Annotated in this window: 43 protein-coding genes (1 of these 43 only partly in view); 21 read left to right on the top strand and 22 right to left on the bottom strand. The window is 43.4% G+C overall.

Annotated elements, in window-relative coordinates:
- Window positions 1-548: the 3' portion of an AraC family transcriptional regulator gene (locus AABK40_RS16125; RefSeq protein ID WP_332921582.1), read on the top strand. Its footprint begins 400 nt before the window's first position; only the last 548 of its 948 coding nucleotides appear in the window; the start codon falls outside the window, past its left edge; the stop codon is at window positions 546-548.
- Window positions 517-1,005, top strand: a complete 489-nt coding sequence (locus AABK40_RS16120) for a cupin domain-containing protein (protein WP_338398139.1) — start codon at window positions 517-519, stop codon at window positions 1,003-1,005. The genes AABK40_RS16125 and AABK40_RS16120 overlap by 32 nt, the downstream gene beginning before the upstream one ends.
- A 157-nt stretch (window positions 1,006-1,162) precedes the next feature.
- Here the strand turns inward: AABK40_RS16120 and AABK40_RS16115 are convergent, their stop codons facing one another.
- Together AABK40_RS16115 and AABK40_RS16110 are read right to left on the bottom strand one after the other, a co-directional pair.
- Window positions 1,163-1,336, bottom strand: coding sequence for a histone H1 (locus AABK40_RS16115; RefSeq protein WP_332921584.1), 174 nt, complete (start codon window positions 1,334-1,336; stop codon window positions 1,163-1,165).
- Window positions 1,337-1,457: 121 nt separating this feature from the next.
- Window positions 1,458-1,967, bottom strand: a complete 510-nt coding sequence (locus tag AABK40_RS16110; RefSeq protein WP_338398138.1) for a DinB family protein — start codon at window positions 1,965-1,967, stop codon at window positions 1,458-1,460.
- Between the two features lie 141 nt (window positions 1,968-2,108).
- Between AABK40_RS16110 and AABK40_RS16105 the strand changes: the two genes are divergently transcribed.
- Window positions 2,109-2,633 (top strand): DUF4251 domain-containing protein, encoded by a 525-nt coding sequence (locus tag AABK40_RS16105; protein ID WP_338398137.1) that lies wholly within the window; start codon window positions 2,109-2,111, stop codon window positions 2,631-2,633.
- Between the two features lie 34 nt (window positions 2,634-2,667).
- On the opposite strand, the gene AABK40_RS16100 is transcribed toward AABK40_RS16105, so the two are convergent.
- The 7 genes from AABK40_RS16100 to AABK40_RS16070 form a co-directional block, all read right to left on the bottom strand.
- A complete protein-coding gene (locus AABK40_RS16100) occupies window positions 2,668-3,468 on the bottom strand; it encodes an SdiA-regulated domain-containing protein (RefSeq protein WP_338398136.1) in 801 nt (266 codons plus the stop codon).
- A gap of 57 nt (window positions 3,469-3,525) precedes the next feature.
- Window positions 3,526-3,735 carry a hypothetical protein gene (locus AABK40_RS16095; RefSeq protein WP_332921588.1) on the bottom strand — a complete coding sequence of 70 codons (210 nt, stop codon included), beginning with the start codon at window positions 3,733-3,735 and terminating at the stop codon, window positions 3,526-3,528.
- A 227-nt stretch (window positions 3,736-3,962) separates the two neighbouring features.
- A complete protein-coding gene (locus AABK40_RS16090; protein WP_338398135.1) occupies window positions 3,963-4,376 on the bottom strand; it encodes a GNAT family N-acetyltransferase in 414 nt (137 codons plus the stop codon).
- A gap of 1 nt (window position 4,377) precedes the next feature.
- Complete coding sequence (locus AABK40_RS16085; protein WP_338398134.1) at window positions 4,378-7,884, bottom strand: SNF2-related protein; 3,507 nt, start codon at window positions 7,882-7,884, stop codon at window positions 4,378-4,380.
- 65 nt (window positions 7,885-7,949) lie between these two features.
- Entirely contained in the window at window positions 7,950-10,010 is a 2,061-nt protein-coding gene (locus tag AABK40_RS16080) for a replication initiation protein (protein ID WP_332921591.1), read from the bottom strand.
- Window positions 10,011-11,243: 1,233 nt separating this feature from the next.
- Window positions 11,244-12,194: a ParB N-terminal domain-containing protein gene (locus AABK40_RS16075; RefSeq protein WP_338398133.1), complete on the bottom strand. Its 951-nt coding sequence runs from the start codon at window positions 12,192-12,194 to the stop codon at window positions 11,244-11,246.
- Window position 12,195: 1 nt separating this feature from the next.
- Window positions 12,196-13,146: an AAA family ATPase gene (locus AABK40_RS16070; protein WP_338398132.1), complete on the bottom strand. Its 951-nt coding sequence runs from the start codon at window positions 13,144-13,146 to the stop codon at window positions 12,196-12,198.
- Between the two features lie 347 nt (window positions 13,147-13,493).
- Here AABK40_RS16070 and AABK40_RS16065 point away from each other — a divergent pair, with 347 nt between their 5' ends.
- The gene (locus AABK40_RS16065) at window positions 13,494-17,873 is read left to right on the top strand and encodes a translocation/assembly module TamB domain-containing protein (protein WP_338398131.1); all 4,380 of its coding nucleotides are present in this window, start codon (window positions 13,494-13,496) and stop codon (window positions 17,871-17,873) included.
- The gene (gene tamL / locus AABK40_RS16060) at window positions 17,860-20,154 is read left to right on the top strand and encodes a translocation and assembly module lipoprotein TamL (protein WP_332921595.1); all 2,295 of its coding nucleotides are present in this window, start codon (window positions 17,860-17,862) and stop codon (window positions 20,152-20,154) included. Before AABK40_RS16065 ends, tamL begins: the two co-directional genes overlap by 14 nt.
- 143 nt (window positions 20,155-20,297) lie before the next feature.
- Here tamL and AABK40_RS16055 read toward each other — a convergent pair whose 3' ends face one another.
- Complete coding sequence (locus AABK40_RS16055; protein WP_332921596.1) at window positions 20,298-20,870, bottom strand: hypothetical protein; 573 nt, start codon at window positions 20,868-20,870, stop codon at window positions 20,298-20,300.
- Window positions 20,871-21,093: 223 nt separating this feature from the next.
- Here AABK40_RS16055 and AABK40_RS16050 point away from each other — a divergent pair, with 223 nt between their 5' ends.
- Together AABK40_RS16050 and AABK40_RS16045 are read left to right on the top strand one after the other, a co-directional pair.
- Window positions 21,094-22,116, top strand: a complete 1,023-nt coding sequence (locus tag AABK40_RS16050) for an aldose epimerase family protein (RefSeq protein WP_338398130.1) — start codon at window positions 21,094-21,096, stop codon at window positions 22,114-22,116.
- Window positions 22,117-22,209: 93 nt separating this feature from the next.
- On the top strand, window positions 22,210-22,653 hold the full coding sequence (locus AABK40_RS16045; protein ID WP_332921598.1) for a PaaI family thioesterase: 444 nt from the start codon (window positions 22,210-22,212) through the stop codon (window positions 22,651-22,653).
- Between the two features lie 168 nt (window positions 22,654-22,821).
- Here the strand turns inward: AABK40_RS16045 and AABK40_RS16040 are convergent, their stop codons facing one another.
- From AABK40_RS16040 to AABK40_RS16030, 3 genes are all read right to left on the bottom strand, one after another.
- On the bottom strand, window positions 22,822-24,816 hold the full coding sequence (locus AABK40_RS16040) for an LA_2272 family surface repeat-containing protein (RefSeq protein WP_338398129.1): 1,995 nt from the start codon (window positions 24,814-24,816) through the stop codon (window positions 22,822-22,824).
- Window positions 24,817-24,818: 2 nt separating this feature from the next.
- Complete coding sequence (locus AABK40_RS16035) at window positions 24,819-25,799, bottom strand: FecR family protein (protein ID WP_338398128.1); 981 nt, start codon at window positions 25,797-25,799, stop codon at window positions 24,819-24,821.
- Window positions 25,800-25,873: 74 nt separating this feature from the next.
- Window positions 25,874-26,509, bottom strand: a complete 636-nt coding sequence (locus AABK40_RS16030; protein WP_338398127.1) for an RNA polymerase sigma-70 factor — start codon at window positions 26,507-26,509, stop codon at window positions 25,874-25,876.
- Between the two features lie 307 nt (window positions 26,510-26,816).
- On the opposite strand from AABK40_RS16030, the gene AABK40_RS16025 reads away from it, so the two are divergent.
- The 5 genes from AABK40_RS16025 to AABK40_RS16005 all read left to right on the top strand — a co-directional run bounded on the left by AABK40_RS16025 (window position 26,817) and on the right by AABK40_RS16005 (window position 35,327).
- Window positions 26,817-28,013: an efflux RND transporter periplasmic adaptor subunit gene (locus AABK40_RS16025; RefSeq protein ID WP_338398126.1), complete on the top strand. Its 1,197-nt coding sequence runs from the start codon at window positions 26,817-26,819 to the stop codon at window positions 28,011-28,013.
- Complete coding sequence (locus AABK40_RS16020; RefSeq protein WP_332921603.1) at window positions 28,013-31,144, top strand: efflux RND transporter permease subunit; 3,132 nt, start codon at window positions 28,013-28,015, stop codon at window positions 31,142-31,144. The genes AABK40_RS16025 and AABK40_RS16020 overlap by 1 nt, the downstream gene beginning before the upstream one ends.
- Window positions 31,144-32,589, top strand: coding sequence for an efflux transporter outer membrane subunit (locus AABK40_RS16015; RefSeq protein ID WP_338398125.1), 1,446 nt, complete (start codon window positions 31,144-31,146; stop codon window positions 32,587-32,589). Before AABK40_RS16020 ends, AABK40_RS16015 begins: the two co-directional genes overlap by 1 nt.
- Window positions 32,590-33,460: 871 nt before the next feature.
- On the top strand, window positions 33,461-34,747 hold the full coding sequence (locus AABK40_RS16010; RefSeq protein WP_338398124.1) for a DEAD/DEAH box helicase: 1,287 nt from the start codon (window positions 33,461-33,463) through the stop codon (window positions 34,745-34,747).
- Window positions 34,748-35,054: 307 nt separating this feature from the next.
- A complete protein-coding gene (locus tag AABK40_RS16005; protein ID WP_332921606.1) occupies window positions 35,055-35,327 on the top strand; it encodes a hypothetical protein in 273 nt (90 codons plus the stop codon).
- 41 nt (window positions 35,328-35,368) lie between these two features.
- Here AABK40_RS16005 and AABK40_RS16000 read toward each other — a convergent pair whose 3' ends face one another.
- The 6 genes from AABK40_RS16000 to AABK40_RS15975 all read right to left on the bottom strand — a co-directional run bounded on the left by AABK40_RS16000 (window position 35,369) and on the right by AABK40_RS15975 (window position 41,171).
- Window positions 35,369-35,932: a pentapeptide repeat-containing protein gene (locus AABK40_RS16000; protein WP_332921607.1), complete on the bottom strand. Its 564-nt coding sequence runs from the start codon at window positions 35,930-35,932 to the stop codon at window positions 35,369-35,371.
- A 316-nt stretch (window positions 35,933-36,248) separates the two neighbouring features.
- Window positions 36,249-36,707 (bottom strand): hypothetical protein, encoded by a 459-nt coding sequence (locus tag AABK40_RS15995; RefSeq protein WP_332921608.1) that lies wholly within the window; start codon window positions 36,705-36,707, stop codon window positions 36,249-36,251.
- 148 nt (window positions 36,708-36,855) lie between these two features.
- Entirely contained in the window at window positions 36,856-37,797 is a 942-nt protein-coding gene (hflC, locus tag AABK40_RS15990; protein WP_332921609.1) for a protease modulator HflC, read from the bottom strand.
- 4 nt (window positions 37,798-37,801) lie between these two features.
- On the bottom strand, window positions 37,802-38,806 hold the full coding sequence (hflK, locus tag AABK40_RS15985; RefSeq protein WP_421953310.1) for an FtsH protease activity modulator HflK: 1,005 nt from the start codon (window positions 38,804-38,806) through the stop codon (window positions 37,802-37,804).
- A 739-nt stretch (window positions 38,807-39,545) separates the two neighbouring features.
- A complete protein-coding gene (locus AABK40_RS15980; protein WP_332921610.1) occupies window positions 39,546-39,923 on the bottom strand; it encodes a hypothetical protein in 378 nt (125 codons plus the stop codon).
- Window positions 39,924-40,286: 363 nt separating this feature from the next.
- Window positions 40,287-41,171, bottom strand: coding sequence for an aldose 1-epimerase family protein (locus AABK40_RS15975; protein WP_338398123.1), 885 nt, complete (start codon window positions 41,169-41,171; stop codon window positions 40,287-40,289).
- 152 nt (window positions 41,172-41,323) lie between these two features.
- Between AABK40_RS15975 and AABK40_RS15970 the strand changes: the two genes are divergently transcribed.
- Together AABK40_RS15970 and AABK40_RS15965 are read left to right on the top strand one after the other, a co-directional pair.
- Window positions 41,324-41,812, top strand: coding sequence for a GNAT family N-acetyltransferase (locus AABK40_RS15970; protein WP_338398122.1), 489 nt, complete (start codon window positions 41,324-41,326; stop codon window positions 41,810-41,812).
- A 1-nt stretch (window position 41,813) separates the two neighbouring features.
- Complete coding sequence (locus AABK40_RS15965) at window positions 41,814-42,284, top strand: GNAT family N-acetyltransferase (protein WP_338398121.1); 471 nt, start codon at window positions 41,814-41,816, stop codon at window positions 42,282-42,284.
- Window positions 42,285-42,361: 77 nt separating this feature from the next.
- Here AABK40_RS15965 and AABK40_RS15960 read toward each other — a convergent pair whose 3' ends face one another.
- Window positions 42,362-43,345 carry a glycosyltransferase gene (locus tag AABK40_RS15960; protein WP_338398120.1) on the bottom strand — a complete coding sequence of 328 codons (984 nt, stop codon included), beginning with the start codon at window positions 43,343-43,345 and terminating at the stop codon, window positions 42,362-42,364.
- A 181-nt stretch (window positions 43,346-43,526) separates the two neighbouring features.
- Here AABK40_RS15960 and AABK40_RS15955 point away from each other — a divergent pair, with 181 nt between their 5' ends.
- From AABK40_RS15955 to AABK40_RS15930, 6 genes are all read left to right on the top strand, one after another.
- Window positions 43,527-44,741 (top strand): imelysin family protein, encoded by a 1,215-nt coding sequence (locus AABK40_RS15955; protein ID WP_338398119.1) that lies wholly within the window; start codon window positions 43,527-43,529, stop codon window positions 44,739-44,741.
- Between the two features lie 80 nt (window positions 44,742-44,821).
- Entirely contained in the window at window positions 44,822-46,219 is a 1,398-nt protein-coding gene (locus AABK40_RS15950; RefSeq protein ID WP_338398118.1) for a di-heme oxidoreductase family protein, read from the top strand.
- Window positions 46,219-47,289: an imelysin family protein gene (locus AABK40_RS15945; protein ID WP_338398117.1), complete on the top strand. Its 1,071-nt coding sequence runs from the start codon at window positions 46,219-46,221 to the stop codon at window positions 47,287-47,289. Before AABK40_RS15950 ends, AABK40_RS15945 begins: the two co-directional genes overlap by 1 nt.
- On the top strand, window positions 47,270-48,640 hold the full coding sequence (locus AABK40_RS15940) for an HTTM domain-containing protein (RefSeq protein WP_338398116.1): 1,371 nt from the start codon (window positions 47,270-47,272) through the stop codon (window positions 48,638-48,640). The genes AABK40_RS15945 and AABK40_RS15940 overlap by 20 nt, the downstream gene beginning before the upstream one ends.
- Before the next feature lie 648 nt (window positions 48,641-49,288).
- Complete coding sequence (locus AABK40_RS15935; RefSeq protein WP_338398115.1) at window positions 49,289-49,636, top strand: hypothetical protein; 348 nt, start codon at window positions 49,289-49,291, stop codon at window positions 49,634-49,636.
- 752 nt (window positions 49,637-50,388) lie between these two features.
- Window positions 50,389-51,612: a hypothetical protein gene (locus AABK40_RS15930; protein WP_338398114.1), complete on the top strand. Its 1,224-nt coding sequence runs from the start codon at window positions 50,389-50,391 to the stop codon at window positions 51,610-51,612.
- A gap of 230 nt (window positions 51,613-51,842) precedes the next feature.
- Here AABK40_RS15930 and AABK40_RS15925 read toward each other — a convergent pair whose 3' ends face one another.
- Window positions 51,843-52,538 carry a hypothetical protein gene (locus AABK40_RS15925; protein ID WP_338398113.1) on the bottom strand — a complete coding sequence of 232 codons (696 nt, stop codon included), beginning with the start codon at window positions 52,536-52,538 and terminating at the stop codon, window positions 51,843-51,845.
- 692 nt (window positions 52,539-53,230) lie between these two features.
- Between AABK40_RS15925 and AABK40_RS15920 the strand changes: the two genes are divergently transcribed.
- The gene (locus AABK40_RS15920; protein WP_421953309.1) at window positions 53,231-54,004 is read left to right on the top strand and encodes a Cof-type HAD-IIB family hydrolase; all 774 of its coding nucleotides are present in this window, start codon (window positions 53,231-53,233) and stop codon (window positions 54,002-54,004) included.
- Window positions 54,005-54,156: 152 nt separating this feature from the next.
- Here the strand turns inward: AABK40_RS15920 and AABK40_RS15915 are convergent, their stop codons facing one another.
- Entirely contained in the window at window positions 54,157-57,546 is a 3,390-nt protein-coding gene (locus AABK40_RS15915; RefSeq protein WP_338398111.1) for an alpha-mannosidase, read from the bottom strand.
- Between the last annotated feature and the right edge of the window lie 125 nt (window positions 57,547-57,671).

The following is a 57,671-nucleotide window of genomic DNA, read 5'->3' as shown; positions in this document are numbered from 1 at the left end:
TTGAGCGTAAAGAGCAACGCAATGCGATGTTTGAGGAGATTTACAAAATCCTGCGGATGGGAGATAGCTGGGAGAGTTTGATCTACGTCAATCAGGTGTTTAAAAATTACCTTTCGAGCTTTATTTGGACGCATCAGTTCCGCGGGACAAAATATGCCAAAAGCCACGATGTGGTCCATCAGGCGATCAGTATTTTAAAATCTGGTATCAGTGATAACATCACGCTTGAAGAGTTGGCACACAAAAACAATTTGTCGGTCCCCTATTTCAGTAAACTTTTCCGAACCAGAACAGGCTTTGCCCCTGTGGACTATTATATCCGTCTGAAAATGCAGAAGGCCTGTGACCTGTTATCATTTTCAGACATGACTATCAAGCAGGTCGCCGCACATATTGGGTATAATGACCCGTATTATTTTTCAAGAATTTTCAAAAAAACCATCGGAACCTCGCCGTCAGCCTACCGAAAAGAGCAGCTGATAGAGCAAATGGGGCACCCAGAAACTGAATCCTACCATGAACAGCAAAACCCTGATCGAACAACTTGAGCTGGCTCCGCACCCTGAAGGGGGCTATTACAAAGAAATTTTCAGGTCTGATATACCTATCAGCAATGGGCTGGGGCAAAAGAAAGTGGCTTCAACGGCCATTTATTATTTACTCGAAAGTACCGACTTTTCCACCTTCCACAGGATCACTTCCGACGAAGGCTGGCATTTCTATCAGGGCAATAGCTGCCTGATTGTTCATGAAATTCAGGAAGACGGCACTTATATTGCCCACCGCCTCAGCAATGACCTTGAACGAGGTCAATTTTTTTCAATGATTAATGCAGGCTCGTGGTTTGCCGCCAATTTGGAAGAGCAGGAATCTGGGAATTTTGCCCTGGTGGGCTGCACTGTGGCTCCTGGATTTGAATTTGAAGATTTCGAAATAGCCGACGCCCGTACTCTTTCCAAGAAATATCCACAACATCAGGCACTGATTCAGCAATTGAGCCGTTAGGGTTGAAACTAAAATTTACCCCGATATGGAAGCAGTATCACGGATTGAAAACAAAAAATATACAAGAGATAAGGCGATGAAAGCCTGAGCGTTTTCTAAAAATAATATAATAAAAAAAGCCACATTATTAAATGTGGCTTTTTCAGTTGTCTTTTAACTATCCTTTAGATTTGTCAAGAACATCTTTTCTCAAATCCTGAGCAAGGTTCTTAATTTCCATCATGCGCTTACGAGTACGTGTACCCGCAGCCTTGTTGTTCTTCTCGTAGAAGTCTTGAGCATCTTTCTCGCCTTCAGCGATGATCTCTTTAATCTTATTGTAAATATCCATATCCTTAAAAGTTTACACTTAATAATCATAAATCTTACTCAATAATCAAAGTGTAAAAACCTATTATTCGCGCTAAAAGCTGATTTTTTTATCAAAAAACCGATAAAAATCGGCTTTCAGATCACCAACCCACATATTTAGGAGGCTGATGCCCCAACATACGCAACATTAAACTGATTCGCCCCCGATGATGCGTAACATGGTTGCGCATCAATAAAAAGACCCCTAAGCGATGCATTTGTACCTCCTCCTTAAAGAAAGGAACCGCTTGCTGCATCTGCTCATCGCTGTATTTCTCCGCAAGACTCCCCACATAATCAAAAGCATAAATTAACGCCTCACGAAGCTCCTGTTTACTTTTCGGTGGGTTATTTCTCAAATAATCAGTGAGTTCATTGGCTTTCTCCCCTGTCACGTAATATTGTAAAAATCCAAAATTATTCATCAGGTGATTAAATTCTTCCCTGAGGCTCATCACTTCAGCCGTCGGTCGGTAGTCGAGTTCATCTTTCGCCAAGGAATCCAACATCGCTAAAGTGTACGCTTTGCTGCGTTGCCACTGCCCTGAAAAATCTTCACTGTAATATTGTGCCTGCCCCTGAATACCACAACATAGTACAAGGCACAGCATGAAAAAGGTTGATTTGAGATGACGCATTATTTAATTTAAAATGGTTGGTTGAATTATCGAACCTAAAAAAAATATCCCAAAAGCCTGCGGAAACAGGCATAAATATCCACTTCTTAATTATAGACACCAAAAATTATTCAAATGAAGAAAGTCATCTTAATTTCAGGAATGTTACTCTTTATGATTGGTAATTTAATGGCTCAAGCACCTGTGAGCAAAAAAGAAAAGCGCAAGCTTGAAGCTCAACAGCAGCAAATGAAAGTGAAAGAACTCCTCGAGCAAAAAGCCTTTACCTTTAAGGTGGATCAGGTGAATCCACAACGAGGCGGGCGCGTGCTCAATGTAAACACTGATGGCTATACCATGGAAATTGATCAACAGCAGGTCAAGGCCTATTTGCCCTATTTTGGGCGTGCTTTCAGTGCAGATTATGGGAGTAGTGAAGGAGGCGTGAAGTTTGATCAGCCCATGACCGATGAGGAAATTAGTTATGACCAGAAAAAAAACCGCACCACTTACAGCTTCACGATCAAAGATAAAAATGAAAAATACGACTGTAAAATGACGGTCTTCGATAACGGAAATGCGACTTTAAATATCAGCTTTCTGCGCAAAGACCCGATCAGTTATCAAGGGAAAATAGACAACACAACAATCGACAAATAACCCAATCAACCTAACCTCGCGGTAGCATTTTATGCTACCGTTTTTTTATGCTGAAACGGTACAGGCGACCATGCTTCTTCTTCCCTGCCTCTGATCCTATCAGCAAATGCCCCTGATGGTCGAAGGTGATCGCCTCAGCCTGTGGCAATAATTTCTTGGGATAACTCCACACGGTCGTTATTTCACCATCAGGAGAAAAAACCATCACCTCATGGCTTCTATGGGAAAGGACATAAAACATCCCCGAGGTGGGGTGCACAGCAATGCCCGAAAAGCCGATCGACTTCCAGTGATCTTTGTTGGTATTTTTAAGATATGCTGATTTAGACAGGCTGATGACCGCTTTGGGCGGCAGAAAAAAATCCCGTGGATCTAATCGCCAAATGATCTTGTTATTTGCTTCGGCACCATAAAGGCCGCTATTTTCTTTGGGGCAAACATACAGATAACGGCCATCGCTTGTAATGCCTTCCAGGTCATTGTCGGCATCAAAAGGCAGGCGATAGGAACGCTCCTGTTTGCTGGTGGCGTTCACCTCGAACAGGTGGCCATCACTTTGCAACACATAGAAATGACCTGAAAGGAAAGTAATCCCTTCAAAATCCCCCTTTTTCTTGAACTTCAGCTCATCCACCACCTCTCCCGTGTCAGGATCAAAGAAATAAATCACCCCTTTTTCATCTTGTACCATGGCTATTTGGCCGTTGGGAAGAATCGTCATTCCTGAAAACTCCTTCAGGGATTTGGGGAGTTTCCACTCATTTAAAGGCGCCTCAAAAGCGATATCATCAGTCATCATTGCCACAGAAAAAAACAAACATAAAATTCGCAACATCCACATATGAATACAAGCAGATCGTCACGACAATGTTTATTGTGGTGGGCAAATTAACTATTGCTTAATGACAAAAGATTGCTGCCCAATCCATTCAATGGCCAGCTCGTCTTGCTGCAAAAATTCTTGTAAGTCCGCTTTATCCTGCGCAGAGAAATCCTGTCCTTTTACATGCCAGGTGATCCCGAAATCCGACGTCAGCTCATAGCCTTTTTTCTCCAAAAAAGATTTCACCTTTGCCTCCTCGAGTGGGGCCTTCGTTTTCATAAAGAACTTTAACATCTCACACTTATCTTTTTGCCTAAATCACCATTCGTTAAATTGGAATGGCCTGCACCAAAGGTAATCAATCCCTGTACCAATCTCCAAAAGGAATAAGGCGGGAGTATAATATTGCTCGTTCAGGGGCGATGAAATCACTCGTGTTTGATAGTCCGATAAAATACTAAAGCACCACGCAATGCCGTCACAGATCACCCCAGTGGCAACCGTGGTCAGGTTTTTAACTCCATGATCACATAAGAAATGCCGTGCCTCACAAATTGTTGGTCGGTACAGCTGAGTCCGAAACGTTCGTAAAAAGCCCGTTTTTCCAAGCGGGCATTACACCACACTTTCCGAATGCCGAGCGTTCGCATTTCCGCCAAGCCATATTGCAGCATTTCAGTTCCAATTCCCTGCCCCTGCACTTTTTCTTTGACAGCGAATTTTCGGAATTGCGCCTCTTCCCCATCAATGAACCACGAGAGTACGCCCAGCAGTTCATTATTCAGAAAATAACCGTGATGAATCGCCTCCTCATCACCTTCAATGGCCACAAAAGATAATTCTTCCTGCGGATACATCACCTCCTGACGGATTCGCCAGCATAACACGGGATGAATTTGTTCTATTTTTCGTCGCTCCATATTACTCCTCTTTCAAGCTAAATATTTGTTTTAATTCCTCATCGGGCAAATTTCCTATCCATTCTCCCCCCGCCTGTACAACCTCATCAGCAAGCACTTTTTTCTTCTGAATCAACTGATTGATCTGTTCCTCAAAAGTACCTTTACTGATCAGTCGGTGAACCATCACATTCTTCTGTTGCCCAATTCGATAGGCACGGTCTGTCGCCTGTGCCTCTACCGCAGGATTCCACCAAAGGTCATAATGTACGACATGTGTTGCTTGCACCAGGTTCAGGCCTGTACCTGCAGCTTTCAGCGACAAAATAAAAAATTGCTTCGAAGCCGAAGTCTGGAATTGGGTCACCATTTCATCCCTTTCCTTTCGGCTACAACCACCATGCAGAAACATCGCTTCACTTTCCATAAACTGATAAATCCATCGACGCAATAATTCCCCCATCTGTCGATATTGGGTGAAAATGAGCACTTTTTCTCCCGTAGGCTGAATTTTTTCCAGCAACTCCATCAGGGCCGTAGCTTTGCCCGACAGCCACGGTGCTTGTTCACCACTTGCCAAATATTGAAAAGGATGATTGCAAACCTGCTTAAGGGTGGTGATGAGCTGCAAAATGATCGAAGAACGCTTCTTCTGCTCTGTAGCCTCCATTTTAAACATCGCCTGTTCCATTACCGACTGATATAAAGCAGATTGCTCAGGCGCCAATGAACAGAAATGGTTTTGCTCAATCTTTTCGGGCAGATCAGCAATAATCGACCGATCGGATTTCAATCGACGCATCAGGAAAGGACGACAAATGTTGTGAAAGTCAGACAAACGTTGCAAATCCTGATCTTCAATCGGTTTGACAAATTTTCGCTGAAATTCTGAAGCTGAGCCCAAAATTGATGGATTGACAAAATCCATGATACTCCAATATTCCATCAGTCGATTCTCCACAGGCGTACCACTCAAAGCAACCTTAATCACTGAAGGTAAAGACTTTATCAACTGACTTTGCTTGGTGTCTGCATTCTTGATATGTTGTGCCTCATCAATAATCATCACCTCCCAACTGATTTTTTTCAACTGATCAAAACTCGTCCGTACCTTACCATAGGTGGTAATAAGTACGTCAAACGTTGGTGATAATGAATTCATCTGCCCATGATAAACGTTTGTCGTGATATCTGGGGTGAATTTGTTAATCTCTGCCTGCCAGTTGGTTAGCAGACTTGTCGGTACAACGACAATGGCCGGTTTATTATACGACAATCGTTGCTCTTCTTTCAGCTTCAACAAAAATGCCAACGTTTGTAGTGTTTTACCGAGGCCCATATCATCAGCAAGAATAGCCCCCATACCAATCGATGCATTTCGCATAAGCCACTCAAAACCTACAAGCTGGTAGGGGCGGAGGGTGGCCTTTAATCCTTTTGGCGGCAACACTTGTCGTACTTTATTAAATAACGACAAACGTTGTGAAGCATCCTGCGCCATAAATACAGGTGCCGATTCATACTTTTGGGTATAAATCGCCTGAAAAAGTTCATGGGAAGGTAATTTTTGATGCTCATCCTGAAGGCGAGCCATCAGTTTTGCGACATCTGTTGCTATAAGATGAACATACTGATCTTTTATTTTTACGACCCCTTCAATGTCCTCGAGATAGTTTTCAAATTCTTCAGCACTCACCTGCTGATCACCGATCGCCACTTGCCACTCATATTTGAATAACGATTTAATATCGAGCTGTCCTTTCTGCTGCTTTCCATCCTCTTCTCCATCTTCCGCTTTTGCCGTAATCTTAAAACTGAGCTTGGGTTGTACCAATTTACGCAAGCGTTTATCCAGTCGAACATCAATTCCGATCGCTTCAAGTTGAGGAAACAGAAAAACCAACACATTACTCAATTCCTGCTGATTAAAGCTTAATACCTCCTGATCGACCGTCATGAGGGTTTTCATGACCGGAAAATGTGCCCACAGTGGTTCTATCCGCTGAAATAATTTCTGTTGTACACTATTTGGTGCACTCAACAGGAATGCCCGTATAGATTGCTCGCTTCCGAGAGGAGCATCGGAATCACGCGCCAATAATCTAAGGACAAAATGTCCTTCAATCTCCGACTCCTCCATTTGCAAGACGATTATCGTTTCAAAATCATGCTGCTGAAGAGGTGCCAGCCACTGCTCAATATTTGATGCCAAAGCCATCTCTCGCTGATCATTCAAAGAAAAACAGTGGTCGCTATACAGCGCTTTGGCCATTACGCTCGCATTGGCAGAATGCCCAAGGGTGGCCGTCAGCTGGCGCATACGGTCGGTCAGGATACACTGCGCCACAAGCAACGTTTGTTGTTTTGAACTTAAGGCCGAAATACCAACATTTGTCTTAATAAAGGCAATTGGACACGGAAGAGCTGCGGTTAGGTCATCCAACACTTGTCGTATAACAGGGTCGTAGGTCGCTGGAAACCACTGCAAACACCATTGCTCGCTGTTAGCGACCACCTTTGGCTGCAACATTTGTCGTGTTAAAAGCAAATCACAAAAGCGCAACATTTGTCGCTTCCATTTCCATATTTCGGAAATCCCCCTAAACTGTGCTTCGTCATAATCAACCAACAACTGAATCAACAAAGCGATCGGCGCGGTCGAATTTACGGGCTGAAACTCCCCATTGGTTTCCAGAAGTACAGAGGATAACACACCCAAATCATTAAAAATCAAAGAGATCTGATCCGATTTGCTGAAAATTCCCCGAAAATCACGAACGGAATCACAAAGTTCATCCTCAAAGAAAGAAGTTCGCTTTTTAAGCTTAGCCAACCCTTTAAGCAGTAATAATTTATCGTCAGTGGTGCTGTTAGTCGCACGATTTTTTAAAAACGACAAACGTTTGTCGTTAAAAAAAGGAAGGTTACTAAAATCCACCAAATTACCATGCCCCGCAATCACGGCATCTCCTTTAAGTCGCTCCTGCAACCACGAAAAGAAAGGTGCGACAAACGTTTGTCGTGCTAAAGTATCTGATTGATCAACGTTTGTCGTTATAACCAACGATTGTAGTTGAAAAAACAGGAGCGCATCCTGATCAATCTCCTTGGCCAAATGGTAAAACAACGCACTGACATGTCGGCAGGGGCGTGCACTTTGTTCACAGCTGCACTGCATTCTGATATCAGCAAAATGTGTTGGAATAGCCAACTGAATATTCTCACGGATAAAGGGTTTGATGTCCGCAGGAATAATGTTGTTTTGAAGCTGCAACAATCGGTAGCTGTCTGCAGAAAAATACGCCTGCATTTTCTCCTGATCAGAGGACGACATCGATGGAAACTGAAGGGCTACTTTAAAGGACTGATTGAAATGTCCACCAACCTTCGCGTAGACCGTTCCCTCCTTAATCATCCAATCCAGAACAGCCCCTTTTTCAGCCCATTCCCGTCCGCCAGCCAATCGGTTTCGGTCATCAATTCCTTCCAAATTTTTTATCCACCACTCGCCCCAGGTCATCATTTTCATTCAAAATTTAGGTAAAAAAAAGCCCCATAAACAGGGGCTTTCATTTTATAAATATAGCAATAAATTTACATTCTTCTGAATTGCTCACGGCTGATTTGGTGTTTCCGCTCCGCATACGCAGGCGCACCATTTTCAGCAAAATCCTTATCTTCCTCCGTTAAGAAGAAACGACGAACCAAGAAACGTCCGTACCATTTCAGGGTGTTGTCACTGAATTTTTCAAAAGGCAAATTCGACAGGTCACCAACATCTTTACGCTCAAGACTCGGCGCGTCCGTATCCAAATAATGGGTATAATCACCAATTTTGGCAGGCCCAAAGAACATCAAATACTTGTTTCTCAGCGTATCCCAAAGCTCCTGAAATTCAAGAGAAATCTGGGCTTTAAGCTCTCGGTTAGCCGATTTTTGATCATCTTCAGCCTTACGACGCAAATTGTTATTCCAATAACTTTGCTCGTTGGCCTGCTGAGGATTTTGACCGCTTGCCTTTTGCGGCATAGCCACTGGCTTACCTGCATCCTTATCAGGAACAGGCAAAGGAGCTTTGGCAATTTCCTTCAACTCATTGTCCAGACAAGTTTGTAAATATTGCACTGAAGGACGACTGGCAAAACTTCCCATACGCTGAGCGACTGCCTCCATTTGTTCATGGGTTAACAGCTCCTCATAACCAAGGATCAATTCTTCCAGACGATTGAAAACATCTGCAAATTGCGACTTGGTACGCGGACGAAAATTACTCGCCTTATAAATAGAAGCCGTGGCAGGTTTGGCATTAAAAGCATCCTCTTTCACCTGATTCATTTCAAGTGCTTTCAGTAGGAAACTCACCTTGTCGCGTGCTCTTGAATTCAGTGCAGCTGGCAGGAAACTCTTGATCGCTTCCATGCCATATCGCTTAATGGCATCGATCAGTTGAGAAGTCCATTTTCCAAGTTGTTTTTTGTTAGAGCCCAGCAAATTCAACTCGCGCAACACCAAATTCACCTCGGCAGGGGAGTACTCATCATAAGCAGACGGCTGGATAACCTGCGCCTCCTGAATCACTTCGCCCGTGGCTGAAGCGACAGGATCAAGGACCAACTGACTCGCCTGATGCCTGATGCGGAAAACCACCGATTGCACTTTGTTTCCACGCCCACTGCGCATCAAATCATACTCAATTTCAATATTGGTATTATTGACAATATCCTTAATGGCAGGATCAAGGGAACGTTTTTTAAAATCATTGAATCGAGGGTAATCGTCGATGGTTAATCGGCAAGGATAAGCATCTTCAGGAACACGTTTACCGATTTTATTTTTTGAAATATCACCTGTAACACGCTCATAATCAAGCTCCGATTTAAGGTCCACCTCAAAAGCCACTCCGACTTTTTTCTTCAGTTGCTCAATATCCATTTCCACCTCAATCCAGTCGCCAGTATTGAAAGACGATTCCGATTGCGAAATAAAACTCCTGAACAGCGTGTAATAGAACACGGAATAAGTCTGTTTCAGACGAAAAATGGTTTCATACTTATACTTGATGACTTTCTCATCTTTATTGAAGCCATAAAATGTACGCAAAAAGGCGCCAGAAAAGTGGATCTTTACCTCTTCAATATTCACAGGCATTTCCTGCCCATCCACCTCTACAAGATCAAATTTTACGGGTTCAATCTCAGTGATGGCATTAATGAATCGGGGCGTCATTTTTTGCTCTTCATGGCTATATTCCCACCGCTGAATTTTCGCCTGATACAAGTCAAAAATGGCCTGATCATAACGCTGTTTCTGCGTTTTGAAGCTGTCATATTCATTCAGGAAGTCCTTGCGCTTTAGCCGCACGGTGTACGCACGTTGCCAGATTTCCCGATTAATGAGCATGTGCTTGGCATCTTCAGAAGGCACCATATCAAGCTGGTCACGAATACGCTCAAAATGCTTGAAAATTTCATCCTGCGCTTCTGTAACGGCAAAATAGATGATCTGTATGGCTTTGTTACGCAACACCAAACTATCACCACGCTTATTGCGCTTATTATCCCCCATCAATCCGCCACTTTTCTCGATCTCACCGACGGAATGCGTAATTTCCCTCGAAAAAATATCAAGTGTGCCTTGCGTACCCTTTATTGACATAGACTTATTTTTGACTCATCTTTCGTTATTCTTCTCCAAAGATAATCACCTTTAGCACTTTACACAACATTCATTGATGGGAATTGATTTTGAAACGTTTGTCGTAATATAATTGAAAGACAAATGTTGCCTTTTTAGCTCCTAAAGCGATAAACGTTTGTCGTTTTAATAAAAATACTGCTGAAAATAGACCTTCATTATTTACTACGACAAACATTTGTCGTTCAAAACAGGAAACAAAGCAAGGCACACTCATAACAACAAACGTTTGTCGTTATAACCGATTCCGAAAATCCATACCACTACAAACGTTGCTGGAAACTGTGGCAACATTTGTAGTAAAATACCATATGAAGACAATCGTTGCAGTATCACGACAAACGTTTGTGGTATAATCAAGGATTTGCTTATCATTTAAACTTCACTACAAGTATTTTAAAGAAAAATAGAGGAAACATTTGTCGTAATACTGAAATACTACCGCAATATTTGTAGTATAAACAGCATTCACTAACAATATTTGTCTTACAGAAAAACAGGACCTTTTCCACGACAAACGTTTGTCGTTTTAATAAATAGTAGAAAATCAATGATTTAGCGACAATCATACGAAATCAGCACAGTAATGTAGCCGTCAGCTATTCACGGCGTAAATATAACACTACAAATGTTGCAGCGTGAAAAAAAATTTAATCCGTTGACAATCAAAGGAATAGGTAAATACCACAAATGTTTACATCTTCAGCTATAATTAATAATAATAACTAATCTTTAAATAAATATTTATTATTATTCATTAAGTAAAGTTTAAGCGCGCAAAGCTTCTTTAATTTGTTGTCGTTCATTTTTCAATTTCTCATTTTAAAAGGCTCTGCTGTGATCTTCGATTGTTATGACATCAAGTATCAACCAAAAGGAGATCGTCGTTTTAAAGGCCGTTTCTGCGGGTCGATTTTTACTGAAATCAATTTAAATGAGCTGATTTTGCGACCAAAAAGCTTTTTGAGCATAATCCTCAGTTATAACCTTTTAAGACAAATGTTGCGCCGATGCAACGTTTGTCGTATTAGTTGGTTTTCTCATCTGATAAAGTCAACGTTTGTAGTAAAAAAAATTTGATGGTCCGATCGTTTAGATTATTCACTTGAAAATCAATTAATTGTCGTAAAAAAAGGTACAAAAAAAACCGCCCGATCAGGGGCGGTTGGTGGTAATCTTATTTTTTGAATGAAATCAGTCCAAAATATTTAAATATTGGTCAATTTCATGTTTCAATTCTTCAAGGCTGTGCTTGAGTGCCGTCTTTTCATCAGGATTACTTTTGTCCAATGCCCGAAGGAAACTTTTCCGGTTGCGGTCGATCATCAGTTTACTCAAGCTTTTTCGCACCATGCTTTCCTGCTTTTGGATAGGGGTCAGTTTTGCAGGCACAGGCATTTTCGGTTGTGGTGCTTCTTCGATGTCAGCGGTATTTTCCTTTTCAGCAGTTTCAAACTGTTTCAGGAAAGCTTCTCCACTGAGCTCCGATTTGCCAAGATCTTCAATTTGCTTTTTGGTGAAGGGCAATAATCCCTGAATGAGCAATTGTCGCTGCTCCTCTGGTAACTTTATTGCACCTCGGTAAAAGGAAGCATCTCTTTTGATCGTTTTTGCATTCACATGAAATACCTCCGCCAATTCCTCAGCGGTGTCGCCACCACCTTGTCTTTTGAGTGCGGGGTCTTTAATTTTTCGGTTTTCATAAGTGGCCCCACGAAGAAAAGCAATTTCTTCAGAGGTCATGTTTCGTTGCCCAAGTTGCTTTTGATCCATAAATTGCTTGACCGCCTCCATGTCGGGATGGTTATCAAGCAAGGCGATATTAAAATCAATTTTATGTCGTTGCGCAATTGAAAAACGATGATGACCATCTACCAGAAAGTATTGATCATTCAATTTCCAGACGATAATAGGATCAAAAATTCGCTGATTAGCCAAGATATTCTGTTCCAGAATCTGGTATTCGGCAGGGGTCAGCGGACGGATGTATTTCTGCAAATCAGGATGAATGGTAATATTCTTCTTGATTTCATCGGCCAAACTGCCATCGCTCACCACCTTGGTTTGCGAGAACTTTTGAGCATTGATATTTAAATTGTTGAGCGTATCTAAATTTGCTCTTGCGGAATTTTTCTTCTTTGCCATCTTATACCGTCTCCTGCTCTTTAATATCTATATATTCTTGAATGAAATCGTGATAATCCTTGCTTCCGTTTGAGTTCGGCTTGTAGTCGAGCACGGGAAGTTTATGGGCGGGTGCTTCTGCAACCTGCGCATTTTTTCGGATCACATTGCTGAAAACACGGATACCCGCCGAACTTAAAAAGTTTCGGATGGCAAGTTCATATTCCTCATGCGTCGCATAGCGGCTGTCTTTCATCGTGATCAGCACACCATCAATATCAATTTCGTGGTCTTTAAGCTCTCGGATTTCTGAAATGGCCCGAATCATTTTTGAAAGCCCCTGAATACTCATCTCCTCGGGAATCACGGGAATGACAACCGAATCGGCACTGTTCAATGCGCAATTGGTGAAGAAGCCCAAAGAAGGCGGGCAGTCTAGGACGATATAATCGTAATCCATATCGACCTTATCGAGCACCCGTTTTTTCAGCAAAACATCCTTCACACCTTCCACGGCTTTGAGTTTGCTTTCGATCAGGTTTTCATCAGTGGCAATGATATCGAAAGCATCCTCATCCATTGCCTGATAAATGGCATCTTTCGGATCGATCTCATCATTGAGGGCTGATAACAGCAATTCATTTTTTTCAGGGTATTCTTCTGAACTGAAAAAGCAGGTGGATAAGTTCGCCTGACCGTCGAGGTCAAGCATCAGCACTCGGTAACCATTTCGGTGCAGGCCACGCGCCAAGTTGATCGTCGTGGTGGTTTTTCCTACGCCTCCCTTGTGGTTAAATACGGCTATGACTTCCGCCTTGTCCTTTTTCTGTATATTTTCCAGAAAGGTGGAAAAGCCATAATTGTTCAGTGTCGGGATCAAGCGGTTGATGTGGGCTTCATTCAAACGGCGACCAGTCTCTCCACGAAGAACTTTTGCCAGTGTTTGTCGAGATATCCCCGCCTCAATTTCCAAACTTTTTACGTTTAGACCTGGACGGCTGGATAAAAATTTTATAATGAGTTCCTGTGTCATGATTGTATCATATTTGGTGCAATGTACAGCTTTTTAAGCGCATTTTTTCACGATTTATTAAAAAATAACTTCATTTAGTATCTTTTTTCGTGCAATAAAGGACATTTTGTCCTTTATATTTTTTTCATCTTCAAAAGCCTTCCGTGAAGTAATCATTTATTAAAACCACCTGTCATAATTTCATTGGGAATTGAGGATATAGTTCCCTTTTTTTGTGTTGGTTTAAAGGAGAATCCTCGTGGCAAAAGCGAACGATTCCCGACCACTATCACAAACTTATTTGACTCTTGAAAATTCTGAAATATATCGGCCTCGGCGTACTTTTAGTATTGCTGTTGGTGCTTCTTTTTTCTGGCGTGGTATTATTTGTTCCCGCAGTGCAAACTGCGATTGTCCAACAAATCACCACGCATATCGATCAAACCACTGGGGCGCACAGTCGGGTGGGGAAGGTCAGCTTCAGCCCACTTTCTGGTCTGACCATTGATGAGCTGCTCTTGCAGGATCCACAAAAAGACACCCTTGCTTATGTAGGGGAACTGCAGGTTGCCTGGGATTTCTCTGGGCTTGTTCAAAGCGAAAAAACCATAGAAAAGATTCGGCTCGATTCGGTCATTGCGCATGTGGACATGAGCAAGGAGCAACCGAACTATCAGTACCTGATGGATGCTTTTGGTGTTGTGGAAGATCCCAATGCACCAGTAGATACGACCGCGAGCACGCTCAGGCTGGCACTCGACGATATTGCGTTTAGCCGTTTGTGGCTTGATTTTGAAGACAGCACCACTGCGGTGAATGCTTATTGGCACGAGGGGCAGGTTAAGGCGGTGAAGGTTAATTTGGCGGATGAGATTTACCGCATTGCCTCCGTTGATTCTGATTCACTGAATGCGCATGTGGTGATGATCCCTTCCGACTCGGTGGCGCAGGCACCTGAACCAACAGATAGCACCAACACTGATTCGCCCTCTCGCTTGCAGTTTTATCTTGGGCACCTCGGCCTGAAAAGGCATATGATTACTTATGCCACGCATCGGGGAAACCTGAGAAAGGGAACCGTATTCGATCCTGACAATATTGGTATTCAGCAACTGGAATTATCGGTGGACAGCATTGGATACCGAAGCGAGGAAATGTATGCCAAGCTAAATGGTTTGTCATTTTATGAGCACAATGGCTTTCATATGAAAAAGCTGAGCTCCCGACTGCGGATGAAAGGCGAGGACTTATATTTAATTGCGCTGGCCTTTCGATCCGACGACTCGAAAATGGACCTTGATGCACACCTTCGATATAAAGGAGTGGAGCGAGGAAAGCTGGCGCAGAATATATTTGACCTGAAGCTCGAGGACTTCTACCTCGGGGCGCATGACATCAATTATTGGGGCGCAAAAACGGCGGGCTTGCGACTGACTCCTGAAGATTATATTCAAGGGTATGGGACGTCTGATATCAAAGGCGGAAAGGGGAAAATATTTCTTCAGCTGAATACTTCGCGGGAGAGTCAGCTGACGCTCAACGGCGCATTCAAGACACACAATGGAGCGCCTCGCCTGTACATGGATAGCCTGCTCGTGAAATCGCACTTTAAGGAGGCAACCTGGCTGATGACGGAGCAGGAGTGGAATGCCAATCCACATCCAGACTCAATTTATATTGCTACGCACGGTTGGCTTGATGAGCATGGAGTTTCGGTGAACGGGCAGGTCAATTCCGACTGGGGAAAGATGAGCCTTGTGGCCGACTTGCTTAATATTGATGATTTGCCCCGCTTGAAGTATGATGCTGATCTCAAGTTTGATGATTTTCGCGTGCAGCGTATCGTTGGTGAGCAGGTGCCTGACCACCTTAACGGACATATAACTGCCCACGGGCAAGGCACTGAATTTCCGCAATTGACTACCGCATTTACCATTGAACATTTCGGCTTTGATTATCTTCAGAAATCCTACCGAGGAATTGAAGGAAATGGGCAGTGGAAAGATGGCATCTTTGAGATTAATATTGATAGTGAGCTGAGTGATCTTCCCTTGATGGTGAAAGCCGACGGCCACTATGGCGACCAAATTGATGTGCAATGGAAAATACATTTGGACCCTCTTGATCTGTCCAATTTTGGCGTCATGGATCAGATGTTTAAACTCGGTTTTAATTCTGATGGAAAGGCCAAGATGGTTGGTGAAAAAATCAATGTCGATGGCAATATTGACGACCTCAGCATTCAGCAAAAGACGGTTGATACTGGCTTCGATCACCTCAGCATTCAGGCTTATTATGATGGGGATTCTGTGCATACGGATGTTTCTGGTGATCCACTTGATTTGCATATGGAGGGGGTGGTTGATCCCGATAAATGGCAAAATTATTTTAAAACCCTCGCCACAGGGACGCTCGATAAAGCGAGGGATCGAAATATTATCCCGTGGATTTCACTGAAGGTAAACTGGAAAAAGCACGACCTCTACACCTCGGGACTTATACCTGGTTTGCTGAATTTGGAGCGTGGTGGATTGTTATTTGTTTGGGACGACAGGCAAAGTAAGTTTAACCTGAAGATTGATATGCCTGAACTGAAAATGGACAGCCTGCAGGTTTATGGATTCAATGGTGCGATCCTCAATGATTCCACAGAGCGGGAATCCAAGGAGCTTGGTTTCAAGGTACAGCTTGACAGTGCTTTTCTTGCCGACGGCTCGCGGGTTCAAACCTTGTGGGACGGACAGATTTTTGCCGATTCACTGGTCAGTAAAATTAATGTCAGGTATAATAACGACACCATAAAAACGGGTTTTGATTGTTACCGCGATTTACTGAAAGTTGATGATAAGAAAGCCGGCTTTGCTTTTGAAAATCTGCAGTACAATAAGATGCTTATTGGCAATATCTTTTTAGATGTGATCTCCCAAAAGCCTGAAATTTATGATGCCAAACTGTTGATCAAAGGGAAGCAACGACTCAAGGGAGAGGCGCATATCGATCTGAATAAATCACCGTTATATGCCAAAGGGTTTATTGATCTGGATACGGTGGATCTTCACACCTATCAACCGATGATGAAATCGACCCTTGATTCACTGTCAGGAATTATTCAGGGGAAGGTGGATTTTGAGTATAAAAATGAAAAGCCGATTGTGGATGGAGCACTGAATTTTATTGATGTGTTTACGCGATTGAAAGAATACCCGATGGACCTGCTACTGAAAAATGAGTCGGTTAAATTGACTAAAAGTGCCGTCATTTTTAAGCATTTTGGACTGACAGATCATAACGGTAAGCGCCTTGAATTGAAGGGGGACATTGGACTGACGGATAATTACCCAATGGATTTGAAGATTGAGGCGGATCCGTTTTTGGCACTCGATGCCCCAAAAACCAAACAAGCACAAGCGTTTGGTCAGCTGAATATTTCCACGGACCTCAGTATTCAAGGCTCTGCTTTTGAACCGAAAATTGAAGGCGAATTCAACGTGCTTGATAAAACAGATTTGTTCGTCAGGACGCCCGAAAGTCAGGGGGCACCGAGTGGACACGATAAGGTGATCCGCTTTGTTAAACCCGATGAGGAGCTTGAGCAAATGCTCACGGAGGCGGTGGAAGATTCCCTCGATATGGGCTTCCTCGGGCCCGAAGTTCATATGAGTATCGGCATCGATCCCAAGGCGAAGTTTACCGTTTTGGTGGACGAATACTCTGGTGATCGGCTGGAAATCTCAGGTAGATCGGACCTTTCTTTAAATTATCTCCCGAATGGAACCACGGGACTGAATGGTAATTTTGAGGTGGAATCAGGCTTCTATCAGTTGTCTTTTTATGGTCTGGTGAAGAAACGCTTCGATTTTGTGAAAGGATCGCGGATCACTTTTACAGGGACGCCCGAGAGTGGTTTACTTGACCTGACAGCACGGTATAATATCAGCACGGCGCCGTACCCCATCATGGTGCAGCGTATTGATCTTGGTGCCGCAGGGCAGGAGAAAGCGCTGAAGAAGAAACAGAATTTTTACATTGATATCAATATTGGGAATCAGATAGCAGACCCAAAAATCAGTTTTTCCCTTGGGATGCCTGAGCGCGATCAGGGGATTTTCAGTGGCGATGTTTATGCCCGCATTACGGAAATCAACAGAGATGAAGTGCTGAGAAACAAACAGGCGGTAGCGGTCCTGATCACCAATAGTTTTCTGCCTGATGAAAACGCTTCAGGTGGTGGTAATGTGATGGAGAACGTTGCCCGTTCGAGTGTGTCGCAACTGGTGGAAAGTTCGCTGAACAGGCTTTCAAATAACCTGGTGAAAGGGGTCGATATTAATTTTGCGATCGATAATTATGGCGATGATTTAGCGTCGAGTGCTACGGAAGTGGGGCTGAATGTTTCCAAATCCTTGTATAATGATCGTTTGCAAGTATCGGTAGGAGGAAACATGACACTCGATAATGAACAGCAATCTGGGAGCTCACAGATCAACGAAGACATTGAAATAGAGTATATGCTGACACAGGACGGAAGGTACCGTTTGCGGGGCTTTAGGTATCGGGATAATGATGATTTGCTGACGCAGGATCTATTAACGCAGGGCTTGTCGATCGTCTTTTCTAAAGACTATAATGGCGTGCTGAAATTATTTGGTAAGGATAACGATAAAGAGAAGAAAAATGATCAGAAGTAATATAGGACTCACGGCAATTATCGCGCTGTTCTTCTTCTCCGCCTGTTCAGGTTTGAAGTATGTTCCGAAAGGGCAGAAGCTGTATGAATCGACAGATTTTGACATCCATTTCAAGAATCGTGCGGATTCAGATAAAGATCTTGAAGGGATTTTACAGGGGCTTGTACCACTGGAGCCGAACACTAAATTCGGGATCTCGCGGCCCGCACTTTGGCTGCATTATATTGTCAAGGAACCCAAGAAAGAGAAAGGGTTAAAGTACTTTCTTAAATACCGGCTGGGCGAAAAACCAGTTTACGTGAGTGACATCGACTGGGCGATTATTGATAAAAAAATCAATTATCAATTGCAGGATCGAGGCTTTTTCAACCATACGGTAAGCAGGGATTCTGTGGTCAAAAAGAAAACGACCACCGTTAAGTATTCGATTCAGCTGGGCAAAGCGACACGCTTGGGGAAGATCGAAAGGCTAAGTGCCGACCAGGAAATAAAGCACAGTTTACTGCGTCCTATTGCTGGGCGAACAGCCGTTGACAGCGCCAAGGTTTATCATTATGAGGACCTCGAACTGGAACGTTCTCGCTTGGCAGATTCGCTTAAAAACCGTGGTTTCTATTACTTTTCTCCGGAGTATATCCATTATGTTGCCGATACACTCCGTGAAAATAAGGTGATGGATCTCGATTTTGAACTGAGTCAGAACATTCCTGATTACGCCTATAAGAAGTACCGAATCAGCAATGTTTATATCTATGATTATCACAATGCCAAAGATTCCGTAAATCGGGAGGGTGCGCAACAAATCGGTCCCTTCAAATATGTGAACTTTAAGAACTATGTGAACCCTAAAGTGCTTGAAAAAGGCATCCTGATTCGCCCTGACACCACATACAATTATGAAGCAAGTGTGATGTCATCGCAGCGTTTGATGGGCCTGGGAACGTATCGTTTTGTCAATATTCGCTACGAACCCAATCCTCAGGATTCTATGCTTTTGGATGCCAATATCTACCTGACTCCTCGTTATAAAAAATCCTTACAGCTGGAGCTGGAAGGGACCAGTAAAAGTAACAACTTTATTGGCCCTGGATTGAATCTGAATTACATCAATCGCAATGCTTTTGGTGGCGCTGAATTGCTGAAAATTCGTCCGCGTTTCAGTTTTGAATCGCAATATGGCACCGACAGCTCTACGGTTTCTTATGATTTGCAATTGGATGCTTCGCTGGAAGTCCCCCAAATCTGGGCGCCTTTTCCGATCGCCTCCAAGTCTGCTTTTCTGCCAAAAACAAAGATTGGCGCCAACCTGAAAGCTAAAAGTATTCAGAGTCAGGTGCTGTTATTCTCCGCAGAAACCTCCTACGGTTACAAGTGGAGATCGAAAGCATGGAAGTTTTTTGAGTGGGATCCGATGTTTGTCAACTACATTATCAAGTTCAGAACATCGCCAGAATTTGAAGAAGTCCTCGATAATAATATCAGGCTTAAACGGAGTTTACAGAATCAGCTGATCCTCGGGACACGCTTCAATTATACCTATAATGAGTTGCTGAAAAGTCGGAAAAAACCAATTCAGTTTTATATGTCACTGAATTTTGAGATGGCTGGCAATCTGCTGCACCTGCTCAATACGGGAACATTAGGGGCTGATAAGGCCGACAATCCAATGAAAATTTTTGATGTTCCCTATTCACAGTATGTGAAATTTGCCCCCGATTTCAGGCTGTATTTCAACCTTCGCCACGACAGGCAATGGATTCTTCGGGCTTTCGGAGGCATAGCACAGCCTTACGGGAACTCCTCATCGGTGCCTTTTGTAAAGCAATTTTATGGTGGTGGGCCCAATGACCTCCGCTCTTTCCGATCGTGGGGGATTGGTCCTGGTGGTTACCGGCCAGATGAAAACAACTCCGTGAGCCTTGATCGTAGTGGGGAACTGAAGCTGGGCTTCAATGCCGAATACAGGTTCCCGATGATCTCCGTAATTAAGGGGGCATGGTTTGTTGATGCTGGAAATATCTGGACACTCGAAAAACAGGATAGCTTTCCTTTTGGAGAATTTACCTTCGACCACTTTTACAAGCAAATAGGGATGAGTGCTGGCTTCGGTCTACGTGCCGATATTCAGGGACTTTTTGTGATTCGTTTTGATTTTGCCACCACCGTGCTGTCTCCAAAAGGAAATGGCAGTGAATGGATGCTCAATCAGGTGAACCCATTGAGTGGTACATGGCGAAGAAATAATTTGCTGCTGAACTTCGCGATTGGTTATCCTTTCTAAAAAAAAACAGTCAAAAAAAATAAGGGACAAATTGTCCCTTATTTTTTTGGCCAAATTTCCGTGAAAATGGGCCATAATTATTTCGAACCAATAGGCGGATAAAATTTTCTGCGCGAAGCCTATTTAACATAAGTTTTCGGGTGTCAGGGCTCGATCAGTGGTTCATTTCGGAGTAAAATTCCCAGCAAGGCTTCTTCTGCAGCTTCCCTTGAAAGTGGCAGTGCAAATTCATCACTGGAATAACGTACCCAGTCGGTGAAAAAATTTTGCGGCTGGTACCACTGAAGAAATTTCAGAATATCAATTCTGGACATATATGGCAGTGCCTTTTTTATTTGTGCTTCCTCGTAGTGAGCAAAATGATCGTAGGGCAGCCCTGTCATGTCCCAGAAATCTCGCAGATCATTGATGTCGGCAATCCATACAAAACTGAATGCAGGCAGGAGGCGGAACTCAATGGTGTTATAAACAGCAGGAAGTTGCCGCTTGTTGGGGATATTAACATCAAAGGCGAGCGAGATTCCTTTTTTGAAGAATTGATAAGCACAATCACGCTCATTGAGAATTTCGGAAAGGGGCTCGGGTCCATTTTTGATCCATACATAAATCCGATCATCGGCTTTCATTAAATGATGTTCGATGTGGGTATCGTATTGTGTGAGAATTTCATTTTCAATAAAGCTCTCAATCGATGTAATAAAATTTGGAGAACGCATATTGTTAAAACAAATTATTACAATATGAGGTTGGCTTTTTCTGATCAATTATAAGTCAGCAACATTAATTTTTTAATATAGAGGTCAATTTTACGACCTTCGGGCAGCTAAAAGAACATGGAGCATTGTATGTATTGATGGACTTTTAGGCTTTTGTGTAGGTGGTAATTGTTATTTTTGTAAATTGTAAACATACTTAAATGATAATTTTCAGACTAAAAATATGAGTGTTTCTTCAACAATTTTCGGAAAGACCAAATCTGGTCAGACTATCAAGGAATTCACACTTGAGAATCAAAACGGGGCTAAGGTAACGTTATTGACTTACGGTGCTATTATTTCAGGAATTCATATTCCTATGGCGGACGGATCAGTGCGTAACGTAGTGATTGGTTATGACGATTTGGCTGCTTATGAGGAAGACAACTTCTACCTGGGGTCTACGGTTGGGCGTGTGGCTAACCGTATCGCTAACGGGTCATTTACATTGGGGGGTAAAACGTACGAATTGGCGGTCAATAACGGACCCAACCACTTGCATGGCGGACTTGTAGGGTTCAATCAAAAGGTATGGGAAGCAGAGGTTTTTGCTGAAAATACAGTAAAAATGAGCGTACTTTCTAAAGATGGCGATGAAGGTTACCCTGGAGATATGGTAATTAATGTGACTTTTGAGCTGCGTGAGGACGATCAGTTGGTGATTGAGTACCATGCAACGGCTTCAGCGGACACGGTGATTAACCTGACCAACCACAGTTATTTTAACCTTGATGGCAGAAGCAGTAAATCTTGTCTTGACCATGAGTTGAAGCTGGAGGCTAAAACTTTTGCAGTAGCAGATGAAACCGCCATTCCTACAGGGGAGCAACGTGAGGTGGCAGGTACGCCATTTGATTTTTCTTCTTTCAAAAAATTGGGACAGGATATTGCTGCCGATGATGAGCAAATTAAGTTCGGTAACGGTTATGATCACCACTATATTATGGGTGATTTTACCGCTAAGCCTCGTCTGAATGCGGAAGCAAAATCTGCTGATGGTCAACTGCGCATGAAGGTTTATTCTACCATGCCAGGCTTTCAGTTGTACACAGGAAACTATTTGGGGGAGAAGTTTGAGGCGCGTCAGGCCTTTTGTATTGAAACGCAAAACGCTCCAGACGCCATTAATCAGACGGTGTTCCCATCGGCTGTTTTAGCACGTGGCGAGCGTTATGAGCAAAAGACCGTATTGGAATTTTTGAAATAAACGATGATCCTAAAATCATTTAATGGCGCTGTTTGGCGCCTTTTTTTTTGGCTTTATATTTGAGAATCCTTCTATTCAATAAATAACATTTGTATGAAATTTTCTGAAGAACGAATCGCTCGGCTAAAGAATTTAATTGGTAAGCAAGACATTGAATCACCATCACCTTTTGGCAATCTTTTCAAAGGTAAAGTGCTGGCCGTAGAAGGAGGCCGTCTGGAAGGCGAGTATTTTGTGCGAAAGGAATTAACGAACCCTGCGGGGATGTTGCACGGTGGCGCTATCTGTACCATGTTGGACGAAGTGATGGGATTGACGATCTATACTTTGGATGTTCAGAACTTTTATCCTACGGTAAATCTTAATGTTGATTTTCTGTCATCTGCAGCAGAAGGGGAGGCGGTGATTGTTAAAACACAGGTTATTCGCCAGGGGAAAAATATCATCCATATCGAGGGGCGACTTTACAATACCGATGGTAAAATATTAGCAAAAGCAACCAGCAATTACGCCAAAATTGACCATCCTATCCAATAATTGTTTTACGACAAATATTGATGCAATACAATATAGACGAGATCTTGAATTTGCAGGTGGTTCAGGCCTCATTTTGGTCTAAATTCAGCTTGATAAAGGCAAACTTTAGAGGGATCAAGAAGCGTAACTGCTGAGGAGGTATTTATTTTGCGACAATTTTTTTGTTTTTCACCTTCCGAGTCGGCCGATTCTTATCCCTGCCTGAAAGCTCCACCATCCTGCGGTAATCCATCCTGAATTCTGGGATGTCCAGGCGGTACGGGGGTGAATAAACGTTTTATTTTCCGCCTGCTGATCAATCACCTGTACATTATAACTTGCCCCAGCAAACAGGCCCAGCGATCGGCCAAACTGGTAACTGATCTGAGCTTTGGCCTGACCGAGGAAATTCTTATCCTTGAACCAGTGTGGCGTGTTTTGTACATAATTTGCGGTAAGGTCAGCGTTGAGGCTGATCGTGCGATACAGACGCGGGGCGGTACCAAATCCATAACCAAAGTACATCTGTTCGGCCTGCTGAACATCGATACCATAATTAATGATATTATAAAAATACCGTGATCCTGTTTTGTAGGCAGCAGTAATAAAATGCCGATCCTGATAACTCAGTTCCAAAGCATTGCAGCCATCTTTTACCACGCTAATGAAGCCTATTGGTGTGCCACTTGCTAAATGGTCGGTTTTATTGATAATGCCTAATTGAAGCCCGCTGAGCGTGTCTGTGCTGTTTATTACACCCAACTGAACACCATGGAGTGCTTGTGCGGCATGGTTTAAGATACCGAGCTGCAAGCCATTAAATGTTGCGCGGCTATGGTTTAAAAATGGGCTGATTTGAACGCCCGAGCTGTGGCCGTAAGCACCATTATAGAAAGCACTTAATTGTACTCCTTTAAGGCTGTCTTTGGCAATATTCAACAGTGCTGAAACTTGCAAGGCGCTTGATGTTCCCTTGATCTTATTCAATACCGCAGAAAACTGAACGCCCTTGAAGTTTTGGCGGGCAAAGTTCCCAAATGCGGCAAGCTGTAGCCCTTGTCCATGATTTAACAGGGAATTGGATACGGCACTTATCTGAAAACCATTCATCTGGCCATTCATCACATTGTTAATTCCCGCAATTTGCCCCCCCGACATGCTGTGTTGTGCGACATTGTTAATTCCCGCAACTTGCAGTCCGATCATTTTCCGCTTGCTGAGGTTGTTTACCCCTGCAATTTGCAAACCGTGAACATGTCCCCCGACAATATTAGTGAGGCCAGCAAGCTGCAGTCCGCGCATATTATACCTGTTGATATTGGCCGCAGTACCCATTTCTGCACCATCAGTTCCTGCGGAATAACCAGCGATCAGGTTCAGTGAAAAGTTATTGACCGATTGCGCATTTTTAGTGAAATTACTGCTGAGCATAGGTAGCAGACTGACCTGAAAAGGACTGTAAATGAGGCTGTCAAGGGTCGTTATTTGTGCTGTTTTTGCCTCCGAGACAAAGAATTTCACCAAATTGATGTCCTCAATTTCTTTTTCTTTCAGCTGAACGGAGGGTAAAAAGGCGACAGGAGCAGAGGTCTTTTTCATGGGGAGCTGCAAGGAGTCCAGGTACACCTGAATACTTTTGTCTCCATTCATTTTTACTTTCAGTGATTTGCTCTGATAGCCTTCCTTGCTGAAGGTCAAGCTTAGGTTCGCCTGTGGATTATTGATGGGAATTCGGAGTGTTCCTTCGGAATTGGTTTTACCCAAAGCTCCAGTAAACTTATCAAGCACCGCGACCCCATCCAGATACTGCCCTTTATACATTAGTGTGGCGGTAAGGGTCAGACTTGTTTTTCTTTGTTTAATTTTCTTTTTCGGAATGATCAACAGCTGATCGCCTTGTATTTTGTAGTCGAGATTCCTCGGCGGTAGAATTTCATTGAGTACGCTGATCAGTGGGGCATCAGTGGTTTGATAATCGACTGCTGCTTTCGCTGAAATGATTTTGGCGTTGTAGGCATAATCAAATCCTGCTTTTTTACTCAGCTGATCGATGAAAGTGGCTAAGGGTAATTGCTGAGCCTGAATACTGATTTGCTGCTGTGTCCAACTTTGTGATTTTGCGACTTTAGTTGCGAACATAAACAGCAGCAACAAAAGCATTTTAATGTAGAAAACTCTTTTCATTACTATTGGCACTTTCCAAAGATTCGGTAGCTATTGTTTTGCTGCTTCACCTCAACATTAAGAATAGTACTTATCGTAGCCAATACTGATTCGATGCTTTGTGATCGATGATTGACCATCGAGAGCGAGCAGTTGAATAATTCTGGGGATTCCAAACGGATATCTGCCCCATAGGCATCGTTGAGGGTTTTTACCACTTCCGGCAGTGGGGTATCATTGAAACTGAAGATTTTCGTTTTCCATGCCAAAGCATTTGGTGCTTGGGCAGTCAGTGCACTGATCTTTTTTTGCTGATGCTGATAAGTGGCCTGCTTACCTTTGGCGAGCACCACCCGCTGAGGTTTTTTTGTTTTAGTTTCAAAAGCCACTTTACCACGGCTGACACTGACCGTTACGGTGTGGTGAGCTTCTTCATCAATATTAAAGGCGGTACCCAACACCCTGACCTGCGTTTCTTTCATATCGATGATGAACTGATGATCGGGATCGTGGTGCACATCGAAATACGCCTGCCCACTGAAATTGACTTTTCTCTGGTCTTCGCCGAAAGCTTCTGGGTATTCCAGCGTAGCTCCCTTTCTCAAAGTAACCGATGTCCCGTCGGGCAATGTTACCTCCTGCAGGTTTTGAGCCACAAGGTGAATATGCTTTACCTTTTCGGGGAATACATAAGGGTACAAAAATACCATCGCCACCAGCAGTACACTCGCAATGGCGGTGAAGAAAGCATAAGCAGGAATTTGGGACCTTTGCTGGAGGGGAACTGCAGGGCGCACATTCTGCCATGCCCGATCGACATTAGGGTGGAAAGCAGGCTTGTCCTTGGCCAGAAGTCCGAGTCGCCACAAATGCTCAAACTGTCGGTAGTATTTTTCATTTTGGGCATCGGCTTTTCGCCAGGCGTCTAAATGCGCTTGTTCCTGGGCAGTGGCAGTTTGCCCAAGTGCTTTGGCAATATATTGATCAATGGTATCTTGTGTCATGATTTTAGAAAACGATTGGTCATTTCCATACAGTTAAGTTGCTTTGTCAGGCATTTACCCCTATTCGGTCGGGATTATTTTTTGTATTGTTGCCAAATTATAAATAGCAGCAGTGGCAAATATTCGTGAAGGGCAAGCCGTAGGCTTTTCAATGCGCTGCTCATCTGATTTTCGATCGTTTTTACTGAAAGCCCCAACTCATCGGCAATCTCCTGGTACTTTTTGCCCTCAAATCTGCTCATCATAAAGATTTTTCTTCGTTGGTCGGGTAACTGAGCGATAATTTGCTGAATTTTTTCGCTCAACTCCAGTTCTACCATCACGTCAAGATCCTCGAAATGTTGATTTTGATGCATGGCCGCCACTTCATTTTGATATTTATCACGGACTTTTTGCTTTCGGATCAGCTGAAGGCAGTTATTTCTTGTGGCACCAAAGAGGTAGCTTTTCAGGCTTGTTGAAATATTCAAAGAGGCTCTTTTTTCCCATAGCGTGGTGAACAGCTCCTGAACAACCTCTTCAGACTGTTGGGGATCAGCAAGGTAGCGCATGGAGAATTGGCACAATGGCTCGTAGTAGGCTCTGAAGATCGTCTCATAGGCCTTAATGTCTCCTTTCAGAAACAACAAAAGATTTTCGTTATCGGGATCCTGCTGACGCAATGAGTTATGATTTATTGACTGATTTTGATTTTTCGCTTTCGCCTGCAAGATACATTTTTTTCAATGTTTAGCGTTGTCCTAAATTGATAGAGGCTTTGATTGTTATTAAAATAATATTCAAAAATATCACTTCAGGCTACTCCAAAACGCTTTCTTTCCATTGCAAATAGCATTATTTTTATTGATTGGTTCAGTTTTTGATCTTTTTGGCTTGTGAAGTGGTCAGACTATCCAATTTTATTAATTAAAATTCACCTAACCTATTTTAAATGAGGTTGTTAGGTTTTAATGATTTGGAAGCTAAAAACACCCTTCATCATTTCTTTAGGATCAATCAATAATCAATGATATGCAAATGAGAAAACAATTTTATTCTCAGACTTTACTTTTCCTCTTTATGGCGCTGATTTTTGCAATTAGTGCTTGTGATAAAAAAGTTTCAGAACCACCACGCCCTGTTGTGGGAGTGGACACCGTGAAAACGCGTGATGTTGAGATTTACGGCGATTATGTCGGAAGAATTGAAGCCTCGTTGAATGTGGAGATCCGCGCGAGGGTAGATGGCTTCCTGGAGAAAAGGAATTTCCGCGAGGGAACTTATGTCCATAAAGGAGACCTATTGTATTTGATTGACCAACGACCTTATATCGCTAATGTGAATAAAAATAAGGCCGCTTTAAATCAGTCGGAAGTAGAAATGCAAAAAGCCAAAAGGGATGTGGCGCGTTTGAAGCCGCTTTATGCGCAGAATGCCGCCTCGCAGCTCGATCTTGATAATGCACAGTCGGCCCTGGAGTCGGCACAGGCAAAATATCAGATGAATTTGGCCGAGCTGAAACAAGCCCAGCTGGAGCTTGAATATACTGAGATCCGCTCTCCTTTGGATGGCTACATCTCGAAGTCCAATGTAGATATCGGGACACTGGTGGGGAGTGGAAGCAATTCGTTGCTGGCGACGGTCCTTCAGCTTGACCCGGTACGCGTAAACTTCAACATTTCGGTGATTGATTACCTGAATGCGCAGCGCAAGAAAGCGACAAGTTCGCTTGCGCAGGTGAGTGACAGCACCAGAGGCTGGACACCAAAAGTAAAAATTACACTGCCAGATAATTCCGAATACAATTATGAAGGGCGATTGAACTTTGTGGAGCCGAAAGTAAATCCTAAAACGGGAACTTTCGAGGTGCAGGCACTTGTGGCCAACCCCGAGCGAGTGATTTTGCCTGGTCAGTTTACCAAGGTTTCTTTGCTGTTGCAGGTGTTGGAAGACGCCGTGGTGGTTCCCCGTAAAGCTTTAGTGATTGAAGACGGAGGAGCTTATGTTTATGTGCTTCGCAAAGATCAAACGGTAGAAAAACGACTTGTGGAAACAGGACAGGAGCTGGATCAGGAAGTGGTGATCACCCGTGGTTTGTGGCAAAATGAAGTTTTCGTTTCTGAAGGAATCCAGAAAGCAATGCCAGGGAAGAAAGTGGTGGCAGTAAGCAGCTTTGAAGATTATAAAACACAATTTGATCGGGACTCAGTTTCGGAGGAAGGGGTAGTAAAATAATGAAGCCTTCTTTCTTTATTGACCGACCGATTTTCTCGGCAGTAATATCAATCCTGATAGTACTGCTGGGCGTGCTGGCCATCACGCAATTGCCCGTGGCACAGTACCCCGATATTACCCCTCCAGTAGTGCGGGTATCGACCAACTACCCTGGCGCCAATGCCAAAGTAGTGAACGATGCCATTGCTTCGGAGCTCGAACAGCAGCTCAACGGTACACCGAATATGATTTCGATGAAATCAAAAAGTAGCAATACCGGTGGACTGAATATCCAGCTGACTTTCAGGGCGGGAACAGATGCCGATCTGAGCGCAATTGAGGTGCGTAACCGTGTGAAGCGGGCAGAATCCAAAATGCCTGCCGAGGTGATGCAAGGGGGGATCACTGTTGAAAAGCAGGCAGTATCCAAAATTCTTACCCTCAGTTTAACGTCCTCCGATCCAAAGTTCGATGAAATTTACCTCTCCAACTTTGCAACGATCAACGTCCTTGACCCGCTAAAAAGGGTGCCCGGTGTTGCGGGTATTTGGAACGTTGGTTCCCGTTATTATTCAATGCGTATCTGGATTCAGCCCGACCGTCTGGCCGCCTATGGCTTGACCGTTCGCGACCTTTCCGATGCCATCAAAGAACAGAACAGGGAGTCCGCTGCAGGGGAGCTCGGGATTCAGCCGCTGGATCATATCGATGTTACTTTGCCGATTACTGCTCGTGGGCGGATGTCCACCAAAGAGGAGTTTGAGAATATCATTGTCCGTGCCAACCTTGACGGCTCGTTTATCCGAATCCGTGATGTGGCAAGGGTGGAGCTGGCTGCTTCAAGTTATCGACAGTCTTCGGAGCTGAACGGGAAAAATGCCGCCATGATGGAGATCTACCTGCTCGAAGGCGCCAATGCCCTTCAGGTAGCGAACAACGTGCGCTCGGCGCTGAAAGAACTGAAGAAAAGCTTCCCCGAAGGGATTGACTATAAATTCTCTTTTGATGCCACTCAGTTCATCTCTGCGTCTATTGATGAAGTTTATGTAACGCTGATCGAAGCCATCATTCTGGTGATTTTGGTGGTTTACCTGTCGTTGCAATCCTGGCGTTCTGCTTTGGTACCAACGATCGCCGTACCGATTTCCTTGATTGGTACTTTTGCCGTGATGCTCGTCTTCGGCTTTTCCCTTAACATCCTGACCCTGCTTGGACTTATCCTCGCGATTGGTATAGTGGTGGATGACGCCATTGTGGTGGTCGAGAATGTGGAGCGGATTATGGAAGAAGAGGGCCTCGAAGCACGGCCGGCTACCCACAAGGCAATGGGCGAACTGGTCGGAGCACTGATCACCACCTCCTTGGTTTTGGCGGCGGTATTTGTGCCGGTGAGTTTCCTTGGCGGAATCACAGGAACGCTCTTCAAACAGTTCTCGATCACCATTGCAGTATCGGTATTGCTTTCAACCGTTGTGGCCCTGACACTCTCACCGGCCTTATGTGCTATTTTGCTGAAACCCAAATCTGGGAATCAGTCCAAGATATTCAAGAAGATTGACCATTGGGTAAATGCCGGAAACAGCAAATATACCCAATATGTGCGCTGGGGTTTTGAGCACCGAAAACGGATGTTTGCCGGCTTCGGAATGGCGATTATTTTCACCGGATTACTGGCTTATATTATCCCGACGAGTTTTATCCCGGGAGAGGATCAGGGCTATTTCGATGTGGAAATTGCCTTGCCTGATGGCGCTTCATTGACCCGTACTTCGGAAGTGGTGAACCGTGCTCAGCAGTTTATTCTGAAGAATCCTGCTGTGGCCAATATTCAGACGGTTAAAGGTTTGAGCCACCGTGTTGGTGGGACGGAATCCCGCGGGGTATTGACGGTTATCCTGAAACCCTGGGACGAACGTAAGGGCGACAACATGAGCATTGACCATGTGATTGCTGATCTGCGGAAGGAGTTTTACAAGTACCCTGAAGCCAATGTGTTCATCACCAAACCTTCGGAAATCCCTGGACTTGGTGATGGGGGTGGTTTTGAATTTCAGCTGCAATCCAAGTCGGGAAATTCTCTCGACAAGCTCGTGGATGCTGCCGACTCCCTTGTGGCTGCGGCATCGAAACGCAAGGAGCTTTCGGGCGTGAATGCCAGTATGCAGCCTAAAATTCCGCAGCTGTATTTCGATCTTGATCGTGACCGCGCCAAATTTCTCGGGGTACCTATTGCGGATGTGTTCTCTACCATGAACGCCTTCCTCGGCTCGCAGTATGTCAATGATTTCAATAAGTTTAACCGGGTTTATCGGGTAAATATTATGGCGGAACAGGCCTACCGGAAGAACCTGAGCGACCTGAACCTGTTTTTTGTAAGAACAAGTAATGGTACAATGGTGCCGGTAAGTGCGCTGGGAGCAGTAAGCATGACCACCGGGCCTGGAAGTTTGAACAGGTTTAATATGTTCCTCTCGACCACCATTCACGGTACTGCCGCGCCAGGTTATTCCTCTGGGCAGGCGATGAAAGCCATGGAAGAAGTGGCGGCCAAAGTACTGCCGGAAGGTATGGGCTTTGAGTGGAGTGGGATGTCGTATGAAGAGAAACAAGCTGAAGGCCAATTAGGGCCGATGATTGCCATTGTGGTGATCTTCGTCTTCCTCTTCCTGGCGGCACAGTACGAAAGCTGGATCATTCCTATCGCCGTACTGATTACCTTGCCTATTGCCATATTCGGGGCTTTCCTCGGGGTGTGGTTCCGTGGACTCGAGAATGATATTTACTTTCAGATCGGGATGATCTCCCTGATTGGTCTGTCGGCAAAAAATGCGATTCTGATTGTAGAGTTTGCCAAGGAAAAGATGACCAAAGAAGGGTTGACCGCCGGAGAAGCGGCATTACAGGCGGCTTCCTTGCGTTTCCGTCCGATCCTGATGACCTCCCTGGCTTTTGTGCTTGGAATGATTCCTTTGGTAATGGCTTCCGGCGCCGGAGCGGCAGCACGTCACTCGATCGGTACAGGTGTATTTACCGGGATGATCCTCGCGACCACCGTAGGGATTGTTTACATTCCGCTGTTTTTCAAAACCATTGTGGAGTTTCAGGAAAAGGTAAGTGCACGATTTTCTAAAGATAAAAATCAGTCGAAGTAATGAAGCATAAAACGATAAAATCAAGTCTGTTGCTGTGCCTGATTATTTTAGGTATTCAGGCCTGTAAAATGGGACCGAATTATAGCCGTCCGGATTTAAACGTTGATGTGGACTGGGATTCTACGGCCGTAAAGGGCGATCAGGTGGCGCAAATCAAGTGGTGGGACCTGTATCAGGATTCCCTGCTGGAGAGCTATATTTCCGAAGCACTGAAGGAGAACTATAACCTGCGTGTTGCTGCGGCAAAAATTCAGGAACTTCAGGCTTTCCGCAAAACGACCAAATCGGCGCTGTTCCCTCAAATTGGGGTTAATACCTTTGCTGAAGGGGAAGCTGGGCATAATGCCGCCACTGGCGTTACGAAAAACAATGAGAAGTACCGTGGCATTGGTACCCTGAGCTGGGAGCTTGACCTTTGGGGGAAAATCAGACGACAGGTAGAGGCCGCCAATGCGGAGTACCTGGGCACTTACGAGGCTTATCGTTCGATGAGTATTTCCCTTGTGGCCGAGGTTGCCAAAACCTATTTCAGCCTGCAGGATATTGATAACCGCTTGCGGATTACCCGCCGAACACTCATTGCCCGGCAGGAAGCACAGCGTATTGCTGAATTGCGTTTTAAAGGCGGTTTGGTGTCTGAGATTGAATATCAGCAGGCGACGGTAGAATTGGCACAGACCAAATCGCTGATCCCGGAGCTGGAGCGACAGGTGAAGATCAATACCAATGAGCTGGCCATTTTGCTTGGTCGACCTCCGCAGGAGTTGGCCCGAAGCAATTCGATTTCAGATCAGCCAGTGGTACCAGCAATTCCCGTAGGACTTTCTTCGGAGCTACTGGAACGCCGCCCTGATATTCGTCAGGCGGAAGATCAGCTTGTAGCGGCCAATGCTCAGATTGGTGCTGCCAAGGCAGATTATTTTCCGAACCTGACCCTGACTGGAAAATTTGGATATCAGAGCCCGAGCCTGAATAATTTTGTGGCCAACGGTTTCAATTACTGGGAGTACATTGGAGATATTACGGCACCTTTATTCTCAGCAGGGCGAATCAAGGGAAATGTGGAAGCCAAGAAGGCTCAATACAATCAGGTACTCAATCAGTATAAACAAACAGTTAACGTGGCACTGAAAGAGGTCTCTGATGGTTTGGTAACTTTCCAGAAAACGGCCCAAACCCGTGATGCGCAAACCGAGTTACTGACGGCCTCGCAGGAATACTTGCGCCTGGCACAATTGCAGTACCTGAATGGTATCGTCAATTACCTTGATGTACTTGATGCGCAGCGTCGTTTGTTTGAAGCGGAAATCTCGGAGTCTGCGGCAATCAAGGAACAGCTGGTGTCTATGGTGGATCTTTACAAGGCGCTTGGTGGCGGCTGGGACGGACAATCCATGCAGCCAGAAATTGTTCCGAAGGAAATGTCAGACAGTAAGCAAAAATAAATAGCTGAGCATCATTTTAGGGGAGCTAAGCACTGGGGCACATTTATTAAGTTGCCCGAGTGCTTATCGTTAAACGTCTATTTTCAGCACGGTCAAAAGGCTGTTGCACAATAGTGATTGTAATTTGTGTCCCTCAAAACCCTTAAATTAATGACATTGGGTTCGCCCGAACCCAACAGAATATCATTTTGTAAGGTGATTTCAAATCAGGCTTATGCAACGGCCCCTATCACAAAAAGCCCCTGACAAATCAATGTCAGGGGCTTTTTTTAAGGTAAATGCTTTTTCAGCGCTTTATAACTAACTTATCGGCATTGGACTTGGGCGTCGGAACGCGCAAGTGGCAAGCCTCATTACACCTTTTTACAGGCTGTTATTTGCTTTTATGGAGTGGTTTTACGCTTTGGAGTCTTTTGTTCAATCGGCATATTTGCAGAAGGAACTTCATCCTGATTTCTGTCTTGAAATAGGATATATAGGAAGAAAAGGGTAGTCATTATGAGGGAAATTGAAATTAAAACAATCATACTCAGTAATTTAATGATACCTAAAAGACCTCAATAGTAATTAGCTCAAAATGAACTACGGTCGGTAGCTATTTTTCAAATACTGCGCCACAATTCCCCTGCTGTTTCTTTTTTGATGAAATATTCAATTTTATACGCTTTCTTCACAGCATTAAGATAGAAATGGCTACTGCAGCCGATTTTTGTAAACTAAATTGGGTCATATTTAATTTTATCAATACAAAGGCCCACAATCGTGAAGTTTTATAGAGTTATTCGGTTCGTTTAGTGGACGGTCTGATATTTGATATTACCTTTGTCAATATTATGAGTTCGGTCAAATGGACCGATTAAATACCCTATACATGAAGTTTGAAAACTATCATATTTCTCCATTGCTTAAGAAAAGCTTGAGCAAAATGGGCTATAAGCGCCCAACGGATATTCAATATAAATCAATCCCACCAATTTTAAGAGGCGAGGATATTTTGGCCATTGCCCAAACGGGTACAGGTAAAACGGCAGCTTTCGCTATCCCAGTAATTAACATGTTACAGGACCGAAAAATCAATGGCCGCCCAGACGGCGTGCGATGCGTCGTGATGGTGCCTACCCGCGAATTGGCCCAGCAGGTGGCTGCTGTATTTACAGAGATTGGTCGCCATACAAGGGTGAAAACTATGTGCCTTTTCGGTGGTGTAGAGCAAGAAGCGCAAGTAGAACAATTAGCCCAGGGGGTGGATGTCGTTGTTGCTACTCCAGGTCGTTTTTTCGATTTGCAGGCACAGCGTCATTTGGATTTAAGAAGGGTGGAAATCCTTGTGTTGGACGAGGCCGATCACATGCTTGATTTAGGATTTATCAAGGATATGCGTGATGTCATCAGCCGAATTCCTAAAAGACGACAGACCCTGTTCTTCTCGGCAACCATCAATGAAAAAATCAAAGACCTGGCCTATGGCTTGGTGAACAAAGCAGTAAGAATTCAGATCTCTCCCAAAGATCCTGTTTCTAAAAATGTGACCCATTCTGTGGCATTTGTCGCAATGGATGATAAACGATTCTTTTTGGAGCGTTTGATCAAAGAGCACGAAGGGGAGAAGATGTTGGTGTTTGTACGTACCAAGGTAAGGGCTGAAAGGGTCATGAAAGCCATGGAACGTGTGGGCATCAAATCAGCGACGCTGCACGGAGGGAAAGACCAGAAAGAGCGCGAAGAAACAATGAAAAGTTACCGCAGCGGGGAACTTAAAATTTTAATCGCTACCGACATTTCTGCCCGTGGTATTGATGTCGCTGGTGTAGAATATGTCGTTAATTATGATTTGCCTGAGCTTTCAGAGAACTACGTTCACCGTGTAGGACGTACGGGACGTGCCAAGGAAAAAGGATATGCCATTTCTTTCTGTGCCCCTGAAGAGGAAGCAACGCTGAAAGAAATAGAGTCTTTCTTGAATAAAGAAATCAAGGTTTTTGATATTGACCCTAAAGATTACTCTACCACCGTTGATTTTTCTGGTCATGATGAAGAGAACTGGCAATCATTAATGAAAATGACCAATCTTGATGATATGACTGGCGACGTATTTGAAAAACCTAAAAAGGCACCTAAAAAGAGCTGGAAGGACAAAAAGAAGAAAAAGAAAAAATAGTGATTTGCTCACCCCATATTTTTAAAGTGTAAGGTTTCCTTACACTTTTTTTGTTTTTAGGCTTCTTAAACCTCCTATTTACGCCCATACATTTAATGAGAAGTAAAAGAAGGATGAATAATTAATTAATTTTTTAGTAATAAAACACCAAATAAATGTACATACTTTATTTGAGCATTATTTTCTCCCCACTAATTATATAATATTTGTTAAGAAATGTTAATTAATTTTATGAATGGTTTTTTTAAGTCAATTTTTTAAATATCTTTAATAATAGAAATTAACCCTATTAACAATTATATCAATCATGGGAAAAAAAGGAGGAAAAATCTCTCTAAAAGAGATCAATCAAAGCTTAGATAACATCGATATCACTTTAACTCAAATCGATGAATTGATTAAAGGTCTAAACATTTCTTATGCCGAAATTGGAACAGAAATGGGGACGACATATCAGACCATCTTGAAAAAGATGAAAGATCCACATTCAATGAAGATCAATGAAATCAGAGAGTTATTAGTCGCTATTGATAAAATCTGTAAAGATAAGATTGCCTACATGCAAGACCTTATTGCTTAATTAAACTAAGCATAAAGAAAGGAGCAAATTGCTCCTTTTTTTTATGGGTTAATTTTTATATCCAAGTGTTGCAGTAAGCCTGAGAGCCCCGATTCGCTGAATACCGCCCCTTTCAGTTGATTATGGCCTGGATCAATCTGGTAGGCGGTAGCCCACTGAAAGTCCGCCTTGCGCAAGTCGCAGTTATGAATCAAGGCACCTGCTAAATGACTGTCCTCGAAATTGCTTTCCCTTAAGTCACAGTCAATTAAAATCGCTTCTTTCAAATTACACGATTTGAATACCGCCCGCTGTAGTGCGAGCCCTTCCAAATGCATCATCATCAGATTACAATTAATAAACTTTACAGATAATAACATTTTACTGATCTCGGGCTGTTTCACGCCCATAAGTTTACAGTTTGTAAAGCTTACTTGCTGCCACTTTACATGACGGAATACTGCAAGGCTTAAATCGCAATCAATAAAATGGACATTAATAAAATTGATGTCGGTGATTTTACAGGACTGAAAATTACACTGTCGGAATTCACAATCCTCAAATGTACTATTCGCTTTTAGAGTGGTTAATCCCGTAAATTTTTCATTCTCAGTGAATGCCTTCATATTATTTTTGACAAGGTGAAAAGATCGTTAAAGGAGGGCTGCAGGGTATATTATGTATATTTGTTAATGAATTTGAGTACAAAAATGTCAATGACATCTTTATATGAATATAGCTATGTAGCTATGGGTAAATGCCCCAGTCAGTGGCGGCAGGTTTTTTGAAAAGTGGTGAATATTTGAAATATATTTTCCTCAAAGTAAACTAATTTATCCGTATTGATATAAGTGGTTCATGCACCCTTGGCAATATTTGTAAGATCAACCTCTAAATAGCGCCTGTCCGCTTATGCGTTTAAGGGATAGAAAATTAGGCTTATTACTTTCTTTTTTTAGTGAAATTATAAATATTATCAAAATCTTTTGAACTAAAGAAAGAGTCAGGGATTGAGAATCCTTGCCATTTATTGAGATTGAACCGAAAATAGCTAATTTGTTTTTTTATTGATTTGAATTCCTGAAGAGGGATTTTCAGTTCGTAGCCATTTTCATTGATATATAAAGCGTCTTCTTTTACTTCCGTTTTCAGTTCAATGGTGCGGAGATTTTTCCAGCTCGTCATCATGGTAACTACGGGTCGGCCAAGGGCATATACCCCAAGAATAAAGAGCATATTGAGCAGCACAAGATCGTATTGCTGAGGGGCAAAGCGCAGTTTCATGGCCATGATCATCAACAGTGGGCCACCAGCAATTCGCAATAATGCCAACAGGCGGCCATGGCCAAAATAGTAATGGAAAAAATGAAGCTTGGTGCGTTGTTTTCGTGTGTAAAGCATGATTTGAGGATTGATTTAGCGTAAAGATAAGCGATTTTATCTTTTGATCAGCGCGTGGGCATTTTCTTCCTGCAAGTCATAAATTAAAGGTGCTAAACACAAAAAGCCTGCAATGTCTGCAGGCTTTTGAACGGTTTACAAAGTTTTGTTAGTAACTTTTCAGGTATTTATAAAGATCACTTTTGGTCGATAAAATAACCGATGTTTGTCCATCAAAGGTATTTTCGAAAGTCTCCATAGATTTCATGAAGCTGTACAAATCCCTCGACTGTGCATTTTTGTTGTAGGCATTGGCGTAAATTGCCGCGGCTTTAGCATCTGCCTGTCCTTTAATCTCCTCCGCTTTACGGAAGGCTTCCGACTGAATTCGCTTCAGCTCCCTTTCTTTCTCCCCATTAATTTTTGAGGCAGCACCCGATCCTTCAGATTTAAACTTGTCAGCAATTCTGAATCGTTCGGATTTCATACGCTCATACACCTGCTTTCTTACATCGCTGATATAATTGATGCGTTTAAAACGGAAATCCAATACCTTGATTCCCAAATCCTGTGCCTGGCGGTTGGAACTTTCTTGAATCATCTGCTGAATTTTTTCCCGCCCCACGCGAATTTTTCGGAGTTTATCTCCTACACCATCGCCAAGGGAATCCGCCACCATGGGCTCTCGGTTGGTGCTTCGGATGGCCTCTTCCAAATCGTGATTGGCAATAAAGTCGCGGGTTTCCCCATCAAGAATATCATCCAGACGAGATTGCGCTCCACGTTCGTTGGTCAATCGCTTGAAGAACTGCAATGGATCTGTGATTTGCCAACGGGCATAGGTATCAACATAAATAAACTTTTTGTCTTTTGTAGGCACCTGATTTGGGTCGCCATCCCACTCCAAATATCGCTTATCGAAATAATTGGTAGTTTGAATAAAAGGGACTTTGAACTGAATACCAGGGCTTGTAATGGCCTGACCAACAGGCTTTCCAAACTGGGTGATGACCACCTGCTCAGTTTCATTTACAATGAACATCGATTGGCTCAAAAGCAGGCCGATCAAGATCAGGAATATAAATATTATGGTATATTTTGCTGTGGACATGGTCTTATTTTTTAGGCGTGGTGGCGTGTTTGTCTAAGCTCATCTGAAGTAACGGAAGCACATTCTGCCCCTGTTCATCAGTAATGATTTTGTTGCCCAGTTTAGGCATCACTTCCTGCATCGTTTCGAGGTAAATCCGCTGCTTAGTGACTTCTGGCGCTTTTACATATTCGTTGTACAAATCTGTAAATCGACGGGCTTCCCCCAAAGCTTTATTGATCCGTTCCGTGGCGTAACCTTCTGCCTTCTGAATGGTCTCTTCCGCTTCCCCTTTGGCTCTCGGAATCACTTTATTATATTCCGACTTGGCCTGGTTAATCAGCGTTTCTTTCTGTTGTTGCGCCTCATTTACTGCGTTAAAAGCCTTTTTTACTGGCTCAGGAGGGTTAACATCCTGAAGTACGACCTGCTCTACTTTTATCCCCAGTTGGTATTCATCACACAACGCCTGCGTTGTAATTTTTAGCTGGCTGGAAATTTCCGAACGTCCGATAGTCAACACCTCGTTTACCGTTCGGTCTCCTACAATTTCGCGCATGGCTGCCTCCGTTAAGTCGCGAAGGGTCGCCTCAGGATTTCGCACTTTGAACAAAAATTTGTAGGCATCGGAAATTCGGTACTGAATTACCCACTCTACATCAGCAAGGTTCAAATCTCCTGTAAGCATCAGGGACTCATCAGCGGTGGTTTGGCTGCGGTCTTCATAATAGGACTGCACGCCTGCTTCTGCCGTGCGGAACCCAAATTCGAGTTTTTGCTGGCGTTCAACAGGTACTTTATACACCGACTCAATGAAGGGGATTTTAAAGTTCAGCCCTGATTCCACAGATTTGGTGTATTTCCCGAAACGGGTAATGACACCGATTTCTTCTGGCCCGATTTGAAAGGTGCTCGAAACCGAAAGAACCACCAGGAGAATGATCGGTAAAATATACCTGCCTTTGCCTCTAAGTTGGTCCATTAACTCATTGCCCTGTCGGGTGAAGTCATTGTAGTCTTCTTGTCTCATAAAAATATGGTGAATTCTAAATTATGCATTGGTACCATCGCAGATCTTCCGTGTGTGCCTCATTTACAAAAAAGATTTGATGCTAATGAATGGCGGAAATAATGAAAAATTTGCTGATCATTCATCATGAAAACGAAGCTTTAGCTTTCTGAAAAATGATTACAGTAAATTATTGATTAATAGGTTAATCTGCTAACGTTCCGAAACAAAGATAGCACATATATAGCCGAAATTATGTGCTAATAATCAGTTTATGTATTGTTATTTATAGTAATGTTAGAAATTTGCTATGATGTAGCAGTTGTATTTATTGATTTTGGAGAAGGAGTAGTGGTAAAAGGTTGAGGTTTTGATCAATGGTAAATCGAGGGGAAGAATCATTGATTCACAAAAATGACTAAACCTGCCGCTTGCGGGGAACTGTAAAATGGTCCTCATTATAGAGGATTTTTTACTACCGAAATTATTCCGTTCAACTGTAAAATAGTGAGGGATTTAAGATAAAAAAATGCCCATTTCAAAACCGATACTGATCGATTGAATTGAAATAGGCACTGTCTGAAAGTGAGGCAGGATGAAAATTATGCACTTCTACTGAACGAAATATTGAGCATCTCCGACCTTCAGCAGTAGTCTAAAATGATGATACACAAAGAAACAGTTGCTGATCTATGCCCATAAAACCCGCGGACACAAAATTGTACTGACCGAAAAAAGGGGGGATATTTATTACGGTAAGTTATCTGAAATGTCGGTGCTTTAAATACTGTGTTTTCTGCGTCCCACTCACATGATCAAGGTTAATTTTTTTATTCTTTTTGCGGATATGCTTGTAGGGCCTTGCTTGATAATAGGCGGTAATGATCAAAGGCTGAACCAAATCCATGACCACCACCAGCCGACTGAGTTTATCGGCGGATTTGTGGTCGAGCTCATGGGGGAGTTCACTTTTCTTGACGGTAAAAAATCGCATATTCTGCCGATGCGAACCATGTCCGTAATCGATAATATGCTGCAAGTCAGAAATGTGGATGTTGCGTTGTATGCACCTGCGCTCGGCATGATGGGTCATGATCAGGTGTGGCAAATGTGGAAGGACTGCTGAAAACTGTTTCATAAATATAAATCGGTTATCTTTTTATAACGATTTTATTTCAGCAGCAACCCCTTGATGTAGTAAATTTTAGACATTCGAATTCAGCCGATTGAGGATGTTATGTTGTCCTAAATCTCAAATTCCTTTGTTTAAGTAAATTCGGTTGTCAAAATTGGATCATTCTTATGTGTGATTGAGGCGCCCTTTAGTGTCGGGAATTTGGGCTGTATTCAAGTGGGTAAAACCAGTTACAAGGAAGTATCTAACGGTGATTAATTCGATCAATAATCGTTTAAAAAAAAGACTGATCAATTGTGATCGAGGCGAAAATTATCGGGCATCGATCACAAATCATCAGTCATTATTTAAGGTTCAAAGGGGAATTTATGGGATTTCAACGGCGTACTGACAGCCGAAAGAATGCCCTTCAGGGAGTCTTTGAATACCCGCTTTGTCGGCAAGCTCTTCATTGCCTGAAGTATAATCTGCAATGCCAAACCAGGGCTCTATACAGATATAATTGGCATGCGCCTTTGGTTTAGTCCAGATGCCCAAATAAGGGAAATTCTTGAAATGGAAGCGCAGAAGGGCTGTTTTTTCTTTAAGATTCACCAGGTCAACATGCGCCGATTGGTAATCTTCAAAAACCAATGCGTCTTCATCAAATTTGTCGAAATTTAGTGTCAAATGGCGTTTTCCCGAAAGGTAACCCATGTCTACGCGGCCATCGAAAAGACCATTTTCAGCAAGCATATGTCGATCAAGTTGCTCTTCCTGCTCGAAACACAGACTATGATCGTTGAAATGTTCTCCCTCATTCAAAGGAACATTAAAACCAGGATGCGCACCAATTGAGAAGAGAATCTCTTTTTGGTCGGTATTGACCACCTGATAGCCAATCACCAATTTCTTCTCTTCCAAAGCATACTGAACACGAAGCTCAAAGGCAAACGGATAAATTTTCAGGCTCTCTTCATCAGCGGTAAGGGTGAACAGCACCTTCTCCGCCGAGGCCGATTTAACATCGAACTGGCGATCACGGGCAAAACCATGTTGCCCCATTTTATAGGTTTTTCCTTCATGGGTATATTGGTCATCTTTCATGCGACCTACAAAGGGGAACAAAATCGGTGCATGGCGCCGCCAGACTTTCGGGTCGGCTTGCCAGATCAATTCTTTTCCAGTGGTTTTATTGATCAGTGAACATAATTCGGCGCCATCGTGCTTGATTTTGGCCTTTAAAAAATCATTTTCAATTACTGTTGTCATACGCTTATATTTTTACAGGACGAAATGTCCCTTGAAGTTCTCTGTCGGAAAAATAGTTAAATTTTTCACTCTTTTAGCTGTCTTATATCAATCTTCTTATATTTGAAGATGATGGTCCGATGGTAGGACCTTGATTTTAACAGTAGCATAAGATGATGATCAATGTGGCTACAGCCGAACAACGAGCGGCGGTAGCAAAGGTAGGCAAGCAAATCTGGGAGCAGCATTACACACCAATTATCGGTGAGGCGCAGGTGGCTTATATGTTGGAGAAGTTTCAGTCGGCGGAAGCAATTGCACAGCAACAGCAAGAAGGCTACGCTTATTTTATGCTGGAGCATGAGGGGCAATTATTGGGATATTTGGCCGTTCAGGTGCGTGAGGAGGTACTTTTTCTCAGTAAATTTTATTTGGTAGACCACGCCCGGGGGAAGGGCTACGGTCGGAAAATGATGACTTTCGTCGAGGATTTTGCACTGGCAAAAGGTTGTGAAATCATCCGTTTGACCGTCAATAAATACAACAGCAAGACGATGGCCGTTTATGAAAAGCTTGGATTTGAACGTAAAAAGGCCATGATTGCTGATATTGGCAGCGGATATATTATGGATGATTTTGTGTATGAAAAAAAGCTGAAATAAGGTGGCGTATAGGATTATTACCATAGACAGTCTTTCTGATCACCTGAAAGCACAAGCCCACGATTTGTGGAACAAGGAGTATCCCAGGCAAATTCAGTGGCAGAAAATTTCAGATTTTAAACAATACCTCAACAGCTTGCTGGCACGAAGGCATCGTGTGATTCTTGATCAAAACGACCTGATGGTAGGCTGGTATTGTGATTTTTTACGTGATGGCCAGCGGTATTTTGCCATGATTATCGATAGTGGGGTGCAGCGGCAAGGATTTGGCAGTCAGCTTTTGAAGCTCGCACAGGCAGAACGCTGTGCGCTTCAGGGTTGGGTGGTTACCACTGATCAATACATCAAAGGCAATGGAAAACCTTACCTGCCTCCTTTAGCTTTTTATCACAAGAATGGCTTCTCCGTTGATTTGGACGATCGACTGGATACGGAAACATTATCAACAGTGAAAATTTCGTGGCAGAGGTAAATGTGGTTTTTTAAAGATTATTTTTTCGCCATTCAGTACCTTTCCAAGGTCATCAATGGCGCATTTAGATCTTCGGTTTATGCTTCCCAGGGAAGGAATTTCTCTTCCTGTACCTTCTTCAATTGTGGAGCCTGGGCATTGAGGGGCTCATGATTTAAAACGCGCTCATAGCATTTTAAATAGCCTTCCGCCATTTTATCAGCATTAAACATTTCTACGGCATACTCATGGCAGGCTTTTCTGCTGAATTGGTCAACATTTTTTACGGCCTCAACAATTTCTGAGGATCGGTGGCTTAGAAAGCCGAATTCTGTGGGTACTAATTCAGGCAGGGAGCCGTATGGAGTCCCAAAAACGGGATTACCATAGTATAAACTTTCCGTGATGGCAAGACCAAAAGGCTCGTGCCATAATACAGGAAAGATCAGTCCTTTAGAGTATCTTAAATAATTGTTTTTTTCATCACCACCCACCATTCCATGGAATTGCGCTTTGGGTGTTGTTGTAAACCTGAATCCCATTTTTAGATTCAGGCGATTGCCTCCGAGGACTTTCAGCTTGGCCTGTGGTACCTGCTTGATAATATTAATGGCCCCTTTTACATTTTTTAGTCGCCATGCCGCCTTGCCAATAAAGTGGAAATAATTTTTAGGGTTGTGCAGTTCTACACTGCCATAATCCGAAAAATCCAAACCATTGTGTACAAAGGTGTCAGCGCCATACCTTTGGGCGTGATTGGCCGAGATAAAGATGGTATTTTGCGCAAAAGGACTTTGGTGGTTTTGATTACCGTGGAAGGTCATCACGTGCGGATGGGGGTAGTCCTTTACCTGAAACTGAAAATGAACCATATCATAACCTTCAGGAATTTGTGCTGTAATCTCTTCCGTTGGGTTAATCTCATGAATTTTGGCAAAAGGGCACGAGGACCCTTGCTTGACCAGGTAACCAACCTCATGCCCCATTTGGCTTAGGCTTTTCCCCAAATACCAAATAACGCGTTCTGTTCCACCATATTTGTTGAAGGGCAAAAAGGAGTTATCGACGATCAGAATTTTCATGAGATAATACTATGATTGGTTTGTGGCTAAAATTAAGGCTTTTGCAAGCAGCCATCGTTATGATTAGATTGATTTCTGTCTTTATTTGTAATTAATCTAAATAAAATTTGACATTCTGATTAAGCTGGTGTTATATTCGATTATTATTTAAAACAAATCTAAATAACATCATTAACCTACCATGTTTACGCTGAAGACTTTTACTCGAAAGGGGGCTTTGTGCCTGATGCTTTCAACGGCAATGCTGACCTTTTCTTGTTCCGATAATGTTGAAATTCCTGCCAATGAAGAATTGGATAAATTACAGTTAACCGTTGTTGAGGATTATGCCAAATTGGTGCACGCCAATTATGACAATGCACTACAGGATGCCCTCGCCTTGCAAACGGCAATTAACACATTTGTGATGGATCCTACACAAGCGCATCTCGATGCAGCGAAGACTGCCTGGTTGGCTTCTCGGGAATCATACGGGCCGTCGGAAGCATTCCGTTTCTATGCTGGGCCAATTGATGATGACAATGGGCCTGAGGGTAATTTAAATGCCTGGCCACTTGATGAGGCCTATATCGACTATGTAGTGGAAGGAGAAACAGTTTACGCCAATGGGATTGTAAATATGCCAGAGGAGTACCCTACTATTACAGCGCAATTATTGACAGATTTGAATGAGGACGGCGGGGAAGAAAATGTTTCCCTGGGGTATCATGCACTGGAGTTTTTACTTTGGGGACAGGATTTAACTGCTCCTGAAGAAAAATTGGCAGGACAGCGTCCACTGACAGATTTTACGACCGATCAATTTGCTTCGAGAAGATTGGATTATTTGAAAGTAACCACGGAGATTTTAATCGCTGACCTCCAGGGCTTGGTGGCTGACTGGTCGCCTACAAGTGGCGGTAATTATTACGCCAGCTTTGTGAGTGAATTGCCTGCTACTTCGCTTAAAAATATCTTTACTGGGATTGGTATCCTGGCTAAAGCTGAGTTGGCTGGGGAGCGAATTTTCACCGCCTATGATAATAAAAACCAGGAAGATGAGCATTCTTGCTTCAGTGATAATACCCACCGCGACATTATTCTGAATGCGGAAGGCCTGAGCAATGTATTCTATGGAAAATACAAAGGGACGGATGGTAAAGAAATCAGCGGAAAAGGGATTTATGATTTACTGAAAATAACAGATCCTGCTTTGGCAGAACAGGTGAGTACGCAGGTAACCACCGCTTTGGAAAAAGTAAATGCGATGCCTGTACCATTTGATTTCGCAATTTCCGATGAGGCTTCCCGCCCGAAAGTTCTTGAAGCGGTTGTGGAACTTCAGCAGCTTGGCGATGAGTTTGCTGCTGCCGCAAGTGCACTTGACATCACGATCAATACGGCATTGCCTGAATAACAATAAATGAACATATAATAGACCATTTGGGGAAAGGTGAAAACCTTTCCCATTTTCTATATCAACCTACTTTTGAATTCATGACAACTTCCAAACGGTTCCTTTGGGTCTTGGCCTGCGTCTTTATGTTTTCCTGCAATCATCTTTCTGAAGTGCAATTTCAGGCCGAAGAAGGGGAAGAACTTTCTGCGGGGCAGGGGACAATCTTTGATACCTCAGAGAATGCCTTTTCTTTACAAATACCCACGCTTTCCAATGAGGAAGGCTTGTTGTTTTTTGTGGGGAATTCTCTATTTAATCAAAATTGGGTGACCGCCCCCGCCTCTACCACCGCCCGCGATGGGCTGGGTCCGCTGTTTAATGCGCGTTCCTGCAGTGGTTGTCATTTTAAGGATGGGCGCGGTCGTGCCCCTGAGTTTCATGGGGAATTAAATGCTGGGCACCTGATCCGATTGTCAATACCAGACCCTTTTAATCCTTCAAGAACATTACCAGATCCTCATTATGGCGGGCAGTTACAAGACCAGGCGATCAACGGTTTTGGCGTGCCTGTGGAAGGGGGCTACGAAGTGGACTATTTAATGATGGAAGGGAAATTTGCCGATGGTTCGTCCTATGAGCTTCGGAAGCCCATGATCTCTTTTGTCAACCTGAAATATGGTCCGATGGATGCCAAAGTAATGACTTCCCCACGGGTGGCTCCTCAAATGGTAGGACTTGGATTTCTTGAAGCCATTCCCGAAGCAGATCTTTTGGCTTTGGCAGACCCCGAGGACCGTGATAATGATGGCATTTCTGGGCGACCAAATTACATTCTTCAGCAAGATGGACAGAAGGCCATTGGCCGTTTCGGTTGGAAAGCCAATCAGCAGGATTTAGAACATCAGGTGGCAGGCGCTTTTTTGGGAGATATGGGAATTACCTCTGATTTAAAGCCATCACAAAATTGGCCTTTTGGAATTGACACCGAAAATATCCCCAATGGGGGAGAGCCTGAGATTGATGCCGATGACCTTCAAAAGGTGGTTTTATATTCCGCAACACTTGCGGTTCCTGCTCGAAGAAACTGGCAGGATCCTGAGGTGCTGAAGGGGAAACAAATTTTTATGGATGCAGGTTGTGCGGGTTGTCATATCCCAAAATTTAAAACGGGCACACACCCTACCATCGATGGGCTTTCTCATCAGGTTATCCGCCCATTTACCGATTTACTTTTGCATGATATGGGGGAGGGGTTGGCCGACGGTCGCCCCGATCACGAAGCCAATGGGCAGGAATGGCGAACGCCGCCCCTTTGGGGAATTGGCTTGTTTGCAGCGGTGAACGATCATACCTTTTACCTGCATGATGGTCGAGCAAGAAACCTTTCAGAGGCGATCCTTTGGCATGGGGGAGAAGCGGAAGAATCCAAAAATCAGTTTGTTGCCATGTCCTCTGATGACCGTCAGTCTTTACTTCAATTCTTAAATTCTTTATAATGATGCATCATATAAAATGGATTACCCTGTGCTGCTTGTTTTTGGGCTTGTCAGCTTGTGGTGATACGGCAGAACGACCTTCCTTTGACCGATCAGCAATGCTTGATCAGTTGGCAGAAAATCATATCCGAAGGCATCTTGAATTATATCAGGCGGCAGTTTTGCAGTTCGATCAGCGTGTGCAGTCATTGATAGTGACTCCTACCGAGGAGCAGTATTTGGCTGTTCAGGAAGAATGGAAGACGCTCAACCGTGCATGGCAGGCAATAAATATTTTTGATATTGGCCCTATTGCAAGTCAGTTTTTACAACACCCTTTGCATCGGCCGCCTTTTGATCAGGAGCTGATGGATCAGTTTTTGGCTTCTGAGGATATTTTAGATCAGGAATTTGTTAATAAGAAAATGGGGAGCTCAACCACAGGGATGATGGCGCTGGAGTACCTTATTTTTACTGCTGATCAGGATCCGTCGATCTTGGAAAAGAAACATCAGCTTACAGGTTTGCTGAGCGCGAAACTTAAAGCTGACAGTCAGACGTTTGATGCGGCATGGCAAAGCTATCTTCCAACTTTTAAAACTGCTGCGGGCTATGGAATTAACAGTTCCCTGAATCAGATGGTGAATGCACAGATTTCCAATATGGAGTTTCTCATCACCGCAATGGTGGGCAACCCATTGGGGAAATCAAATGGCGGAGTGGCCAATGCTGAAGCTGCTTATGAGCGCTATGCCCATGATGATTTAATGGCTTTGAAAAGTGCACTTTTGGCGCATCAGTCATTATTTGATTTTTCAGCAACAGAAGGGAACGGGCTGAACAGTTACCTGATATTTTTGAATGCTATTGCGGACAATCAGCCTTTGGGGCAGGTGATTGACGGACAGTTTAACTTGGTTATTCAGCATATTGATGGGCTCGAGCAACCATTACACTTGGCGATTGAGCAATCTCCTGAAGCGGTTGAATCATTATATCAGGAAATGAAAGTCTTATTGATTTTGCTGAAAGTTGACCTGACACACCATTTAAGTATTACCAGTACATTTGATGATAACGATGGTGATTAAGGCGTTGAAAAATGGGTGGCAACAGCAGTGGGCAACCATCAATGTTTTTCCATTGGTGGTTTTCCGAATTATTTTTGGCCTGCTGATGGCTTTTGCACTTTTGCGCATGGAATATTTCGGTTGGATTGATGCCCATTTGATCAACCCTGAATTTCATTTTTCTTATTGGGGATTTGAATGGGTTCAGCCTTTGGGCTATTGGGGGACTCATGGTTTGGTGGCAATGGGCGTACTTGCCGCCCTGGGCATCGCATCGGGATTTCAGTATCGGTTAAGCGCAATATTGTTTTTCGTCAGTTGGACTTATCTGTCATTGATTGATAAAACATGGTACCTGAACCATTATTATTTTGTCAGTTTGGTCAGCTTTATATTGATGCTGATTTCGCCTCATCATTTTTGTTCCCTTGATGTTTATTTCAGACGGGTTCAGCCTGATCATCTCGTACAGTCGTGGCAGGTGAATAGCCTTCGGCTGATGCTTGGGATGGTGTATTTTTTTGCTGGCGTAGCTAAAATTAAAGGAGACTGGCTTTGGGAGGCACAACCGCTGAAAATTTGGTTGCAAGCACGTACCGACCTGCCTGTAATTGGTGGGGCTTTTGACTGGTTTTGGGTGCCTTATTTTTTTTGCTGGGCAGGCATGTTTTATGATCTATTGATTCCTTTTGGTCTCAGCAATCGCAAGAGCCGACCGTTTGCTTATGTGGCGGTGGTGGTTTTTCATGTCATGACGTGGTTACTGTTTAATATTGGTGTTTTCCCGTGGGTGATGATCGCCTCGACACTGATTTTTTTTACTGCTGAAGATTGGGCCGCATGGTCAAATATTTGTCGTTTCATTCCTAAAAACAGCCAAGCTCAGCCATTGAAAGGAAGGCAACAGTGGATGGTAGCAATTTTACTGCCTTTTTTTGCCCTGCAAATATTCCTTCCTTTAAGGCATTTTTTGACGAGCGGAAATGTACTTTGGACGGAGCAGGGGTATCGGTATGCGTGGCATGTGATGCTGATGGAGAAGAATGGGCATTGTACTTTTATAGTTAAGGACGAGGAGACCGATGCCCGCTGGGAGGTGTTGCCCCGCCAGTATTTATTGCCTGCACAGGAGCAACAGATGGCTTTTCAGCCTGATATGATTTTGGAATTTGCGCATTTTCTTGGGGAAGTGTATCGAAAGAAGGGCGTCAGGGAGCCTGTTGTTACCGTGGAAGCATATGCTTCGCTGAATGGGCGGCGTTCGAGGCTGTTGATTGATCCACAGGTGAACTTGATGGAGACGAAGGATTTGTTGTGGGGTAATGACTGGATTTTGCCGCTGGAATCTGCGGCATTGGTGGCGAAAAGGTAATTTTTGGGCAAAAAAAAGCTCGGGAACCACTCCGAGCTTCATACTAATACCAAACTATAACCTTATACCACTATGATATACTTTAATGCTATTTTTAATCAGGGACATCGAAGGTAAAAAAGAAGGGAGCTTAACCGTGCGGTTGAGCTCCCTTTCTACCCAACATCAACCTATGCTATACAATAATCAAATCATGTGCCAACTCTTTAATATGGTGAAAAAATAATCGCCTTTTTTGCGCTGAAATTTAATGTCGCGGAATTAATTTGGTTGGGTGAACGTATTTGGCTTGTGGCTGAGGATTCGTTTTTGCCGAAATGATCATTTTCGGGCGCTTTCATTTTGAAGATTGTGTAAAAGTGCGGTGAAAAAGGTGGGCAGATTTTGAAACTTGTATTTTAGGCTCTTTATCATTGAAAATTAATTTTGAGCTGTTTCAATCAAGGCTTTTGATAATGAAATATGCTTTTTCGGTAAGTTGGCAAGATGTCGTTGTTTTTTTAGTGTGTTTTGTGAATTTGGTAATCAATGGACTTTGTCGCTGTGGTTTGTGCGATTAAAAAGATCGTAATCGTGTGAATTTAATAAAAATAGCCCCGTATATTTGTAATGTAATCAATTAGCAAATAACACAAATCAATGACAACGATGAAAAAATTCTTATCTATTGCCTTCGCCCTATTATTGACAGCATCTTTCGCTTTTGCAGGTACCAACGACAATGAAGCTGCCAAAGGAAAGTCATTTGTTCGAGTGATTCCTAACTCGAATTCTGAAACTTACAAAGTGTTATACATGGCTAATATGGAGTCTAAAGTAGTGGTTTCTCTATATAATGAAGCGGGCTCACTGGTTGCCAAGACTACTGTAAAAGACAAAGACAACTTCATGAAACCATTCCGTTTCGAGCACATGCCTGAGGGAACTTACACCGTAATTGTAAACGATGGTTTTGGTGTAACCCGAAAATCTTTCGAGCACTACCCATCACACTAATTGATTCATCGGTGAAGGTTGACGCAAGGGCAATGGTGTATTGCCCTCGGCGATTCAACCCGATGGATCATCAGTGAAAAATTCTTAAAAAAACCTCGAATATCGAGGAGCCATAATGCCTTTTAAGGGCATTTTTTTTTGTCCCTACTTTTCTGAAGGACCTGTTTTTTGTGTTCAGCGATTGGTTACAAAATAGGAAGTGCTGTTGCAAATCGAAATGTTGAATGAAAATACGCTTTTACATGGAAAACCTTCTTGTAAATAGTGGTGAAAGGATTGACTGTTTAAGGAGCTATGAAGTTTTACCCCTGGTATTTGCAGCCTGTATTCGCACTACTGGCGCAACCCCCAATGATTACACCATTTTATATTGCCCACGGATTATACAGATTATTTTATTTCGTAAATCGGATACCGCCAACCCAAAGACACTTTACTATTCTTTTTGATGAAGGTGACTTTAAGAAAAGTGGGCATTTTTTAAGGATTGTAGTACCACTCATTTTTTTATCATGCCAAATATTTTCAAATGGTCTAAGAAGATATTTATGGTATTTTTTTAAGAGGTATGCCTTCTCTGCTGGTTTGGGCTATTTTTACATAGTCCGACATATTGATTTTATCTATTATGTAGATGATTTATGTAATTTTACATCATGATAAAACATCAATTTGGGTGATAAAAATGTATATCATTTATTGTCATTACTCATGTAGTTTTGTGCATTATTTAATACCAAACCTACTTTTTGATGAAGAGAACATTAATTTCTTTAATGGCTTTTGCCATACTCGGTGTTACTGCTTGTAACAAAGACCATTCTGATGATCCTCAACCTGTAAACATTGAGAAAAATGTTGATAAGGCGATCACTGCAGTTGATAGTACAGACCATATTCCTGTGGTTGTTGATTCTATATCGACGAATGCCACCACCACGGTAATGGTTAGCCCTGAAATTCCAGCGTATTTGACGCCTGAACTTCCAACGCAAAAAACACCAAAACCGATTTTCGGGAATGAAATCCCGAATAAACTTGTTGGCCCTTCAAAAAGTCAATCTACTCCTTCTCCATTAGAAGCTCCTTTGCTACTTCCTAAATCGGTTGGTAATTCAACACCCATAGCTCACCCCTCACCATTGGTAACGCCGCCATCAAGTGGGAATATGGTACCTGTAGTATCGCAAAAGGTAGTTGAAGGCGTTCAAAGTGGTTTCAGCGGCACGAACAAAGGTCCGGTAATAGAATCGACTTATGGCATTCATGGCGGTCAATCTCACGGAGTACAAGTTGTGCCAGTTAGGACGGTGCAAATGACGCCTCGTCCTGTCATGGTGACTCCACCTCATACGAAACAGGTAGTTCCGTTAGCGATTCCACCTCATACGAAACAGGTAGTTCCGTTAGCGATTCCACCTCATACGAAACAGGTAGTTCCGTTAGCGATTCCACCTCATACGAAACAGGTAGTTCCGTTAGTGACTCCACCTCATACGAAACAGGTAGTTCCGTTAGCGATTCCTCCTCATACGAAGCAGGTAGTTCCGTTAGCGACTCCACCTCATACGAAACAGGTAGTCCCGTTAGCGACTCCACCTCATACTGAGCAGATGGTACCACCCCTCCGACATAAAGCGCCTTATCAGTCACCACAAGCAATGGTAGAACCGCAAAATACGACACAAAGTATACCGATGGCAACACCAACAAAGATAGAGCAAAAGAACCCAACACTACCATCACAAACAGGACGGTTGAAGTCAGGTACTCAGGAGTTTACCGATGCTTATATGCTTCAGTCTTATCATCAAGATGTGAAAGGCGTGATTTCCAAAGGAGGTAAAAAAATTATTGAACAGTCTACTCTGACGCCTGCTCATTTCAATACCAATGCTTACCTTAAGCAGAGTTATAAAGAGGATGTTCACTCTTTGAAGAAACACCCTAAAGGTTCTAAAGGAGCTATAAATTAATAATATTTTTTTTCAGCCTCATATGTAGGTAAATATTAAAAAGTTTAGTCGATTTTTTTTGTAATGGTAGTAAAGCTGACCCATTAATAGTATTATTCTTTTTTGGAGGAAAATATTATTTGTGGTCAGCTTTTTTTGGTTTATAGGGCTGGATTAAATATAAATTTTTCATAAAAAAACAGGGTGCTATATAATATAACACCCTGTCTTTGTATCTGTTCTATGAATGATTAGATTGCTACTTCATTCAATGTAACAATAAGATTATCTTTGTCTTTCGCATTAGCAATTTTCACATAGCCTTCTGAATTTCCATTGATTTCCCCTGAGAATTCCTGAATACCACCCTTTGTAATAACTAATCTTTGTGTTGTAGCTGATGAATTCATAACTCTTACCACTAATCCTAATGAAGGATATACTTTCGAAGCTACTTTTGATGTTGTAGCATCCTTTGAAACGAACTGAACATAATCGTGTGTTTCAAGAGCTTTAGCGAAATCGGTTACAACATTAAGTCCGAGCCCTCCAAATTGTTCAGTATTGGTTACTTCTGGAGTAACTTTAATTGTTAGGTTAGTGGTCAGATCTGCTGATATTGTAAAATCCTGGGCTTCATTTTGAGTGAATTTCACACCATGAGAGGTGAAGTTAAAGTCTGTTAAGGTATGGGCTCCAACCTTCAATACCAATAACTTATCTATAGGCATAGTATATTCCTTCTTGTCAATTTTGAAGGTAACTGTTTTTACATCAGAAAAATCAGCTCTTTGGTTCTCTGCTGATTCAAGATTGATTTTTAAGGTTCCTGTTTGCGCTACAGGAGTTACTTGTTCTTGTTTAGGTTGTGGATCATTTGCTTTGTCAGAACATGAAGTCATAGCGACTGCTGCAAATAAGCTAAGTGCAATAAATACTTTTTTCATTTTGTAGGTTATCTATATGATAAATAAATATTTCAACAAATGTAGGTGATTGTATCACTATAGTTATTTCAGTTATCATTCTTTAAATTGTATTTTCTGGCAAAATATTTTGGTTGAATTTTATCTATATTGGTGGTTTGTTTGTGGTATTATTGGATTTGAATCAATAATAGCTAATAAAAGTTAGAATGTCGTTAAGTGCATTTTGACTTCATTCGAGTGTTGTATATGAAGATAAATGATGTGTTTTTCAATAGTGTCATAATTTTATTTTGATTAATTTTTCTGACAGTCAATAATTGTGATTTCGAATTGATGAAGAATGTAAATGTTTTTCACGTTTATATATACTTTGTTTTTTTAAGACATTTAATCACTATGATCACTTCCTGATTTTTATTCTTTTTAGAATACTTATTTAGGCACCACCCATAACCACAAGATCTCCTATTCCGAATGCTCATTGCTGTTATTTTATGTGCTTGCTGATTTTAGCGTAGCTTGTTGAGAATGAGCAATGATGCCGATCATGAAGATGCTGCCGCCTGCCGTTATTCCGTGAGGTGGAGAAATATTCGACAGCCTATTACGGAGTGTATCGCATTGCGACTTTAGAAACGTGCGCTTAGCATCATTATTGCTTGTGCAGCGGTATGAAGATGCAAGGGAAATATAAAATGCTGGTCTTGGATATGGACGACACGCTACTGAATGATGAACATCAGATTTCGGTGGTAAATCATGAAAAATTGATGGAAGCCCAAAGGGCAGGATTACGGGTGGTGCTGGCCTCTGGTCGCCCTACGCCTGCGATGCTTCAGTATGGTCGCGATCTCAAGCTGGGTAAATATCAATCTCACCTGGTGGCTTATAATGGTGGGGTGATTCTGGACATGGCCAATGAGCAGGAGGTTTTTGCGCAGCAGCTTACGGTGGCGCAGATTCATCAGTTGTATGATTATGCGCAAGAGGCGGGTTTGAACATCATGACCTATACGGCGACGGACATTATTACGCCAAACCATTGCCAGTATGTTACTGTGGAGCAGGAGCTGACCAATATGCGCGTTCATGTAGTGGAGGATTTCAAAGCTTTTGTGCAGCAGCCAGCTGTTAAGTGTATTATTGTTGGTGAACCCGACCGCCTGAAGGCTACGGCTCCTTTATTGCGGATGGCGCATCCCGACAAGAGTGTCGCGATCTCTAAGCCTTTTTTCCTTGAGGTTACTCAGCAGGGCATTGATAAAGCGGCAAGCATTGACCGACTGGCAAAATCATTGAATATTGGTGCTGAGGAAGTGATTGCGGTAGGAAATGCAGGAAATGACCTTTCGATGGTGGAATATGCTGGACTTGGGGTATGGGTTGAAAATGTTGATCCTGCGCTCCGTGACCGTGCCGATGTGATTGTGGCGAGCAATAACGACCATGGTGTGGCAGAAGTTATTGACCGTTTTGTGTTTTAATGCCTCAAAAATTTAAAAATCAAAAGCCCCGCAAATTGAGCACTTGCGGGGCTTTTTTAGTTGTGAACAGCAGGGCGGAGGGCTTATGGTTTCAGCCCTTCAGGCAGCTGTTCGTTATGGATAAATATTGTCCATTAATGAAGTGTCGGGTGCTATTTACCCTGTACCAATTGTTTTTGTGATGGTTTGATGATCAGCGTCTTGATTTCAAATGGGCGGAAAGAAAGTCCGATAGCGGAATCATTGACGGTAATCGGTTCCCCAATGCCTTCATTCATGTTTGCCGAAAACACCTTGGCCGTTGCCTGACCTTCGATGACCAGCTTACACGATGTATGTTTTTGTTCCGTTTCATAAAGACGGACGATCCAGTCTTCACCATTTTCGGCTTTTTTGATGGTCTGCAGCATAATATTTTCAGGCATCCCCGTCAGGAAGGATTCATTTGCGGTACCATTTTGCTTGTTCAGGCTTTCCGTAATAATCTCGGTATTAAACTGTTTGGCTTTCTGAATCACCCGTCCGCTGATGTGGTTCCCCTCGTGTGGCAGAAGGGCATATTTGAACTTTTCCCCACCGTATTCACCAGATTCTTTCTTTCCCCAGGCCACATTTTTTAGCTCTGAGTAGCCATGTTTATGCTGGCCATAACTCAGCACAAGGCGAATGCCTCCTTCTTTCACATTGTAACCATAGCGGGTATTGTCCAGCACGGCCATACCGTAACCTTCATCAGAAATATCGGCCCACTGATGTGCACAGGTCGGTTTTTCAAGCGTATCGTAATCGGCATAACTGCTCCTTGTTACCTCCATGCTTCCCCACTGAATCCCGTGGTTGGCTACTTTGGTGGCAAAATCCATCGGGAAATCCACCTCAAGGTGTTGTTCCTCATTCCAGTCCATATCCGTTTCAAAGGTCAGTTGTTTGTCATCTTTATGCAACACCACCCGTTGCTTGATCGATGAGGCAGCAACCTGGCGTTCGATGGTCAGGCTGGCCATCAGAGAATTTTGTTTATACTGACTGAATTTCGCCTTGGCAGTAATGGTTTGAGCCACCTGCTTTGGGTCGGTAATCGAGCCATCGTTCTTCACCTTGGCCATAGTGGTGCCAGGGTGTACAACTTCCAGCAGACGATTTTGAACCTTGCCAGCAGGAACCAGCTCGCGTTGCGCTTGCTTATCAAAATAGCTGATAATCTCTCCCTGCTCATTGAAGGAAACTTTTACCAGTTCATTTTCCAGCGTTCGGTTTTTGGCCGTCAGAGGCGCCGATTTTAGGGTTGATTTTCCCTTGCGAACATATATTTTCTTAAAGGACATCGGTGCAAAATCATCGATCGCGACCAAAAGCTGTTTCTGGTCTTTTTCAAAAGGCAACTCCTGAAAATCTTCATCCACCAAATGAAATTTACCCGCCACTTTTGGGGCATTCAGTTTCACCAGTCCTTTCTTATTTACGGCGGAAGGATTGAAAAGCAACAGGCCGTCTTCCTCTGCCTGAATATTGGCTTTAATGACTGTTAGCGCTGCATCCCGATGTTTGCGGGCAGCGGCTTCCACCTCCTGAATGGTTACATTGGCTTCCATCAGAACCTCAGGCACAGCCATGCCAGTAATGATGTCGTGGAAGTGCATCACGAGCAGTTTTTTCCAGGTGGCTTTCAGTGCTTCGGCAGGGTACTCGTAACCATATTGCGTGGCCCATGTTCCGAGCGCTTCGGCTTCACGCAGGCGTTGTTCTGCCGCACGGTTGTTCATCTTGATCCCGTTGGCCATCAGGAAAGTCCGCTGAATAAACGGCCGATCGAGTAGTCGACGGTCATAAGTAGGGAATTCGTCTTTTTTGGCCAGCTGAAGGTCGATATAATCATTCATATTCGTCCACTCAATTTTTGGGAAGGAAGGCAGGCTTTTCCCAAGGCGCATCAATTCGAGCTGATCCTCGGTACCGCCGCCACCTCCATCACCCCAACCGATAAGCATCAGCTGTTTGTCGGTAATGTCCTGATCTTTGAATCGCTCCCAGGTGCCACGCGCTCTTCTTGGTCCAGGGTCTGGCGCATTGTAAGTGGTGTATGAGTCTGGGTTCTGAATATGGTGCCCATGTATGGCGTCCACAAAAGGGTATTCCCATGCTGGGGTGCTTAATCCGTTGACAAGAATTTTCGAACCATCGATGCCTTTAAAATTAAAGATGGTATGGTCGAGCTGAGGGACATTTACACGCATGGCCACGAGGTGGTCGAGGCCGAAGCTATTGGCAATTTGCGGCAGGTAGGGCGGATAGCCGAAAGTATCTGGCAAAAAGAGGGCAAACTCTTTGGTTTTGAGGGCATGTTTGTAGTAATCGAGGCCATACAAAAATTGTCGGACGATACTTTCCCCGCCAGGCATATTCATGTCTGTTTCCACATAGGTGCTGCCTTTGGCGATCCACTGTCCCTGCTGAATTTTCTCCAGCACCCGCTCATACAGGTGTGGGTGAAACTCCTTCAGTCGCTCATAATGGTAAGGCGTGGTGAACACATATTTGTACTCAGGATAGCGGTCCATCAGGTAGAGGTTGTTGAGTACAAGGCGCTCAATTTTATCGTCTGTATGGCCGAGGGTCCATCGCCAGGCACTGTCAAGGTGCCCATGCACCAACATATAAAGTGTTGACTGGTGATCAGCCATTTTTTCGATCTTCTCAAAAGAGGCCTTGATGGTTTTCAGGCTTTCGGTAACTTTTTTATTGAAGCCGACAGTTCCCGCAAGGTCAAGGTCGATGGCCGCCATAATATGGTCTGCAAGGTCACGCATTTCCTGATACCCTTTTTCCTCGGGGTACATGATGGATACTGCCTCGATAAGCACACGGGTGTACCAGTACAGCTCGTCCAGTTCAGGGTTACGCTCCACCACGCTGATTTCCTTATATCCACGGGGCATGTCATATACACCGAAGCTTTTCATACAAATCTGCTGTGGGCCCTGCTGATCAAGGATTTGGTTCAGCGACCAGTAAAAATGCTGGCGGGGCAATGCTGCGCGGGATTCCCCGTTCACGTAAATGGTGGTTTCTGGCCAGCCGATCAGTGTTAATTCTACGGGGCGCAGGCAGAAAAACCGCTCGAAGCCTGTTTTGCTTTCAGGGAGTTCGGGGAGTTGAAACCAATAGGTGTTTGTGGTATGGCGCCCGCCAACCAGCTCAGAAGGAGCGATGGTTCTTGCTGTGGCCGATCCGTTATTTTTTTCATTGCCCGCTTTCCAGTCTTCATCAAAAATCACACTGTCCGCTTTCCAGATGGTCTGGTGGCGCAGCTGACTCAATCGGTAGAGGTACAGCACTTCGTGCGACTGAAAAAAAGGATAGGGCATCACGTGGCCATCAAGGGCAAGGTGGCCCCCCTCAAGCGCGAGGTGGTCGCCATCGGCCGCGCGGTTAATATAGTCGAGGGTTTTGGCAGGGACTTGTACCCGTTGGTGATGCGGTGCCTGGGCGATTGCCCAGCAGCTTAAAAAGCAAAGCAGTAGCGTAGAAATTGTCTTCTTCATAGGATATAAAAAAATCTTTGATAGGTCGAATATAGCTGCTGCGTCAGTACAAAGGGTTTCATTTCTTAAATCAGAAGTTAATTATCGGTCCTCTCGGAGATAAAAAGAGCGCTTAACAGAGCCGC

It is taken from the genome of Persicobacter psychrovividus (assembly GCF_036492425.1).
Classification (GTDB): Bacteria; Bacteroidota; Bacteroidia; order Cytophagales; family Cyclobacteriaceae; genus Persicobacter; species Persicobacter psychrovividus.
The sequence above is the reverse complement of the archived record's forward strand: the minus strand, read 5'-3'. Positions and strand labels throughout refer to the sequence as shown.

What these genes read in the sequence shown, in the direction of transcription:
- AABK40_RS16120 (WP_338398139.1), top strand. Translation starts at nt 517, where the DNA reads ATGAACAGCAAAACCCTGATCGAACAACTTGAGCTGGCTCCGCACCCT.
- AABK40_RS16115 (WP_332921584.1), bottom strand. Translation starts at nt 1,336, where the DNA reads ATGGATATTTACAATAAGATTAAAGAGATCATCGCTGAAGGCGAGAAA.
- AABK40_RS16110 (WP_338398138.1), bottom strand. Translation starts at nt 1,967, where the DNA reads ATGCTGTGCCTTGTACTATGTTGTGGTATTCAGGGGCAGGCACAATAT.
- AABK40_RS16105 (WP_338398137.1), top strand. Translation starts at nt 2,109, where the DNA reads ATGAAGAAAGTCATCTTAATTTCAGGAATGTTACTCTTTATGATTGGT.
- AABK40_RS16100 (WP_338398136.1), bottom strand. Translation starts at nt 3,468, where the DNA reads ATGTTGCGAATTTTATGTTTGTTTTTTTCTGTGGCAATGATGACTGAT.
- AABK40_RS16095 (WP_332921588.1), bottom strand. Translation starts at nt 3,735, where the DNA reads ATGAAAACGAAGGCCCCACTCGAGGAGGCAAAGGTGAAATCTTTTTTG.
- AABK40_RS16090 (WP_338398135.1), bottom strand. Translation starts at nt 4,376, where the DNA reads ATGGAGCGACGAAAAATAGAACAAATTCATCCCGTGTTATGCTGGCGA.
- AABK40_RS16085 (WP_338398134.1), bottom strand. Translation starts at nt 7,884, where the DNA reads ATGAAAATGATGACCTGGGGCGAGTGGTGGATAAAAAATTTGGAAGGA.
- AABK40_RS16080 (WP_332921591.1), bottom strand. Translation starts at nt 10,010, where the DNA reads ATGTCAATAAAGGGTACGCAAGGCACACTTGATATTTTTTCGAGGGAA.
- AABK40_RS16075 (WP_338398133.1), bottom strand. Translation starts at nt 12,194, where the DNA reads ATGGCAAAGAAGAAAAATTCCGCAAGAGCAAATTTAGATACGCTCAAC.
- tamL (WP_332921595.1), top strand. Translation starts at nt 17,860, where the DNA reads ATGATCAGAAGTAATATAGGACTCACGGCAATTATCGCGCTGTTCTTC.
- AABK40_RS16055 (WP_332921596.1), bottom strand. Translation starts at nt 20,870, where the DNA reads ATGCGTTCTCCAAATTTTATTACATCGATTGAGAGCTTTATTGAAAAT.
- AABK40_RS16050 (WP_338398130.1), top strand. Translation starts at nt 21,094, where the DNA reads ATGAGTGTTTCTTCAACAATTTTCGGAAAGACCAAATCTGGTCAGACT.
- AABK40_RS16045 (WP_332921598.1), top strand. Translation starts at nt 22,210, where the DNA reads ATGAAATTTTCTGAAGAACGAATCGCTCGGCTAAAGAATTTAATTGGT.
- AABK40_RS16040 (WP_338398129.1), bottom strand. Translation starts at nt 24,816, where the DNA reads ATGAAAAGAGTTTTCTACATTAAAATGCTTTTGTTGCTGCTGTTTATG.
- AABK40_RS16035 (WP_338398128.1), bottom strand. Translation starts at nt 25,799, where the DNA reads ATGACACAAGATACCATTGATCAATATATTGCCAAAGCACTTGGGCAA.
- AABK40_RS16025 (WP_338398126.1), top strand. Translation starts at nt 26,817, where the DNA reads ATGAGAAAACAATTTTATTCTCAGACTTTACTTTTCCTCTTTATGGCG.
- AABK40_RS16020 (WP_332921603.1), top strand. Translation starts at nt 28,013, where the DNA reads ATGAAGCCTTCTTTCTTTATTGACCGACCGATTTTCTCGGCAGTAATA.
- AABK40_RS16015 (WP_338398125.1), top strand. Translation starts at nt 31,144, where the DNA reads ATGAAGCATAAAACGATAAAATCAAGTCTGTTGCTGTGCCTGATTATT.
- AABK40_RS16010 (WP_338398124.1), top strand. Translation starts at nt 33,461, where the DNA reads ATGAAGTTTGAAAACTATCATATTTCTCCATTGCTTAAGAAAAGCTTG.
- AABK40_RS16005 (WP_332921606.1), top strand. Translation starts at nt 35,055, where the DNA reads ATGGGAAAAAAAGGAGGAAAAATCTCTCTAAAAGAGATCAATCAAAGC.
- AABK40_RS16000 (WP_332921607.1), bottom strand. Translation starts at nt 35,932, where the DNA reads ATGAAGGCATTCACTGAGAATGAAAAATTTACGGGATTAACCACTCTA.
- AABK40_RS15995 (WP_332921608.1), bottom strand. Translation starts at nt 36,707, where the DNA reads ATGCTTTACACACGAAAACAACGCACCAAGCTTCATTTTTTCCATTAC.
- hflC (WP_332921609.1), bottom strand. Translation starts at nt 37,797, where the DNA reads ATGTCCACAGCAAAATATACCATAATATTTATATTCCTGATCTTGATC.
- hflK (WP_421953310.1), bottom strand. Translation starts at nt 38,806, where the DNA reads ATGAGACAAGAAGACTACAATGACTTCACCCGACAGGGCAATGAGTTA.
- AABK40_RS15980 (WP_332921610.1), bottom strand. Translation starts at nt 39,923, where the DNA reads ATGAAACAGTTTTCAGCAGTCCTTCCACATTTGCCACACCTGATCATG.
- AABK40_RS15975 (WP_338398123.1), bottom strand. Translation starts at nt 41,171, where the DNA reads ATGACAACAGTAATTGAAAATGATTTTTTAAAGGCCAAAATCAAGCAC.
- AABK40_RS15970 (WP_338398122.1), top strand. Translation starts at nt 41,324, where the DNA reads ATGATGATCAATGTGGCTACAGCCGAACAACGAGCGGCGGTAGCAAAG.
- AABK40_RS15960 (WP_338398120.1), bottom strand. Translation starts at nt 43,345, where the DNA reads ATGAAAATTCTGATCGTCGATAACTCCTTTTTGCCCTTCAACAAATAT.
- AABK40_RS15955 (WP_338398119.1), top strand. Translation starts at nt 43,527, where the DNA reads ATGTTTACGCTGAAGACTTTTACTCGAAAGGGGGCTTTGTGCCTGATG.
- AABK40_RS15950 (WP_338398118.1), top strand. Translation starts at nt 44,822, where the DNA reads ATGACAACTTCCAAACGGTTCCTTTGGGTCTTGGCCTGCGTCTTTATG.
- AABK40_RS15945 (WP_338398117.1), top strand. Translation starts at nt 46,219, where the DNA reads ATGATGCATCATATAAAATGGATTACCCTGTGCTGCTTGTTTTTGGGC.
- AABK40_RS15940 (WP_338398116.1), top strand. Translation starts at nt 47,270, where the DNA reads ATGATAACGATGGTGATTAAGGCGTTGAAAAATGGGTGGCAACAGCAG.
- AABK40_RS15935 (WP_338398115.1), top strand. Translation starts at nt 49,289, where the DNA reads ATGAAAAAATTCTTATCTATTGCCTTCGCCCTATTATTGACAGCATCT.
- AABK40_RS15930 (WP_338398114.1), top strand. Translation starts at nt 50,389, where the DNA reads ATGAAGAGAACATTAATTTCTTTAATGGCTTTTGCCATACTCGGTGTT.
- AABK40_RS15925 (WP_338398113.1), bottom strand. Translation starts at nt 52,538, where the DNA reads ATGAAAAAAGTATTTATTGCACTTAGCTTATTTGCAGCAGTCGCTATG.
- AABK40_RS15920 (WP_421953309.1), top strand. Translation starts at nt 53,231, where the DNA reads ATGGACGACACGCTACTGAATGATGAACATCAGATTTCGGTGGTAAAT.
- AABK40_RS15915 (WP_338398111.1), bottom strand. Translation starts at nt 57,546, where the DNA reads ATGAAGAAGACAATTTCTACGCTACTGCTTTGCTTTTTAAGCTGCTGG.